This is a genomic window from Streptomyces sp. NPDC091416 (genome assembly GCF_044756845.1).
Lineage (GTDB): Bacteria > Actinomycetota > Actinomycetes > Streptomycetales > Streptomycetaceae > Streptomyces.
Genome location: NZ_JBIVTU010000018.1, coordinates 55589 through 113259 on the forward strand (window position 1 = coordinate 55589; position 57671 = coordinate 113259).

Below are 57671 nucleotides of genomic sequence, written 5' to 3' on the forward strand. Positions count from 1 at the left end.
CGCGCGCCGGTGCTGTACCTGTTCGGGACACCCGGGCAGACCCGGTTCCACAACGTGTGGAATGACGTCACCTACGGGGCGCGGGGCGCGGTGCTTCTGCTGGACCTGCGCCGTCCGCAGGAGTCCTTCGAGGCCATGGACCTCCTGGAGAAGTCCGCGATCCCTTACATCGTCGCGGTCAACGACTTCCCGGGCGCGCCGTACGTCTCGGACACCACCGTTCGCGAAGGGCTCGACCTGACCGAGACGACCCCGCTGATCCACTGCGACGCCAGGGACCGCAACTCAGCGATCGACACCCTGATCCGTCTCGTCCAGCACGTCATGACCATCTACCGCCAGGACGCCGCCCGATGAGCTCACCGCCCCCTCTGCCGTTCTACCCCCTGTACACCGACCATTTCGCCCAGGCCGGCAACCGGGCCGCCTACTACACCAGCATGCGTCAGCACCACGGAGACCTGGCCCCGGTGGAGATCGTGCCCGGTATCCAGGGATGGCTGGTCGTCTCCTACGCGGCCGCGCAGGATGTTCTCCTGGACCAGGACCGCTTCAAGAAGGACCCCACGGGGTGGGCGTCTGGGCTTCCCGTCGGGCACCAGGTCCTCGGCATGCTCGGGCCGAGGCCGAACCCGCTGTTCACTGACGGGGACCGGCATGCCCGCTACCGGCAGGTTGTCTCTGACACCTTCGCCGGGGTCGAGCCGCACCACCTGCGCGACACAACCCGGGTCGTGGCCGATCACCTCATCGACCAGTTCGCCGGCAACGGGACGTGCGACCTGATCAGCCAGTTCGCCCGGCCGCTGCCCTCATACCTGTTCAACCGGCTCTTCGGCCAGCCCGACGAGAAAGCACCCCGGCTGGTGTCCGCCCTGGCCGGGCTGATGGAGGGCGTGGACCAGGCGGCCGCGGCGACCGCAGAGTTCGAGCACTACATGGCCGACCTGCTCGCCGACAAGGCCGCACACCCCGGCCCTGATATGGCGACCGCGATGATGCAGCACCCCGCCCAGCTGAACCAGCTGGAGCTCCTGCACCACATCGTCCTCACCGTGGCTGCCGGGCAGGAACCCACCACCAACGCCATCGGCAACGGGCTGCTGGAGTACCTCACTGATGACGTCCTCTACACCAAAGTCGTCAACGGCACCCTCGACGTGGGCCCGGTCATCGAGCGGGTCCTGGCCACCCGGCCGCCGATGGCGAACTACGGCCAGCATTTCGCCCGCGGGCCCATGATGTTCCACGGCCGCCAGCTGAAGCCGGACGTGCCTGTCCTCGTCTCCTTCGAGGCCGTCGCCCAGGACCCTTCCGTGCTGGGGACCGGAGCTCACATGGCGTGGTCGCAGGGCCCGCACTCCTGCCCCGCCACCAGCATGGCCACCACCATCACCACCATCGCCCTCACCCAGCTCATCCACCGGCTGCCCGACCTCCACCTCGGCATACCCGCGAACGAGGTCCGCAACCGGCCCGGCCCCTACCACCACGCGCTCGAAGCCCTTCCCGCAGCTTTCACCCCGGTCACGGCCGCGACCCGCAGCGAACCGCCATGGCCGTCGAACCCCTACACCACCGCACCGCCGACCGACCAGGGGCGCGAAGCCGCACCCGAGCCCTCGGGCTGGCAGTCCTGGCTGCCGGCCGCCTGCCCCGCCGGTCGCACCGCCGTCTGACTCCGTTCCACCACCCGTCCGCAGATGCCCGCGCCGCTGAACTCGAGGGAGCACCCATGACGCACGTCTTCACGCTCGATCCCGCAGCCACCGACCGCACCGGCGAGGATGCCGCGCTGCGCACCCTCGGCCCCCTCACCCAGGTCGACATCCTGGGCGTGCAGGCATGGGCCGTCAGCGAACCGGAGACCCTCAGGAAGCTCCTCACCGACAAGCGGGTCTCCAAGGACCCCCTGCAGCACTACCCCGACTTCGCCTCGGTGGTGACCCGGTGGCCCCTAGTCACCTGGATCGCGGTGCAGAACATGTTCACAGCCTATGGTGACGACCACCGCAAACTCCGCAAGCTCATCGCCCCGGCCTTCAGTACCCGCCGCACCGAGCACATGCGCCCCGTCATCCAGGAGATAGCCGACCAGCTGCTCGACGCCCTGACGGAGAAGGCGCAGCGCGGCGAACAGGTCGACATCCGGGCCGATTTCGCCCACCAGCTGCCTATCCAGGTGCTCTTCCGGCTCATGGGCGTCCACCAGCGGTGGGAAGAGCGACTCGCAGGCCCGGTGCACAAGGTCTTCGCGACCACGCTCGGCCAGGAGGAACAGCAGGACAACTACGAGCTGCTGACGGAACTCCTCACCGAGTTCGTCGCCGAGAAGCGCGAGCAGCCCGGCGACGACCTGACCTGCGACCTGATCGCCGCCCGCGACGAGGGCACCAAACTCACGCAGCGCCAGCTCGTGGACACCCTGATTCTCGTCATCAGCGCAGGTTTCGAGACGACAGTCGGCCTGCTCACCAACGCCATCCGCAACCTCCTCACCCACCCCGACCAACTGAGCCTCGTCCTCGCCGGCCCGCCGGAGCAGTGGGACGCCGTCGTCGATGAGACGCTGCGCCGGGACGCCCCCGTCGCCTTCCTGCCCCTGCGCTACGCCGTGGAGGACATCCACATCGCCGGGGTCCTCATCAGGAAGGGCGAGGCGATCCTCGCGGCCTACAGCGCCGCCGGAAGGCACCCCGCGGCCCACGACCGGGCCGACGAATTCGACGTGGAACGGCCCGACAAGACGCACCTCGCCTTCGGCCACGGCGTCCACTACTGCATCGGCGCACCGTTGGCCCGCGCAGAGGGCACCATCGGACTCACTTCCCTCTTCCGCCGCTTCCCCCGTCTTCGGCTCGCTCACCCGGGTGCCGGCCAGCCGCCGACGGAATCGATCATCAGCAACAGCCCTCGCGAACTCCTCGTCCTCCCGGACCCCGCCAAGGAGCAGTCCACCACCGGTTCCGCGGGATCGCACGCATGAGCCCAGCCATCAGCAACCACCCCCCGATCGTCGATGACCACCGCATCGATGTGCGATCGGGCTGCCTCGACCGGGCCATGAGCTACCTCACCGGGGGCCCCATGCCGCACTTCCCCCGCGACCGCGCCCTCGCTCACCGTCTCCAGGAAGCCACCCCCTGGGTCGTGACCTCCCTCGAGATCAACCGGGCTTTTCTCCGCCAGACCGCCCACAACTTCGCTGTCCAGCAGGGAATCCGGCAGTTCATCAGCCTCGGCGCTCGCGCCGAGCTCCCCTGGCCTGGACAGCCGGAAGACATCCAGCCGGCCTGCACCGCGGTGCCCGAAGCGTCGTTCACCCACCTCGACGTCCTGCCGCCCACCGCAGTCACACGGCAGTCGCCCGGCTGCCACCATGCCCGCCGCACCATGCGCGTCGGCGACGTGCTCGCCGTCCTGCGAAGGCCCGTCCTCCAAGCAGTCGACCGGACCCGCCCCGTCGCCGTCCTCATCGACAACGCCGGAGCATGGACCAGCAGCGACGCCGACCTTCGCTTCGCCCTCAACCAGCTACGGGCATGGCTCCCCCCGGGCAGCACGCTCTGCATGACCCACGCCACCACGGAACTCGCTCCGGCGGCCGAACAGCAGGCTGCACTGCTGCGCCAAAACGAATCCACCCAGACCTACAGCCCGCGACCCCGCGAGACCATCGCCGGGCTCCTGAGCCCCTGGGCCCTGTCCGAGCCCGGCCTCGTCCCCACCAGCACGTTCTACCCCGGACACCGGCACGCTCAGCTCCCCGCCCATCACTCCGGCGCCTACGCCGCCATCACCCTCCACCCGGACAACGCCGCATGAGCACCCTCCACCACGCCGACGCGCACCTTCTCGGTGGCCGATCCGGCCGGCCGTGACCCGCCCCGCGCCTCCCTGCAAGGACTCTTCGATGCATCCCGATGTTGCACCGTCACCAGCCGAAACGCCGGTACCTCCTGCCCAGATCGTGATCAGCCTCTACCTTCGGCTCCTGCGAGAGTCGCGAGGCATGCTGCAGGAGAGAACCGCTGATTTCGTCGGGGTGGCCGTCTCCGCCGTGAGCAGGTGGGAAAGAGCCGTGACCCCCATTCCACCGAACAAACTGAGCCAAATGCTGCGCCTGTACGGGGTGAAGGATCCACACAAGGCGTTCCTGGTTCAGAGTATTCCTCCTCGGCGCAGCGACCGCATGGAGCAGGGGGTCGCCCTGCGTGCCCCTGACGATCACTGGGCGGATGTGGCTGATGCCGAGGCGACGGCGCGCCACATCGCGGTGATGCGGGCCGCGAGCGAGGTCATCGAGTACTGCATGAGGCCGCCGGCCGGGCTGCGTACACAGGCGTACGAACAACTGGTTCTGACTCCCAAAAACTGCGCCATCCCCGATGTGCCCCTGCTTGGGCTTCCCTCGTGGGTGCACGGCGTCGACTGGGCGCCAGGGCAGCGGCGGACAGTGATTCTGGACGAGGTCGTCCTCACACAGGGCGGCCATCATGCGGCGACTGTCGCCGCTCAGCTGCGCCACCTGGCCAGTCTCGTGGACCAGGAAGATCCCGGCGGCGGCCTGACGCTCCGCATCCTGCCGTTGAGCCGGGTCCCGATCGTTCTTTCCTCCGGGCCGGTCGCCGAGGTCACCGTCCGCGGCCACCGCATGGTGGCCAGCGCCCGGCTCTTCCCCAGCTACGAGACCGGCTCCGGCGCCGCACGGGCCGTCAGCGCGGGCCTGCTGGAGGCGCTCGATGCCGCGTGGAGCCGCGAAGAAACGCAGACCCGGCTCGTGAGCGCAGCCGAGGCCATGGAACGGAGGGCGGCTTCGTGACCGCCACCCCTCTGCAAGAACCTCCGTCAGCGGGGACTCGGGCTAGGCCCGGCGGCCGGCCGGCCGCACGAGGACGGACCGTATGCCCGTCGTCCCGAGCAGTCCTCGGACCCTTTCGTCGGCATCGCGGCCAGGCCCGTCGATGCCGAAGCACCCCCACGCCTAAGCTCGTTGGAGAAGCCGCCTTCATGTCCGGCATGTCGCTCGTTCCCTCCCGCTCATCTGGCCCTGATCCAGGCGACCGGCCGCCTCATATCTCGGGCGTCCTTGACTGCTTCACCGGCGGATCGGACAACTACCTGGCCGAACGGGAACTGGCGGCGCAGCTGCTCAACGCGGCCCCGTGGCTTCCGTCGGCGGTGCGCGCCCACCGCCGGCACACCACCCGCGTCGTGCAGTATCTGGCGACCGAGGGCTTCATCCAGTACCTCGACCTCGGCTGCGGGCTGCCCTACGCGGATCCGGGAGAAGAGGCCCTCCACCCGTACGATGCGGCCCGTTCGGTCCTCGTTGATGTGCACGGCACCCGGGCCGATGTCCGCACGGTGTACGTCGACAACCACGGACCGGTCTACGGCCACGCCAACATGATGCTGGCGGAGGAACGCGGGACCCTCGCGGTCCGGGCCGATGTCCGCAGGACCGCCGAGCTGCTGGCGCTCCCCTCGGTAACCTCGAAACTCGACCTGAACCGCCCGGTCGCGGTCCTGGCGCACGACCTGCTGCCGTGGATGGGCGACCACGACGCGGTTGACCTCCTCAACGACCTCCGCCGCCTCCTGCCGCCAGGCAGCGCGCTGTCCCTCACTCACACCGGGACCGACATCCATCCCGGCCCCGGGAACGCGGACAGCATCCGGGCACTGCCTGGGATCTACGCCGAGGCGGGCATCGACTTCCATCCCCGCTCCTCCGGACACCTGCGCGCCCTGCTCAACCGGTGGTCCGTGCAGGACCCCGGCGTCGTACGCACCGAGCTGTGGGGATCCGGCTACGGACCCTTCGCCCAGCGCACCCCGAGGGGTCCCGGAGACTTCACCGGCGCCTACGCCGTCATCGCCCTGACGACCGCCCTCTGACCGCCAACCGGAGAACGCCGTGCTTCCCCTTCCGAATGCCCCCGCGAGCCCCGATCGCCGGTGCGCCCCTGAGCCACCGTGCCCCACCGCGGAGCGCTTCGCGCGTGACCTTCAGGACGTCACTCCCGCAGACGAGCAGACCCTCACGGCGGCCCGTGTCCCCTCGGGGAGGCGGTGATGGGCGGGCAAGGACTGGGCGAGCGGCACCTGCAGGCGGCCGAGCGGATCGTCGGCGGAATGACGCTCCTAGAGGCCGCAAAGGCCCTGGGCGCTTCTCCTCAGGCCATGTCCGCGATCGTGGACGGCCTCCAGAGGTCCCTCGGCGTGCTCACGCTGCGCGCCATGTGCTTCCGCGCCCTGGAACAGAACCTGGTTCCCCTCCCGGGCCCGTACGCGCAGCTGCAACTGGACCCGGTCACCCGGCATGTGTGGGAAGCGATGCGCTGGGACATCCTCGACATCGACCTGGTGCCCGTCCTGAGTAAAGCGCTCAGTCTGTCCCGCGGCACCATCCAGTCCGTCATCGACCAACTGTGCGAGACCCATGGGACAAGCCGCCACGGCCTGATCCGCGCTGGATTCGCCCACGGCGTGCTGGCCGCCGACCAGACGGTGACACCCCCGTCCTCCGCAGAAGTGCGGCCCTCCCGCCCTGGGGCAGGCAGTTGGGACCCGGGCCCATCTCAGCGCCGTGTTCTAGCCCTGCTGGCTTCGGGCCGGGACGAGGCCACTTGCGCCCGCGAGGAGCGGGCGACGATCAGCGCCATCGCCTGGAGGGTCGGCCGCTGCAAGGGCATGGCGGGTGTCCGTTCCGGGCGGGCCCTGATCCACGAGGCTCTGCGTGCCGGTGTGCTACTGCCGCCCCAGACCAACAACGGCGTGGAACCGGCGGGCGGAGAGCGGGCCGTGTGGCAGAGCCTGCCCCTGGACGTGCCCGACAACCAGCTCGCCGCGACCATCGGCAACAGCACCGGTCTCAGCATCAACGTCGTCCACGGATATCTGCGCAGGCTCCGCATCCGCCACCGAACCGACGAGGCCGCCGTCTACGCGGGCTGGAAATACGGTGTGATCACCGCGGACACGCCGACGCTCCCGCCGGGCGGGGAACCGCTCCCACCAGCGCTACCGGCCCCCGCACCACGAGCAGACACTCCTGCCGCTGGTCCGCTGATGAAACTGAGCCCGCGCCAGCACCAAGTCCTCACCCTGCTCACGGTGGACGGCATGAACCTCGACGAGGCCGCCGCACACCTGGGAAGTCAGAACGCCACCGTTCGCGCGCATAAGCGCTCCTGCCTCCAACGGGCGGAAGCAGCGACGCTGCGCGCCCTCACCCACCGCGCTCTGAGCCTCGGTCTGCTCGACCCGCTCGATGCCGGTGACCGAGACCCAGGGAAACTGCCCGGCGACGCGGAAGTGGTGTGGCAGCACCTGCCGGTCGATGTACCCGATCACCAGCTGGTCGAGCAGATCGCCCGGATGGCCAGTCTGAGTGAAGGGCGTGTCCAGGAGTGCCTGAAACTGCTGCGCGCCACCGGGCTGACCGATCCGCAGCTCGTCGCCGTGGGCTGGCACCGAAAGCTCCTCAATACCCGCGCTGCCAGCACCACGCCCGCGCCGGCTCCTGTGATCGCGCCGCAGCGCCGTCACACCCTCGTGCACCGGCGGACCGGCACCCAGCCCGATCCGCTGCGCCTGCTGCCGAACTCACCGCCAGCGCCAGCGTTCAGCGGTGATGGCCCGCAGTGGGGTACAGCTGCAGTCGCCGGTGAGGAGCTGGACTTCGTACGGATCAGCCCGTCAACCTGCTGCTTTTTCCTCTCCCGCATCCCCGCGACGCGGTGGGGACCGGTTCTCGGCCTGCCAGAAGTGCACGAGGTGCTACTCCTCACCGCCTCCGGACCCCGGCCCGCGCGACGCGGTCAGGCAGCACGCCTCGTCCGCCCCAGCACCACGGTCAGACTTCCCGGCCTCAGTGTGCGGACCGGGCCCGGGCACTACTGGGCGGTCGATCCTCGGGCACCGCTCTGGGAGCAGAAGGACCTCGCCTGGCTGCTGGAGAACAGCCAACGGCCCATGCCTACCCCCTTCGAGGCAACCCGATGACCGTCCTTGGGCACCACGTCGCCAAGTCCGCTGATCCCGACCGCAGTGCAGTCCCGAACGGTCGCACAAGCCGCAGATCCCTGCGGGGCTCGCGGCCGACGGGGCGCTGCTGCTGCCAATCCCCCTGTCCCAGGAGGACTCGGTCCAGCTACTGCCGCTGGCCCTCGTCCTGACCGCCGCCCGTCACTACGCCGGGCGCGGCCCTCTCAGCGCTACCTCGTCCGACTGTTCCCGCGATCCTCAGGAGCCTGCCCGCATGGCCATTACCATCGCACTGAACGACGCCTACGACGGCCTGGAGGCGGCCGCCCAGGACCTCTATCGAGCATTTGGGGTCCTGCCGAACATTGTCCTGGACGCCGATATGGCCGCTGCAGTGGGCGCGCTGTCACCCTCCGAGGCCGGATGGCTGCTGGAGATCTTGGCCGACGAGCGGCTCCTGGACCCCACCCCGCCCCGCCCCGCCCCCGAACCCCGCTACCTGATGAACGAGGCCGTACGGCCCCACGCACGCTCGCACGCGGCTGCCGCGGGTGCGCACAGCGGGGAAGCTCTGAACCGTCTGTTCGTTTGGATGCTCGGCTTCGCCACCGCAGCCCAGCGCCTGCTCACCCCCGCACAGGCCACCCTCCGTAAGAGTGCCCCGGTAACCACCGGTCTCTTTCAGGACAAGGACGGGGCGCAGGCATGGCTGGACAGGCAGGCAGGCAACCTCCTGCCTGTCCTCACGGCCGCTACCGAGGCCGGCCTGCCGGCGTGGGAACTTACTGATGCCTTCTGGCCCCACTTCCTCTTCCGTCATCCCTACGAGCTGTGGGGTGCGGCCCACGAGATCGGTCTGGACTCCGCACGTCGAACCGGAAACGCGGACGCGGTGCGGCAAATGCTCAACTCCGGAGCGATCGGGTTCGGCGCGGCCGGAAAGCATGGCACGGCCGCCTACTGGTACATGCAGTCCCTGCACGCTGCCCGGGCCGCCGACGACGTCCGCGATGAAGGACAGGCTCTGCTCGGTCTCGGTGTCTGCCACCTCAACAGCGATCGCCTCCCCGAGGCCGAGGAAATGCTCATGGAGGCCACTGCGCGGTGGAGCGAGTGCGGGTACCGGCGCGGCGTCGGCCTCGCGCAGATCGCCCTCGCGGAGGTGCTCTTCCCCACGGATCCACGGGCGGCACTGGAGCGGCTCGCCACCGCGCGCACGCTGCTGACCGCGCTGGGGGAGCACTATGAGGCGGCGCGAGCCCTCGCCCTGCATGGCCGTTTCCTTGACAAGACCGGCCGAAGTGCCGACGCCATTGACGAGCTGATGACCGCGCTCCCTTCGGTCCGCGAGAGGGATTGGTGGCAGGCGTGTGTCAAGGAGTGGCTAGGCGATGCTCACAACCGCCTCGGTAACCGAGGAGACGGCCACACGTACTGGCTGGGCGCGGCTGTTCTGTACGACTCGATCAACCCACATAGGGCCGCCGAACTACGCGCCCGGGTGGTGCAGTGACCCCACCAACTCCTCCCCACCCGCCGGCCAACGGCGGACTACAGACCAACGGCCGCGAGGAGGGGCCCGGGTGCGTCCTGGCGGCACCAAGTTGCTTCGGGTTCATCGCGCTTCTCTGCCTTCTGATCGGCGCATGTGCCGTGCACGACCTCGCCATATGAGGCGCGATTAGGGGTGTCCCGACGGTCCTGCCGACCGCACACCGGTGCATCAACCGGTGCATCGGCGATTCAGCCAACCGCCCCTCGCCCACTCTCTCTTGCCCGGGATGGGTCGCACCGCACATCTTCGAGGAACCGCTGAATCCCAGGGTGCACAACCTGACCGAGAGACACGCGTTCGAATTCACGGTTGGGTCGTTGGACACGGCGACGCCACTACTCCGCCCCCGAGAGGAAACACCTTGATGTCAGTCGAGTTAGGGAGCGACGAAACCGAGGCACCCCCTTGATGTGGTGGGTGGGATTCGAGGGGGTCTCCTGGACCGGCGAGAGTAAGCCGACCTGGTACGAGACCTTCGAAGGCAAGGCGAAGCGCGGCTTCTGCGTGAACTGCGACTCGATGATCGCGGCGATCGACAGCGACATCTCGGAAATCGGCATCAACGTCGCTGCCCTCGACGACACAAGCAGCGCTGACTTCGTGCCCGTTTCACGCGTCCTTCCACGACAACGGCGAGCCCTGGCTGCCCCCGGTGCCGGTGGCCGGGCAGGGCGCGGCCGGTTAACCCTTGTCCACCGGGCCGACGGCTTTACCCACCCCTTCGGTGATCCCGACCAGGACCCCGGCCCTACCTGCCGGTAGACACACACCGGCCGCTGGCAAACACAAGCTCCACACCAGCAAGTTCCTGCATTCGCCTCGTAGAAAGGAACTACCCCATGGCCTCACCCGTGAGCCCAGACATCATGAAGACCGCTGCTTCCCATGCGCAGCCCTCGGTCGTCAGGCCAACCCGGGAGCAGCGAGTTCCGCTGGCGACTCGCGCAGCAGCGGGCCCGAGCGCGGCACTGGCCCGAGTCGTTGCGCCTGGATTGCTCACTGTCTCGGCATTTCAGTCGTCCGTATGACTGACACTCCCTGCCTGACCGGCGCCGCGCGCAGAGTGCCGATCTCACGCGGACGAGAGCGCGTGAGCCGTTCGATAGCTACTGAACTTGATCGGGTGATGTCGGGCAGTTTGCCGGACAGCAGGCAGGTGGTTTCGGTAGTCCTGGTGCGGTGAGATATCCGCAGGGTGGTGGCTTGACCGACGCCGAGAGAGCCGCGCGGGAGCGGGTCCGGCTCCAGGCTGTGGTGGGCTTCGAGAGCGGGGGGAAGAACCGGGAGATCGCTGCCGCGTTGCGGGTCTCGGAGCGGTCGGTAGAACGCTGGCGACGCCAGTGGCGCGAGGACGGCCACGCAGGGGTGGCCTCCAAAGGTTCACCTGGTCGACCCCGACTGTCGGGCGCGCAGATAGCCAGGCTGGAGCGGGAGTTGGAGCGCGGTCCGCTGGCCCACGGGTGGGCCGACCAGCGATGGACGCTGGCTCGGGTAAAGACGCTGATCGGCCGACTGTTCCACGTCTCGTACACGGTGGAGGGCACGTGGAGGTTGCTGCGACGGTCCGGCTGGTCGTGGCAGCAGCCCGTCCGGCGCGCGATCGAGCGTGACGACGATGCGGTCGAGTTGTGGAAACGGGAGGTGTGGCCGCGGGTAAAAGCGCCGCGGCGGTGAACAACGCCTGGGTGGTCTTCGAGGACGAGGCCGGCCAGTCGATGACGCCGCCGCGTGCCAGGACCTGGGGCCGCCAGGGCGTCACCCCGGTCGTCCGCGTGCGCGGACGCGGCTCGGGCCGCGTCTCCATGGCGGGCATGACCTGCTACAAGCCCGGCGAGCGGTCCCGTCTGATCTACGCGATCCGCGAGTACCGGGGCCGCAAGGACGAACCGAAGGGCTTCGGCTGGAAGGACTACCGCGACCTGATCATCCGCGCACATACACAGCTGGGCGGACCAGTCGTGCTCGTGTGGGACAACTTGCGCATGCACCTGGTCGCGCCACTGCGGGAGTTCTTCGAGGCCAACAGCACCTGGCTCACTGTGTTCCAACTCCCGACGTACGCGCCCGACCTCAACCCGCAGGAGGGCATCTGGTCGCTGGTCAAGCGCGACATCGGCAACCTTGCCGCCGCCAACCTCGGCCAGGTCAGCCGCGCGGTGAAGCGCAAGCTGAAGATGTTGCAGTACCGACCGGAGGTCATCGACGGCTGCCTCGCGGGCACCGGCTTGGCCTTGGCAGTGTGAGCGCCTCGGCTAGCCCACGGGCGACGGACTACGAGCGGTCGAAGGCTAAAGCTACTGGTCAGCTACGGTGGCGGAATGCCCCAGAGCCTGCCCGACGACGTAGCCGACGTGCTTGAGTTCGTCCTGAACACGGACGAGCCGGTCTACGTCGCGCTCCGGAGGCAGATCCCACACCTCAGCGTGCAATCCCGCTGTGCATGCGGATGCGGCACCGCCCATTTCGTACTCACCACCAGCGAGGTGGAACCTGCGCCGACCGGCCTGGGCACAGTCGTGGCCGCTGACATACAGCTCTTCACCGAAACTGGCGAGTGCCCTGGTGAGATCCTTGTCTTCGCGCAAAGCGGCTACCTGTCGTCGCTAGAAGTCTGCTCATGGACCGACGAGGTCGAGGTGAATCTGGCTGCAGCGCGTCGATGGCTGCAGCCACCCTCGTGAAGCCGAGCCGGCAGCGTCCAGCGCTCTCGAATCCGGAAGTCACCACGATCCAGCCGACATCACGAGTTCAAGTTCAGTAGTGTGATGCGCCAGAAATCCTGAGGGTTAGTTCTGCTCTGTTTTCTGGCCGGTGGTTCCGACCTTGGTGAGGTAGTCGGCGAGAGAGTTGAGGATCTCGTCGACTGTCTTGGTCCAGGTGAAGGGCCGCGGGTTCTCGTTCCAGGTGTCGATCCACGCAGTGATGTCGTCCTCCAGGGCTTTCACGGACCTGTGGACGCCGCGGCGGATGAGTTTGTCGGTGAGCAGGCCGAACCACCGCTCCACCTGGTTCATCCACGAGGAGCCGGTGGGGGTGAAATGGAGTTGGAAGCGGGGGTGTTTGCCGAGCCACGTCCTGATCTCGGCGATGTTGTGGGTGGCGTAGTTGTCGCAGACGAGGTGCACGTCGAGTCCGGCGGGCACCGCCTTGTCGATTCGGATCAGGAACCTTTTGAACTCAATCGCCCGGTGGCGGCGGTGCAGTGCCGATATGACCGTGCCGTCGGCGATGTTGAAGGCGGCGAACAGGCTGGTGATCCCGTGCCTCAGATAGTCGTGGGTGCGGCGTTCGGGCATTCCCGGCATCATCGGCAGCACCGGCTGGGACCGGTCCAGCGCCTGGATCTGGCTCTTCTCGTCCACGCAGAGCACTACCGCCTTCTCGGGCGGGTGGTGGTACAGGCCGACAACGTCGACGACCTTGGCGACGAACTGCGGATCGGTGGACAGCTTGAAGGAGTCCTGCAGGTGGGGCTTGAGGTCGAACCGCTTCCAGATCCGCCCGATCGTCGACTTCGACAGGCCGGTGTGCTGGGCCATCAAGGCCCGCGACCAGTGCATGTCCTGGCCCGGGACCGACTCCAGGGTGGCCACGACGACCTCCTCGACCTGGTCGAGGAGGATCGAGGGCGGCCGACCCGAGCGCGGCTCGTCATGCAGACCATCGAGGCGCTTCGCGACGAACCGGGCCCGCCAGCGGTCCGCCGGCCGTGCAAATGCGTGCCCTGGCCCGGCTCGGCGACCTGCCCGCGTTCTGGTCAGCGGTGGCCGCACCCGTGCGCGCCCTGTTCAACACCCACATCGAGGCAATGGGCGACGACCCGGCTCCCGCCCTGCTGAACGGCCAGGAGCGGGCCAGAGTACTCGCGCTCGTCCGGTACCCCGAGATCCGCGAAGGGCTTCCGGCGCTCGCTCCGACGTTCGAGGAGCTGAACAGCAGCCGTATGGCCCGTGTGATCGCTGCGAGCCCGGGGCCTTACTTCGTTCCGTTTCTCCCCCGCCTGCTGAACCGGGTCGGATCGTTCGATGCCGGCACCTTCGCCGCGGTCAACGCGGTGCTGCCGTGTGCGGAGTTCTTCGCCCTGGACTCCTTGGAGGCGGTACTCAGCGCATGGGACCGGAACAGCCAGTGCTGGGGGGCGGGCCATGCCCTCCCTCCTGGTCGATCTGTACCGCCTGACCACGAACCTGGGGCCGGAACGGGACGCCGTCTGGCGGGCGTTCCTGACCGAGTTGCTGCCGCATGAGGACATCTACCAGACCATCTCGAGCGGCACCGGGCTCACCGCGAGCACCGTAGCCCCAGAGGGGGAGCAGACGCCCGCCGAGTGATCGATCTGCCGTTCGGGACGCCCGCGTGGTTGCGCGATCCCGGGTGGCCGTCGCAAGCGGTAGACGTGCGCGGTGGGATGTTCGCGTTCGACGCTCACGCGATCACCGCCGTAGGCGTGTTGTCGTTCAGCGGTCGGGCGGCGAGTACTGGCAGCCGGTCGGCCCACGGGGCAGGCCCGGCCGGGTCAGTTCCGGCGAGGGCCCGTTCGCGCAGTTGCTCCATCCGCGTCGCGAGCAGGTACTCGGCAGCGCGTTTCCGGGCGGTGCCGGCGGCTTTCGTCGCGGCGGCGACGGCGTCCGCACCGTTCGGGTTGTGCCGGAAATAGCGCCGGTTCTGCTCGGTCCTGTACGCCCGCCGGGCTTCGGCCTCGGCCTCTTCGCTCTGGCCCAGCTGCTTCAGGGCGCTGCGGCGGAACTCCGGCAGCGCCTCCTCCACCATCCGCAGCGCACCGTAGGCCAGGACGGCGTCCACACCAGCGGGGTCTTCGTTCTGGCCGGCCGGATCCAGGGCGCCCAGGTAGCCGGAGTGAACGTCGGCGATCTCCTGCTCCAGTGAGGCGCGAACCCCGCTGGTGACGAGGGCGACATCGCCGGCGTCGTCGAGGTCGGCCGCCCAGGTGGCGGCGGTCAGGCCAGCCTCGACCATCGCCTCCGCGGTCCGGCGCCGGTAACCGCACGCCTCGCACAGCTCACCGGCCTGCTGCTGCCCGCAGTCCTCGCAGGCCAGCGCCGGACGGACCCTCTCAGCGGCAGCCGCGGCCGCGCGCTGGTGCTCCGCCCGTTCCTGGGCAGCCGCACGGGCCTCTTCGCGCCGGGCCTTCTCCGCACAGGCCTGCTCGCGGCGCCGCACCTGCTGCTCCGCCTCGATCGCCGCCTGCTCACGCAGCCGCTCCTCGATGACGCGTCGGCGCAGGTCGCCACCCAGCTGGGGCAGCTCCCGGTCGATCTCCGCAGCGGTCCGAGCACGGCGAGCGCGCCGGATGTGCACCACGTTGCCGCAGTTCTCGCACTCAGCCCCGGTGTCCAGGCGGGCGCCGTCGCCGCAGCGCCGGTCCGAGCACGATGGCCGCCGGACCAGGCCCCGGCCCATCAGCCACCCGAACGGCCTTCTGATCAGGGCCTCGCCGCCGGTCTCCTCCAGGCGGCCGGTGAGCCGTTCGGCCAGCATCCGCGGCGCGCGCTGCGCTGCCACGCCCAGACCCGCCAGCTGCGAGAGCTCCGCCTTCGCTGCCGCCGCCACCTGGCCCTGCTGCCAGCCGGACAGCCGCTCCCACAACCACGACACCGGCCCCAGGGCCACCCGCAGACCAGGCTCAGCCGGAAGGCCCACCCTCTGCTGCTGCCCCTTTCCACCGCTCACGACCTTCGGCCGGCCACCGGCCCTAGCCCCGGCAGTGCGCTCGTCCCCCCCGCTCGTCGAACGGGGATTCCTGCGGCTTTTCCCCGCGGAGCGGGCCGCCCTCGGCCACCGGCGATCCAGTCCGGACAGTGATGGCCTCGCCGTCGACGGCCTGGCCCTCGCCCGCGCACGCGCGCTCCGGCCGACGGCCTTCCGCCCCGCGGCCTTCGCCGGAAAAGCCACCAGAGAGCTGCGGAGGAACGACGGGAGTAACCACAGAAGCGTGGCCTGTATGGAGCTCTGCACCAGCGGAACGCTCCGGGAATTCCGCCTCGGGAGCCGTCTCAGCCTCCGACTCCCCAGACGCCCCAAGAGCCTCAGCCCCCACCGCAGGAGCAAAATCTCCGCCTGCACCAGCGGAACGGGCCGAAAACACGCTCTCGGAGCCCTGAGGAGCCTCCACGACGGTCAGATCCCGGCCATACGCGCGGGCCACCGGTAGCACCATGATCCGGCCCTTACCATCCATCCCCGTGCCGGTCCCCTTCCGCCCGCGAGCGGCGACACCGGCCTCCGTCAGCCGCGCCAGCACCTTCCTTCCGCCCGCCGGCGAGCAGCCCAGCAGCCGCGCCATCGTCGCCGCCCCGCGACCCTCGCGCTTGTTCACCGAGCCGCCACGCAACTGCAGCCAGCCCGACGGCCCGGTATGCAGCACCATCAGCAGCAACCCGAGCCGGTCCGTCGCAGCCCCGCGCCCCTTGCGGCCCGCCAACGGCCCCGGCGGCGTCGGCGCCTTGTCCGCCGGCGCCCAGCCATGCCCGAACAGCGCCTCACACAGGCGCAGCAGCGTCGCCAACTCCGCCGCCGCCAGAGCCAGCGGATGCCCCGCTCCCCCACCGTGGTGGGCATTCCACAGCGGCATGACCAGGCATTCCAACCCGGTTGGATGCCCCTTCCCGTCCCTCGCGACCTCGGTGTGCAGCGCGTCCGACTTCCGCAGCGGAGCCAGCACGTTGCGGTCGACCGTCGACGCGCCCACTCCCATCCAGCGACCCAACTCAGCAACCCAGATCGACGTCTGAAGGTCGTCTCTTCGACCCTGCGGCGCCCGCGACTTCGCGTACAGCACCACCGCCGCGAGCTTCGGTGCGTCCTTCAACCCGGCGATCGACGGGTCCGTCAGCAGCGCCTGGACCGCAGCGAGCAGCCGCATCTTCCGGCCCAGACGCAGCGGATTGCCGGAATTCGCCGCATCCACCTGTCCGGAACCCGACAGCGGCCCCCACACCGTCGGCTTCCAGCCGGAACGAGGCCCCGGAACAGCCCCAGCCGCGCGCTGCCCACCTTGCTCGAGCCATCACCCGCACGGACGCTTCTCACGCGCACGCTCCCGCCGCCGCGCCGCGTCCTGCGCCGGGCGGGGTCCACCCTCGCCATACAGGGCGAGCCCGGTCGCGGACATCCCATCCTGCCCACGCCTCGTCCAGCAGCTCGCCGGTGTCCGGGTCCAGGACACCCTCCGGAACGAGCTCCAGGACGGGGCGCCGGCGGTGCCGATGCTCGGCCCGTTCGGCCAGCCAGCGGCGGTAGTTGTGGCGGTCGCGCCGGTGCCGGGCCCGTCGACGCTCGCCCAGGCCAGCGGTGCCGTGGTGCTCAGCAGCCTGGGAGAGGACCTGCCCGTCGAGGTGGAGCTGCCCGGGCACGCTGAGGGCGGGGGCGAGCAGAAAATTCCCGTCGAGTTCGACCACCAGCTGGTCCTCGACGAGGCCGCGCATTCGGCGCATCACCGTGGTGCGGTGCAGGCCGGTTGCCCGGCTCAACTGGGCGACGTCGAGACCGTCCACCGGGTCAAGGCAGGTGAGGAGCCGGGCTCCGCTGGTGCCGTGGGCGTGCCGGTGGAACGCGTCGTGGCCCATCAGCGCGGCCAGGGCCTCGGTGTCGGTCCGTGTGGCACCGGTGTGCGTGGGTGGGACAGTTTCTGCCCCCCTCGAACCCGTAGCTTGCAACTGTCCTGGTTGCGCTCCGGATGTCACCTCCTCTTCGGGTGGTACGCGCAACACCCAGCGGGAGCCGTGGTCCTTGCCCGACCCGGAGGCGACCAGGACCAGCCAGCCGTCCTTCTTCAGCCTCCTGTCGCTGGCCTCCGCGGTCGCCTTCGCACAGTTCATCAGCTCGGCCAGCTGCCGTACCGACACCACGTGCTCGACACCACCGGCCCGCTCGCACAGCCGCAGACGGGCCGCGAGGTTCTTCTGGTCGGTGTCCGCGCCCCGCCGAGCCGGCCACGTCCGCCCCTCCACCAGCCGGCGGATGCTGCCCAGGGCTTCGATCGCGTCGTCGCGGCCGCGGATCACCGGGCTCGCCGCAACCAGCTGGGAGGCCTTCTCCAGCATCGCCGTCAGCTTCGCCTCCGCGTACAACGTCCCCTTCCGCTCCCGAAGACGCCGCGCCCACACTCCCCCAACACTCGGCGTGTAGATCAGCGCGTGGTGAAAATCAGCCGGTGACCAGGCGCGGCCGGGCTGCGAACACCCCACCGCCAAGGCCATCGTCAACCGGTAGCCGGCATCGGAGTCCGTCTGCCCGCCGTACCGGCCCTCGGTGTCCCCCTCCAGCAGCAGACGCCGCATCCGGTCCGACAACCGCAACCGCTCCCACACCGGCACCACCGGCCTGCTCCGCCCGTTGATCCCGGCCCGCTCCGCGCTCATGCCGCGCTCACCAGGCCTTCGGCCAGGGCCTCCGCGCCCGCGGCCGCCGGACGGTCCCCGGGCAGCGGCCGCCGGGCGAGCTCGGCGCACCGCCGCTCCCAGCCCGCGCTCGTGGGCGGCCTCGCTGATCGCTCGTCCTGAAGGCGGGCCAGGCGCTCACGCAGCATCGTCCGGGCAGCGGCCTCGCCCGCCCTCTCGGCGGCTTCCTCGGCCGCCCGCAGCGCCAGCGAGCGGGTCGGATACCGGTGCCGGCGGCGCATGGCCGCCTCGTACGCACGGTCCGCTTCCATCTCTGCCTCCTCGCCGGCCGCCAGCCGTACCAAGGCCGAGGCCTTGCGCCCGGCGAGGATCTGCTCCGCGATCTGGGCTTGGGTGTACGCGAGCACCCCCTGTGCCTGGGTGTCCACCGACCGCGCCACCGCCTCCTCCAGGAGGCACCACGTGTCCGCCGCAACCTGCTCCGCGAGCTCACCGGCCCCCGCCGGATCATCCAGATCGGCGCGCACGGCCACGATCACGTCAACCGCCTGCTGCAGCAGGTCCCGCGTTCGCCGCCCAGAGGTACACACCAGGCACAGCCCCGCCGCCTCCGGGATCCCGCACTCCTCGCACGGAGCCGTCACACGATTCCGCTCGGCGGCTTCCAGTTCCTCACGCCGCGCGGCCAGCGCCTCCTCACGAGCCGCCCGCTCGGCGGCCGCCCGTTCACGGCGTTCACTTTCTGCCGCGGCCCGCACCTGGACCCGCTCGTGCATCCGCCGCTCGACCTCACGGCGACGATCCTGGAACGGCAACTCAGGTACCTCGGCGGCGACCGAGGAAGCAACCCAGGCGCGTAGTGCTCGGCGGTCCCCCATCACGCTGTCACAGCTGGAACAGCCGCCCCCGGTGTCGATCCGGACACCGTCATCGCACAGGTGCGACCAGCAGCCGGGCTTCTGCGGCAGCCCCCGCTTCAGCAGCCAGCCCTCCAACTCGACCACCGGCCGGCCCGCCTGCATACCCAGCCGCCGCTCCAGCCGCTGGACCAGGACCTCCTCGGCCAGCTCACCGCCCACCAGCCCCCGCAGCCGGGCCAGCTCGGTACGCACCGCACCCACCAGCCACCGCCGGGTCGAGACCCTGCCCACACCTGCCCAGAACACCGCCACCGGCCTCAGAACCCGGCTGAGGTCATCAGGAAGCCTCGACGGCCCGACGAACACCGCACCGGCAGCTGCCCGAGCACTTCCGAAGCCGTCGACCGACCCAGAACCGTGCTGTTCCCCGCGGAGCGGGCTACCCCCGCCATCCCCAACCGGGGCTTCACCAGCTGCTGCGGGAGCCTCCTGATCCTCGCCCGTACGCGCGCACCCCGGCTCCGAAGCCTGGCCATCGACGGCAGAGCCGGAACAACCAACCAACTCACCAGCAGACAACGGAGATACCTCAACAACCTGCGGGTGGGTGGCGTGAAGGTCTGCAGCAACAGGGCGCTCCGCTTCAGCGTCATCTGCGACCTCACCAGTGCCGCAGATCTCCGCTCCAGCAGGCCCTTCGTCGACTCCAGGACTTTCAAGATCGCCGGATGCAGCAACAGGGCGCTGCCCGGAAGCCTCAACGAGTACCTCCTCGAAGGCCCCCTGAACCCACCCGTCACCGCACATCCCCGCGTCCACGACGCCTGCTGCGGAGTCGTCAGCAGCACACCGGCACTTCGCCGCCGTACCAGCGGCCGACTGCGGTACCGGTGTGCCGACCTCCGGAACCAGAGCGGCCGAAGGAAGAACACGCCCATGCGCCCTCGCCACGGCCGGCACCCACATACGAGCCCGCCCGAAGCACCCCGACGCCGTATCCCCCCGCGGCACCGTCAGCAGCCCGCGAGCCGCCAAACGGTCCACGACCTTCGCCCCACCCGACACCGAACACCCCAGCGCCCGGGCCACCGTGGCATCCGCACGACCCCGCCCAGCCGCTACGCTCCCGCCCACCATCCGCACCCGGCCATCAGCCCGCGTCTGCAGAACCAGCAGCAACAACGCCAACCGATCGGTCGCCGCGCCCCTCCCCCGCCGGTCCGCCAGGAGCCCCGCCGGAGTGACCGGACCGTCCTTCGGCGCCCAGCCCGGGCCGATCACCGCCTCGCACAACCGCAGCAACGTCGCAAGATCCCGCCGGGTCAGCTTCAACGGATGATCACCCTCGTGACCCCTGGCCTCCGACAGCGGCAACAGCCGCATGGTCAGGCCGGCCACCCGCCCGGAACCGTCGTCGTCGACGCGGGCCTCGGATGTCGCGATGCCCGCCGCCTTCACCTCAGGCAGGACCGCGTGCGCGACATGAGACGCCGAACAGCCTAGCCACCGGGACAGGTCACCGGTGCGAGTACGGACCTTGGTTGAACCCGCTGGAGACTTCGCCAACAACACCACCGCCGCCAACCGCACCGCGTCCTTCTGACCTGCAACCCGAGCATCCGCCAGCAGAGCACGCACCGCGGAGTACAACCGAGAGCGCATCCCCCGATTGAGCTGCAACGGACTGCCAGGGCCCGGATTGGGTACCGGCTCCACGGCAAATGAGACGCCATGCGGCTTCGGACGGTCGGGGCTTCGTTGGGGCCGTCGGCGCACCACGACCCGTGAGATTTGAGTCGATTCGTACGCAGATTCTGGACTGGCGCTAGGCATGGCTGTGCCAATCCACTGACCGGTAGCTATGATCCGCTCCTGTCGAGGAGAAAATGGGAAACCTGGATCGCCGCCCGGCTCGCTAGGGGTAGCAGGAAGTCGGGCGCTATGTGTTCAACTGAAGATGTGGGTTGTTCTCACCTCCTCCTTGACAACAGGGTTGGCCCGGGACCGCAGATCCCGGGCCGTCCTGCTTAGTGCCCCCCGAGGGGCTCGCTCAGGCGAGGCCCTCCGCACATTTCAGGGGAGAGCAGAGCTTCGCGGTCTCTCAGAGACTGGCCTGACTGTGCGCTCGGCTTGTGTCCGGCGCAGGGTGTTGACCAAAGCGCTTGAGCTGTGGCCCGTACTCGTTGCGCAGGCTTATGTCGTCCACTGGACGTCTAACAAGTCCTCCATCCGGGAGGTCGTAGAGCTCGAACCAGCGAGTCCGTGTCCCCTTTGTCTGTTGCTCGATGATTCGGACTGCTGACCCAGGGTTCTGAGTCGCGACCTGTTGCAGCACCACCTGGTGGGTGGCGACATCGAATGGCGTGCTTGACGTGGCGAACACCGTGACCTGCTGGGGGATGGTGTTGAAGGCCAGGAGGGCAATCTCCGCTCCGTGGACCGTGATCTCGGTGTCGAGGATTTTGCGTGGCCAGTGGAAAATGGTTTCGAGGTTTGGCGGTAGTTCAGCGATCCACTCGCCGATTGGAACTGCGACAAAGTTGGTGCGCTGATGCGCGAGGACGAACGCCGTGTGGCCGCCGAAATCGTTAGTTACCTCGACCCCCTCAGGGGTGATCCACAGGATTGAGTCCATCGCGGTCGCGGTGTCTCGTGCGGCATCTCGTGCGGCATTGACCGCGAGTGACTGCCAGGGCTCCATCGCCCGAGCTTGACTTCTTGACCGCTTCCTGCCTGGCCAGACGAGCTGATCCACAAACGCGAACACGCGTACGACGATGACGTCCTCGCCGTCGAGAGCGCTGGAGTTGACGAGGCCGAGCTGGGCGGTCTTGGTCAACCATGAGCGGTTGACGTTGGCCGCGCTCGCAAGGACGGCCGGCTGCACGTAGGCGGACAAGGCTGCTCCAGTGTGTGTCCTAAGGCTGTGGATCACCGTAGCGCATCACGGCCCGCCTTCGTGTCACGACGCGACACGAAACTCCGTCAGTCTCGCCGTGCATTCCTGGATTTCGGCCGGGTTGTCCGTTTCTGTCGAGGTGATTACGCGTCGTGTCGCGACATAGATCAGGCACTGGATAGGGGCGAACCATACGAACATAGGAGCGCGTCAAGACGCCTTCTTAGATGCCTACAGAAATACCTACAAGCATCCCTATCTGGATCGCTACTGACATACCTTCAGGGCTACGAGATCAGCTGTAGACGCGGCACCTATCTATCAGGGGCATGACAATCTGCGCCCTGCCCACATCCGAAGAAGGGAGGCGCGGGCGGCAACATTTGTTGCTGCCCGCGCCTCCGCTGTTGGTTGAGTACAGTCCCCTACTTGCCGAGTGGCCCTTCTGCTGCAAGATCGCGAAGGAAGCGGTCAAGGGCGCCCGAGTAGACGTGGACAGCAATGCGCGCACGGCCTGCTTCGCGGAGATCGTTGGCGAGGGAGGCTGCGATCGCATAGACGTCGGGGCTAACCCGATGGCTGGCCTGCTTGCCCGTTCCCACATCGGTTTCACGAGAGAGCAGGAACTCCTCGGCGAGCGCCAGTTGTTCCTCTATGGTTGCCGGCAGATACTTGCTCATGGCGGCGTCGACGTACTGCGCAGCCGTTAGCGATTTCCCCGACGAGGAGCAATCTTGCGCCACTCGCTTGCTCAGCAGGGTTACGAGGTCGGGCGCAAAGCGGAACGGATGCGTCTGCCAGGAGTCGCGGCGGAGTTTGAGATCCACCCTGCTGCTGCGCCATGAGTTGAGAAGGGCTGAGTGTGCAACCCCCACCTTGGCCTGGCGAGGTGTGCCGACGGTGCGCTTGCGGCGAGAATTAGTTGATGGGGCCCCTGTAGCTGTTGCCGTTCCACCGTCGGAGGTTTCAGCCCCAGCCTCTCCCCCGCCTGACTCGCTGAAGTCTTCATCCTCATCGCCATCAAGGTCCTGGTCGGCGACCTTCTCGGTGGTGGGAAGACCCTGAGAGGCCGTCTGGAGTTGCCGAGCTTGTTCAGGCCGATCAACAGGTGGAGAGGGAGGACCAGCAGGGGCGGATACGAGGTGCCCATGGGCACCCGCGTCTGCGAGGGAAGCGCTGTCAGAAGGACCGGAGTTCACTGACGGGTCATCGAGATCCTGAGCGTCCGTTTCAGCGGTTGATGGCTGAGTAGCGTGAGGAACGGAGGGGCTGGATGCCGCTTCCTCGCTTGCGGGGGAAACGGTCTGGCGTGGCGGTGCGTCCGCCACCTCAACTCCGGGGGTGTCTTGCAGGTCAGGAGACGCGCTGGGTGCAGGTACTGCGATAGCCTCTGGAGCCGGGATGGCCGCTCCTGTAGCGGTTTCGGCGGGCTGGGCTCCTGCCCCCTGTCCCAGGACGGAGCGTGCCGCGACACTGGTGGCTCCAGTAAGCGCCGGATTATCGAGCAGGTTAGGACGGGGGCGAAGCGCCGCTACCTGCCTCTTCCTCCTGGGCTGCTTCTTTTCCGTTTCGGAAGCCGCTTCTTCCTCAGGCATCGGCGCTCTCCTCGACGAGGATCGGGTCGGCGATGGTCCACTTCTGGCGCGGCAGTTCAATGCGGTCCAAGATCTCCTCGACGACGTTCGTGTACTGCTTGCCACAGGAGTGATTCGGGAACCGGGTTACGGCAGGTTTGCCGTAGATGTAGGACTCCGAAATGCGGACATCTCGCCGGACATCTGTCACAAATGGGAAGAGACCGCGGCCGGGTTCGGCGTCGATGCCGTCGCCGATCATCGCGTTCCGGATGTCGACGTCTTGGTTCGTCCACGCCGATTCTGGATTAGAGCGGTTGAGTAGAGCACCGAGGAGCTGGGGCTTGCAGACTCCCGCAGTGTTCGTCGCGATCGCCTGGGTGGCTGCGCTCAGAACCAGGGCGCCCTTGATGGACTGGTACTCCGGGATGCAGATGGTCACTACAAAGTCGGCGGCCGCCAGGGCGACCGCGTTGAGGTGCGAAACAGCCGGCGGCGTGTCGATGAGGACGAAGTGAAAGCCTCGCGCCTCCTGGAGCAGGAGGTGCCGCAGGGTCACGATCTCCTTGTACGGCTTCGTCACGAAGGCGTTCTGTGCCGCTGACATGGATGCCTCCTCCGAGGCAAGCACGCAGAGCTGACCGTGGCCGTCGAAGTCCTTCAGCACCTCGTCGGTGCGGTCGAACATCGCCTGCTTGAGGTTCGGGCGCGGGAACCTCTGCAGAGCCATCTGCAGGATGTACCCGAGAGACCTCTGCAACTCTGCTTCGTTCGCCGCCTCGTCGTCGTGGCCACCTAGCGTGATGCCAAGGGCGGTTCCTGCCTGAGCCTGAGGCTCAAGATCGACGATCAGGACGTTGTAGCCGGCCGTGGCAAGGCGGGCTCCCAAGTTCACCGTGGTGGTGGTCTTGCCTACTCCGCCTTTCTGAGTGGCGATGGCAAGCACCACCGGCGCCGGGAGCGATGCCTCGTCAGCGACATCGAGGTCGCTCTCAGGGGTTCGGGTCATCGCGGGAGCCTCCGGAGGTGGGTTAGGGGGTATCTGCGAGCGAAGCCTCGCTGGCTGTCGCGTCGCGTCACCCGATAGGTGTTGATCTGCGTGGCGGTGCTGGCCATTAGCTGCATCAAGATGGCGCTCTGCTGTGTATTACGGACATTGAGGGTGTGCCTCGCGTGCAGGACCCTTGGAGTTGGTGTCACGACGCGGCACGGGTGACCTTAACAGGAAGATGCGGCGAGTGTTGGTGTTGCAGCAAGGCGTGCGGCGTGTCGTGATTGACGGAGGGAGGCGAAGCGCGGTGGGGATCAGCGCTTCGGTACGCAAAGGGTCAGTCTCAAGTTGAGCACGCACATAGGCAGCAGTGAAGTGGCGAGCGTTCAAAGTTGGTAGAGAGGTGCGGCGCATCGGCCGGCAGTAGCTTGTCGTTGGACTAGCCGACAAACGCAGGTACGTGCGCGTCAAGGTGGGGTGATCCCGCGACCCCGACCGTGGAGAGTTGAGACGCCTGTAGGCGAGTGAGGTAAGAACGAGAAGCGCGCCTTGCTAAGGATGGGCAAGTGGACGGGACATGCAGAAGAAGCATCTAAGTCCAGCAATACATACAGACGATCCAACATGCCTACAGAGGTACCTACAAGGATACCTACAGAGATCCCTACAGAGATGCATGTATGCCTACAAGGATACCTACAGCGATGCCTGTAAAAATCCCTTCAGGGTTGGCAGGAAGTGATGGAGCGGACTAGCGTAAGAATGTGCATTCATCTTGATGTCGCAACCAGTGTTAACTCGTGCCTAAGTGCGGCAAAGTGGGAAGAGTGCATATGGTCTAGGTGTAGCGACGCAAGGGCATTCGCGAGTAAATGGCGACGCGCCGATAATCCAGCTGTAATTCCTTAGTTAACAAGCGAAAAGAAAAGGACGGACTAGCGATAGCGTCAATTCGTTGACCTGCGCGCGCAGGGGCGTTATGAAAGGCAAGTGTAAATCAGTAAAAGAGGGCAATTGTTGTGCATGGTTGCATTGCGAAGCGGCATGCAACTAAGAAGCGCATAACGAGGCGAACGGAGATGGAGCTGAGGCAGTAACTAACACTTGATGGCCTAGTTCAAAGATCAGGATCAGCGGTACTCACAGAACGGTGAGAATGGGCCATTGTGGGAGGGGAGTAAACAACCCAATATGGCGGAAGTGAACCACGGGCTCCGCAGCGTGGCAGTGAGCTGCCTCCTTCCGAGAGCTCGACCGACCGGCCGCATCCTTAACGGCACCGCGAAGCTGAGGCCCTTTCTCGCATTCCACGGGGAGGACTGCCTCCTCTCGTTGCGACGTGAACTCCGAGGAGTTTCTACGAGGGGACACATTCGCTGGCACTGCACGGTCGACCCTGCGCTCTCGGCGCCAGGCGGGCAAGCGTCTACGGTTCGATGGCGATGTTGCTGCGGCTGATTGCGCTACGGTCGGCTCTCGCCATGAGAGGTCCCGTTCCCAGAGCTCTTGCGGGGCCTCTACCGGACACAGGCCTAGCTTGAGTTTTAACCTCCGCGCCCGTGCGGAGGAGTAGGGCGACACCGCTGGGTCGTCGAACGCGCCCTGTCCTGGCTCATGGGCTGCCGCCGACTCCACCGCCGTTACGAGCGCAAGCCCGAACACTTCCTCGCCTTCGTCGGGATCGCCAGCACCCTCATCTGCTACCGCCGAAGCGTCAACGTGGACCAGTTCTAACGCCAGGTCCCTTGGACGTGCCCCGGGCGGCACGTGAGCCGCGCACTGTCAGTGGCACGGGAGATCATGCCGGCTATGACCCCAGAACTGATCACCTGGCTGCACGAGCAGATCGACGCCGACGAGACGGCGGCCGCAGGCCAACCCCCCGAGTCCTGGCTGCCAGAAGGACTGACCGCCGACAACCCGCTGTCCGCGCTTTACGCGCCAGCCCGCACCATTGCCATGCGCCGTGACATGCTCGCTGCCTGGCGCGACCCGGATCATGCCGGCCACGGGGACAACGACGCCCTCCGCAGCGACTGGACAGTGCGAGTCCTCGCAGCGACCGCATACTCCGATCGCCCGGGATACCGCGAGGAGTGGGCCCCTGACGACGAGTAGACCCCTGCCTGAGCTTGGCATTTCACCTCCGCTGTTCACCTGACCTGCTGATCTTGGTTCCTTCGTGAGACAGCAGGGCGGCCGTTCTTCACGCTTCGAGGTGTCAAGCAACGTCGCGTGAAGGAACGGCCGCTGGTGAAGAGTCTCGCCCCTGCAGGTCCCGCTGATGCTGCGCTGAGCGTGCTGTCCCACTTTCGTGTCCAGTTCTACGACTGCCTCTACACCCGGGCGGATGCGCTCTTCGAGCTCACCGACGCGGTTTTGTGCGCGGAAGGCCCGGTGAGGTCCCTGGCCGAGCTGACCCTCACGGTCGAGCACCGGCGCGGACACGGGGCGATGTACGACGCGGTCAACCACGGCTGGCTGGAACCGCGCCGCCTGCGCAGGCTGCTCGCCTCGACGCCACTGCCGCGTGCGGCCGGCGGGCGGATCGTCCTCGCGGTGGATGTGAGCAACTGGCTGCGGCCCGATGCCCCCACCAGCCCTGACCTGCTGTTCTGCCATGTCTACGGGCGGGGCCGCAGCGCCGACCAGTTCGTTCCCGGCTGGCCCTACTCCTTCGTCGCCGCCCTGGAAACGGGGCGCACGTCGTGGACTGCGATGCTGGACGCAATCCGGCTGGGACCGGCCGACGACGCCACCGCGGTGACCGCCGCCCAGCTCCGCGACGTCGTCGGCCGCCTCCTGCGAGCCGGCCAGTGGAAAGTCGGTGACCCGGACATCCTCATTGTCATGGACGCCGGCTACGACGTCACCCGCCTCGCCTACGTCTTGGCCGATCTACCCGTCGAGCTCGTCGGACGTCTGCGCTCGGACCGGGTGATGCTCCGCGACGCCGGCCCCAGGCGCTCCACCCCGCGCGGCGGGCAGCCCCGCAAGCACGGCGGCGTCCTCACCTTCTCCAAGCCCGACTCCTGGCACACCCCCGACCAGGCCACCTCCTGCGACACCACCCGCTACGGCACGGCAGAAGCCCTCGCCTGGGACCGGATGCACCCCCGCATCCAGGCACGCGGCCCCTGGCTCGACCACTGCGGCGAACCACCCCTGATCCACGGCACGTTGATCCGACTGAAAGTCGAGCACCTGCCTGGCAACCGCGACGCGAAACCGGTCTGGCTGTGGTCCTCACGCACCGCGATGACCAGCCAGGACGTCGACCTGCGCTGGCAGGCATTCCTGCGGCGCTTCGACCTGGAGCACACCTTCCGGCTGTTCAAGCAGACCCTGGGCTGGACCGTCCCCAAGGTCCGCGACCCCGCGACCGCAGACTTGTGGACCTGGCTGATCATCGCCACCCACACCCAGCTCCGCCTCGCCCGCCCCCTCGCCGAAGACCTCCGCCGCCCCTGGGAACGCCCCGCCGAACCCCGCCGGCTCACCCCCGCACGCGTCCGCAGAGGGTTCCGGCACCTCCGCGCGAAGACCACCCGCCCCGCAGCCGTGCCAAAACCCTCTCGGCCAGGCCCCGGACGCCCACCCGGCTCACAAAACCGCAGGCCAGCACCCCACTATGAGCCCGGGAAGACCGTGAAACGCGTCGAAACCCTCACCGAACACGTCCGCCTGAAACAGCAGCGTGGTCAAACGCCAAGCTGAGAGCAACAGATGTGGTGCAAGGAGCATCCCACGTCATGTCAAGCCTGCGGTAGCGTCGCGCACACGGAACGGAACCTCCCGAGTCGTCCTCCATGAGAACAGTCGCTTCCCGATTTCGGTGATCTCGCCACCACGGAGGTACGGAGTATCTATCGTCGAACCGCGCTGCTGATCAAGGTGCCAAGAGGGCGGAGGGTGGTGGCGTCGGGCGTGGAGCAAGCGGGGGGCGTAGGCGAACCGCGGCACGTGGTGCTGTCGCTGGGGATCGCGTTGACGCGTACCGAGGACGGTGATTCACCACGGTTCGGTCTAGACGTCCTGGAGGACGCCCCCGTTCATGCCGCCAGGGTCGCAAAGATCCTAGAGGTGTTCCGGTACACGCGGCGCCCGACCGTAGCACCGCAGGGACAGGCCGACTACGGGAAGCTGGTCGAGGCTGCGGTCGAGGCCGAGGACGCCGACGTGCTGATCGTGCACATCGTCGGGCACGGTGAGCTGGCCGACGGCAGCAGCGAGAAGCTGTACATCCTGGACAGTGACGGGGAGCGCCTGGGCCGGCCGGTGGGCGGGTGGATCGACCTGATCGAGGACCACCCCCGGCGGCACCGGCCGATGACACTGTTCGTCCTGGACGTCTGCTACGCCGGGGAGGCCGCGGTGACCGCCTGGCACTCGCGGATGGACGTGGACAAGCGCCGGGCCTGGGTGCTGGCCGCGACCGGACCGGACAAGCAGGCGTTCGGCTACCGCCTGAGCCAGGCCCTGGTCCGGGTGCTGGAGAAGTACCGCGACCTGGAGGTCCGCTTCGATCCCTCCTTGCGGTACATCCCGCCCGGCACGGTCTGGCGGGACATCGCCAGCACCGTCAGCGACCTGGCCGAACAGGCCGACGGGCTGCCGCAGGAGATCCGGACCAGCCTCGTCCCCGGCCACGCCGACCTGTCCCATCTGCCGTTCTTTCCCAACCCCTCCTACAACCCCCAGAGCACCACACCGGCGCTGGCACCGGGACTGCCTCCGGAAATCGCCCGCCTGGCCGACTGGGCCGCAGACCCCCAGCATTTCATGCGCCGCGCCGGCGGCGGCGAACCGGTGGACCGCGACTGGGACGAGGGCTACTTCAGCGGCCGCATCGCACAACTCGACACCCTCACCGCGTGGCTCGACGACGACACGGCCGCCCCAGGGCTGCGCGTGGTCACCGGCAAAGCGGGCGCCGGCAAGTCTGCGCTCCTGGGCATTCTGCTGTGCGCCGCCCATCCGGCACTGCGCCGCCACACCCGCCCACTGTGGGCCGGACTCGGCGACCACGTGCCCGGCGAGAACAGCCGGATCGCGGCCGTCCACGCACGACGCCTCGGCCTCGACGACATCACCGCCTCCCTGGCCCGCCAACTACGCCACATCACCACCCCCGACGCGCTGACCCCACCGGACGAGGAAACCCCGGACACGGCCGGAAACCCGGCGCAGCGCCTGCTGAGTCTGCTGCCCCCCGGCAGCCGCCCGGTCACCATCGTCGTCGACGCTCTCGACGAGGCCCTGAGGCCCCAGGACATCACCACCGCCCTGCTGCTCCCGCTTGCCCGGCACGCGCAGACGGCGTCCGGCCGGCTGCGGCTGCTGGTCGCCACCCGCGAGGACAGCCGGTTCGACGAACTCCTCGGCCTGGCGCGGGAGGCCGGAGCGTGCACGGACCTGAGCACCATCGCACCGCACCAGGTCCGCGAGGATGTGGCCGTCTACGCCAAACGGCTCCTGACCGCCGACGGCCCCTACACCCGGGGTGCCCTGCGGAGCGTGCGGGACACCCTGGCGGACACGATCGCCGAAACCCTCACCACATACGCTCCGACCGGCCGCGAGGGCCACGACGCCGAATCCCTTGAGTGGGGCGAGTTCCTCACCGCGGGACTCTACGTCCACCATCTCCTGGCCAGCCCGCCCGCCGCCACGCCCGAGGAAGCCGCACGGCTGGGCCGGGCCGTGCCACGCCGCCTGCCCGATCTCCTCGAACTCGACCTGCGGCGCCACGCCGACCGGATTCACCTGCGTGCGGTACTCACGGCCCTCGCCTTCGCCCAGGGCCGGGGCATGCCCGAAAGCGTCCTGGTCCACGCCGCCGCGGCCATTACCGCCGACGGCGACCCTCCCCTGTCCCTGCGGGACCTGTATGCCCTTCTGGACGGGGAGGCACGCTTCTACCTGCGGCGCGACATCGACACCGACGGCACCACCCTGTACCGGCTCTTCCACGAAGGGCTCGCCGACTGGCTCCGCCAGCCCACCAGCCCGCAGTCCGCCGAGACCCCCACGATGGCGACGAACCCCCAGCTTGGTCGGGCAGGGCGCCTGTTCGAGCGGCTCCTGGATGGCGTTCCCCGGGATGCGGCCGGCGGCATGCTGTGGCAGCACGCTGCCGGCTATCTGCTGCGGCACACCGCCCAGCACGCGGTCGATGCCGGGCGCATCGACGAACTCCTCGACGACGCCGGCTACCTTCAGCACGCCAACCCCCACACCCTCGCCGACGCCCTGTTCTACGCCCGCTCCGACCAGGCCAGGCTCAATGCCGCCGTCTACCGCGCCTCCTGGGGCGTTCACCACACGCTGCCACCCGCGGCACGCCGCCAGTTCCTCGCGCTGGACGCCGCACGCTTCCGCGACACGCCGCTCCAAGATGAGCTGCCCGGCGACGCCGACTGGACTGTGCGATGGGCAACGGGCAGCCAGGTCTCACCATCTCTGGTCCGCACCCTGACCGGCCACATCGGTGGGGTTGGGGCGGTGGCGGTGGCGCTGCTGGAGGATCGCCCGCACGCGGTCACCGGCGGCCGCGACGACCGGTCGGTGCGGGTGTGGGACCTGACCACAGGCACCCAGGTCCGCGAACTGACCGGCGACATCGGCGGGGTGGGGGCGGTGGCGGTGGCGCAGCTGGAGGGCCGCCCGCACGCCATCGCCGGCGGCAGCGGGTCGGTGTCGGTGTGGGACCTGACCACCGGCACCCTGGTCCGCACCCTGACCGGCCGCATGGGCGGGGTGGTGGCGGTGGCGGTGGCTCTGCTGGAGGGCCGCCCGCACGCCGTCACCGGCGGCGGCTACGGCGACGGGTCGGTGTGGGTGTGGGACCTCACCACCGGCACCCTGTTCCGCATCCTGATGACCGGGCACATCGGCGGGGTGGGGGCGGTGGCGGTGGCGCAGCTGGAGGGCCGCCCGCACGCCGTCACCGTCAGTTACAGCGGCGGGTCGGTGCGGGTGTGGGACCTGACCACCGGCACCCTGGTCCGCGAACTGGCCGGCCACACCAGCGGGGTCAGCGCGGTGGCGGTGACGCTGCTGGAGGATCGCCCGCACGCCGTCGCCGGCGGCGGCGGGTCGGTGTGGGTGTGGGACCTGACCACCGGCACCCTGGTCCGCGAACTGGCCGGCCACACCGACGGGGTGAGCGCGGTGGCGGTGGCGCTGCTGGAGGGCCGCCCGCACGCCGTCACCGTCGGCAACGACGACCGGTCGGTGTGGGTGTGGGACCTGACCGCCGACACCCAGGTCCACACCCTCACCGGCCACACCGACAGGGTGAACGCGGTGGCGGTGACGCTGCTGGGGGACCGCCCGCACGCCGTCACCGGCAGCGAAGACCGGTCGGTGCGGGTCTGGGACCTGACCGCCGGCACCCAGGTCCACACCCTCACCGGCCACACCTACGGGGTGAACGCGGTGGCGGTGACCCTGCTGGGGGACCGCCCGCACGCCGTCACCGTCGGCAACAACGACCGGTCGGTGCGGGTGTGGGACCTGACCACCGGCACCCAGGTCCACACCCTCACCGGGCACACCAGCCCGGTGATCGCGGTGGCGGTGACGCTGCTGGGGGACCGCCCGCACGCCGTCACCGGCAGCTACGACGGGTCGGTGCGGGTGTGGGACCTGACCACCGGCATCCTGGTCCGCGAACTGGCCCACAACACCGGCGGAGTGAACGCGGTGGCGGTGACGCTGTTGGGGGACCGCCCGCACGCCGTCACCTGCTTCGGGTGGGTGCACGTGTGGGACCTGACCACTGGCACCCTGGTCGACGAACTGGCCCACAACACCGGCGGAGTGAACGCGGTGGCGGTGACGCTGCTGGAAGACCGCCCGCACGCCGTAACCGTAAACAGCGACAACGACAGCTTGGTGCGGGTGTGGGACCTGACCACCGGCACCCTGGTCCGAGAACTGGCCCGCCACACCGACAGGGTGAACGCGGTGGCGGTGACGCTGCTGGGGGACCGCCCGCACGCCGTCACCGGCAGCGAAGACCGGTCGGTGCGGGTCTGGGACCTGACCACCGGCACCTGCCTCACCGCATTTCACTTCCCGGACGCGGTGCAAGCCGTGACCCTCACCGCGGACAGCACCGTGGTGGTCGGCTTCGGCCACGAAGTGGCCGCCCTCAGCCTTGAACCCCTTCTCAGGAGGCTCCGTTGAGCAGTAACGCAACTCCGCGGCTTCGGGTCGTCGCCGTACACGGCATCAGCAGCAGCTTCGGGACCGGAATCTCCGACGCACGCAAGGAGGAACTCCGCGCGCTCAAAGCCGCCGCCTGGGCACGGGATCTGGGAAGCGGCCTCGGTATCTCCCCAGTCCAGCTCGACGTCGACTTCGCCTACTACGCGGACAGGCTCCGCCCCGGGCCGGCAGCCCAGGGGGACCAGGACAGCGACTTCCTCAACGACCCGCTGGCGCAGGAGATGCTCGATGCCTGGGCGCGAGAGCTGGGGCTGCCGGACGAGGTGGCACAGGGGCACGCCGCGGTGCCGCTGCGCGCTCTGGCGTCGTGGATGGCGCGCAGGTTCAACCTGGCGGAGGGGCCGCTGGGGGTCTTCATCCGGCTGCTGTGCGCTGAGGTTGCCGCGTACCTGCGCTCTGCGGACGCCCCGGAACGCATAGCGGCGCGCGAGGAGGTTGCCGCGAGGATCGCTCAGTACCGGCCGCGCGTCGTCGCCGCACACTCGCTGGGCTCGGTCGTCGCCTACGAGGCCCTGCACGCCCACCCGGAGCTGCAGCCTGAGCTGTTCCTCACACTGGGCTCGCCGCTGGCGCTGCCCCGTGTGGTCTTCGAGCGCCTCATCCCCGCACCCCGGCCCGCCGACACCCCACAGCTGCGGGGCGCGGGCCTGCCCGGGGGGACGCGCTGGGTGAACATCGCCGACCCCGGTGACCCCGTCGCCGTCCCGCCTCAGCTCGGCAGGTTCTTCGACGGGATCGCCCTGGACCACACCACCACCGTCAGTGCTCTCTTCCGTTTCCATCACGCTGAGAATTACCTGCGGTGCGCGACCACTGCAGCCACTATCGCCCCCTACCTCGGCATCTGACCAGCACCTGGAGTGTCGGCCGCTCTCACGCTGTCATTGGAAGAGCGTCTGGATTCCTTACTCCCACCGGGGTTGTGCGAAGCAACTCTGAGACGCTGTTGTCTTTCCGATTCTGACGACTGTGTTTTCGCTGGTCAGGGGTGGGGGTGGCATCGGTGTGGGAGTGATGGGGTGTCGTTTCGTCGCTCTCGTGGAGGTCGCGGATGCCGTCGGTGGTCGGACTGCTGGAACAGCACGAGCTTGCCGCTCGTCGTCGTGTGGACGGGCTGCGTGAGGAAGCGGACCGCATCCAGGCCGAGCTCGCGGTGGCCGAGCAGGAGTGGTCGGAGTGGATGATCGCCCGCGAGCGTGTCGGTGCGGTACTGTCCGCGCCGGGCGGTGACTCAGCCGGCGTTGTCGCCACCGACGTGCCAGAGGGTGTTGTGACGGGAGCCGAGGTGGAGGCATCTCCGCCTCTGGCGGTGATGGTCGGCCGCATTCCCGAACCGGTGAGCGACACAATCACACGACAGAGCAGCCGAGTTGAACTCCACCGGCGCGAGCACGTACAACTGCGGCAACAGGGTCTCCTGGATCTTGGTTGGCTTCGCAACCCCGAGCTACCAAGAGGCCCTGCCTTCATGCCCGCAGCCGGCCACGGTCACCCGAACGAGACTCCCGTTCGACGCCCACCCCTCAGGATCGGAACGACAACAGCTATTAAAGTGTCCGGCTATGACTTTCTCGTGAAGTTGCCGGTGTCGGCCTCGGTGAGGATCCCGTGTTTGACCAGGCGTTTCAGCTTGGCGCGGATGCCCTCGACGTTCTTCGGCAGCAGTTCGTGGCCGAGGGCTCCGCAGACGTCCTTGGCCCGTAGCGGCCCGGTCGTCTGGTTGAAGGCGTCGAGGATGCGGGGGTAGTCCGGGTGCTCGGGCAGGTCCGGTGCGACGTTCGGGAGCCGGTCGGCGAGACCGGTGACGGTCGTGCGGGTGATCGCGAGGTGTTCGAGGTGGGTCTCGGCCTCCCGCAGCCGGGTCTGCAGGTCGTCGATCTGTGCGCGGAGGTCGTCGGCCAGGACCCGGGCGGCGTCTTCCTGGAATTCCAGGGCGTCGAGCAGGGGACGGATGTTCACGCTGCCGCCGCCGACGCCTCGCGCCAGGTGGGGGTGTTCGCGCCGGTGAGGCGTCTGGTCATGACGTGGGTCATCGCCCAGTAGACGCGGGAGGAGGAGGGGCGGTACTCGTAGTCGCGGACCAGGCGCCGGTGCAGTATCAGGATTCCGTAGGTCTGCTCGACCCTCCATCGCTTCGGCTGCGGCACGAACCCCTTGACCTGTGGGTTGCGTGCAATGATCTCGACATCGATGCCCAGGCCGGCGCCGTGCGCGACGACCTGGTTCTTGAAGCCCTGGTCGACCAGGGCTTTGCGGACGGTGCCGCCGGCGTGCTCGGCGACCTGGTCCAGCAGGACGATGCCCGCGGCGTTGTCGTGGGTGTTCGCGGCGAGGACGACGACTGCGATGATCAGGCCCAGGTCGTTCACGGCCAGGCCGCGTTTCCGGCCGGGCACCCGCTTTGCCGGATCGTGGCCGGTCGTGGAGCCGGGGACCCCGGCGGCCGCATGGACACTTTGGGTGTCCAGGACCACCAGGGTCGGGTCCTCTAATCGGCGGGCGCGTTCACGGACCTGGCAGCGCAGCAGTTCATGGATGACCCGGTCTGTGCCGTCGTCCCGCCAGGCGGCGAAGTAGTAGTAGGTCGCACTCTTGGGCGGCAGGTCGTGCGGGAGGTAGGCCCACTGGCTGCCGGTCCGCCCCTGGTAGAGGATCGCGTTCACGATCTCCCGCATGTCGTAGGCGCCCTGATGGCCGCTGACCGAGCAGTGCCGGTCCTTCCACGCGGTGATCACCGGCTCGATCAACGACCACTGCTCGTCCGATAAGTCGCTCGGGTACAGCTTGCGTTCACTCACCCCGTCACATCACCCGACCGCCCCCGTGGACCGGCAGATTCCGCCCCGCCACCACACCATCAGGCGACAACAGACCTACTCAAAGACTCACGAACCGCCCACTTACAAGTACGCCGGCACCAGTGTCAGCAGAAGACTCTGTCGCACATCCACTGATGCTGCCGGGCCAGGACTTCCGCGGGAGAATTGATGCCAGCCGCTAGGTCCAGTTCGAACCCGGCGTTCTTGTTGGCGAGATCCAACGGCGTGCACCTCTCCTCTGCCTGAGCGACGAAGACGTCTGGGTGGCGTTCAGTCAGTGCAGCGGCGCCTGAGGCGAGACCTGACAGGATGGGTGTGCGGAACCAGTCGCTGACGCTGGGGATGCTGGGAAGGTCAGTGATGACACCGCACGATGCGGCGAAGGACCTGAGGCGTTCGGCTGTGAATTCGTCAGCCAGGCCTGTCATGCGTAGCACGTTGATCGAGTCCTGCGGTCGGCTCATTGCCTTGGCTATCTCAGTGTCGTGGAAGCCGAGCCGGGCCAGGCCCTCGAGTTGTTCCCTCGGCGTGGAGCGTTCCAGATCTCGATGAAGCTCTTCGTAACGATGATGAATCGCCTCGGCCTTCGCGTGAGTCCGCGGGAAGGGGGAAGGGGCGTTCTCGTTCAAAGCCACTCCTGTGTCTATGGGCTACGCGGACCTGCCGCTGCCTCTCTGTTGGGGCTCGGGACCAGGGCGTCTGCGCAATCGGTTCGGTGTGGGGGTGCTACGGCAGCCTGAGGTTCACCATGAGGTTCTGGTGTCCGTTGGATATGAAGGACTCGAGAGGCGGCGGGGGAGTCGCTGGGTCCGCGAAGGTGAGGCTCGGAAACCGAGTGAAGAGAGCCCTGAGCGCGATTTTGGCCTCTAGGCGTGCCAGGGCCGCTCCGATGCAGAAGTGCACGCCGCGACCGAACGTGGTGTGTTGTGTACGGGTGGCGCGGGTGACATCGAAGGTGTCGGGGTCGGTGTGAACATGGGGATCGCGTCCCAGTGCCGCGATGTTGATGAGGATCGCATCCCCTTCGGGGATGTTGAAGCCCGTCTCGGGGTCGTGGATGTCCGTCATGGCGAACCGGATGGGAATGTTGGCGACGGGGGATTCGTGTCGCAGTGTCTCCTCCGTAACGTCTTCCCAGGTAGCTTCGCCGGACCGGACCTTGTCGAGCTCCTCCGGATGACGCAGCAGGTTTGTGACCGCCTGATCCAGGAGGTCGACTGTCGTCTCGTGGCCGGCGCCGATCACGAGCATCAAGCTGTCGAGCAGTTCCTGGTGGGACAGTTGATCGGGGGATTCGTCGTGGAGCTGGACCAGGCTAGACGTGAGGTCTTCCCGGGGACTTATGCGTTTGCGGTCAACCAACTCGTTGAGGAGGTCGTAGTAGGCGCGAGCGTTCGCAGCGGCTTCGACCTCGGTGTAGTGGGTGGACATGTTGGCCTCCACATGGTGGCGGAGGGCAACCGTCATGTCCTCTGGGAGGCCAAGCAGAAGGTTGATGACGGACAGAGGCAGCCGCCAGGCAAAGTGTTTGCGCAAATCGACAGGGCTGGCTGGCAGTGCTTCCAGTTCGTCTAGGAGCCTGGCGGTGATTTCTTCGATGTCAGGGGCGAGGTTCCGGATGCGATCTGCATCGAAGAACGGCGTGAGGACACCGCGGAGCCTGCGATGTTCCTCCCCGTAGGAGGCCAGGGCATTGCGAACAACCACCCATATCCGCAGTGGCCAGTCGGTTGGTATTCGCCCCTCGCGGAACGCTGGCCAGTGGAGCGCGGCGTCCTTTGAGACGTTCGGGTTCAGCATCAAGCGGCGGGCAAGGCCCTGGTCAGTGACGATCCAGGCCGGAACGCCTCCCGGCAGGGCCGCGAGTGCGGCGGGCCCGGTGCGTCTGAGTCGTCGATTTTCGGCGTGGATGTTCGCAGCAGATGTATCGAGAGCGAATGGGCATTCCGGGCTGGTGATCCGTTCCGTGGTTTCCATGGTGCCGCGCTTTCATGAGGCTGGGAGGGGACGGGTGGTGCGGTGCTGCGTTACCGGAGTCAAGGAGCGGCAGGCTCGGAACGGTAGGCCTCGGCGATCCGATGGCTTCGAAATTTGCAAATCGCAACCATAGGTTTCAGTCGGAGCGGCGGGGGAGTCGCGTGGACCGAGGTCGCTAGTGCGGTATGGCCTGATCGAGGGAAATCTAACTTGCCACCCTGTTCTTGAGAAGCCCCGACCACTGGCTGACGCTATTCAGACCGCCCGGTCGGTGTTGTTTGCCGAGGCCAGAGTCCTGTCCAGGCAACTCGCAATGCCCGTTACGACCCTGATTGTGAAGTGGTCTCCGAGAGTTTGAGGTCATTTATCCTATTTTCCCCATACTCCAAGCCGGCGATGATCGCGGGAAGCGCGATGCCGGGCAGGATCATCCGCCACATGAGGGAGATACCGCGGGGGAGGTCTTCTCGACCGTGCAGGATCTCGGACGTCAACTGGATCCCTATGAACTGGCCAACGATGGTCTCGGCTGCCTCCCGTGGTTTGACAGTTGGGACCATGTGGCCCGCTTCGTGAGCCTGCATGAGCAGGAGCTCCGCGTGGTCTAGCCATGCCCTGATGGCCTCTCCTCGGGCAAGACCGTCTGGGAGGCCCCGATCGATGATGGACAACCGGGTGCCAGCCCTGGCCACTGCGTCGTTCTGAAGCAAGTGGGCGAAGGCGAAACTTGTATCGATCGCCTCCTGCAGCCTGGTCGTCTGCGCCGGCAGGTTGACCGTGCTCATGGTGACTTGGCGTTCCAGAATTATGCGGGCAATGTCTGCTTTGCTCTCGAAGTGGTGATAGAGCGCGCCTTTGGTGATTCCTCCGGATGCCGCCATGATGTCCGCGAGCGAGGTTCCAGTGAACCCCTTTGTGTCGAAGAGCTCGCTGGCGGCCTGGAGGATGACCTCTTCTGTGCGCACGGATCGACCTTGTCGTGCACGGGGTCGCGGCCTGTTGCTCTCAATCATCGAAGTACCTCTCGTGAAGGGGGGTGGTGCGGTTGGCTTCCTGGTGATCTGGTCATGTCCAGCCCCACGAACTTGTTGCAATACCGACCGACCGCCCCGTAATCTACGCGACATCAGGGGAGTGCTGGCAAGGAGCCTGGTCGGGGCTGACTCCCAGACTTGCGGCGAGGATGGGAGACGCGGGAGCCGCCCTCGGGGGATCGGGGATTGCTAGACACCTAGTTGAAGCCCTGATTGCGCCGCATATTCGCAAACGCACAGCATGCTTCGTACCATCTAGATCTGCCGTTCAAGGCTGATCAGTACGACCTGACTGGGCGTCGGGTCCAAGGGCGGCCTCGACGAACACTCAGGTCGTCGTCTGATCCGTGCAGTCTGCTCAGACGCTGGAACCTGTTGGCTGTTCACCCAGGCGCTACTCAGAGAGGTTGAGTGAGATGCGCCTGTAGATCGTTCGAGGGAGGTTGGGAAGCTGTGGCGTTCACCGCGACGGGGCCCGTGTATCGCGCTAGCACTGTCCGGCAGGCCGGCCTGGGGTCTCCTCGCGCCATGAAATGGCCCTGTCGGCGCTTCGCTTCCTCGAGAAGAGCTCCAATCAGCCACCCGGCTACTGGGGCAAGCGCATGCTGACACTCGCGTCGCTCCTTGAGAGCGACCCCGCAATCGATCTGGCTACGACGTGGCCCACTGACCCGGTGGCCTACCAATCGCTAGAGACGACGGGCTTGACGATGCTGTCGTTTCCTCAGCTTCTCGATGGTCAGCCGTACGAACAGTTGCCGCAGGGCCACGTGGTCATGGTTTGCGGAGCCGCGCCCAATCGCCTTCGGGGACGAGCGGAGACCGCAGTGGAGGAGCTCCTCCGCCGGATGGGTGCCAGCGGATGCCCTGCGCTCGTTATGAACTTGCCGGGGGGAGTGCAGCACCCTTTCCCTCAGTCCATCCGGGACCTCGGTGACGAACTCGACATTCCATTTCTGCTCACCACGGCTTCGCAGGAACGGTGGGTACACGCAGGCAGTCGATTTCAGCGGTTCCGGATCGCAGAAGCGGAACGCAGGGCTATTCAACTTGACTCGCTTGTAAGGCAGTTGCCTTCGCAGTTGTCCGACTCCACGTCAATGCAGAGGATCGCGGACTGGCTTGCGACGGCGCTGGACGTTCATGTCCTGGTGAGCGAACCTGAGAGGGTGTTGGCTGCTTCACCGACGACGGCAGCAGAGCAGCTTGCGCAGGCGGTCATCCGTCGATCGTCCGAGGCCCAGGTAGCCGGGGGAGTGTCCCTCACCCCATATACCCAGCTCATCCCCCTCGCCCCGGCAACCGGCGCCGACACTGTGCTCGCCATAGTGAGCCGAAGGCCGATCGACGAGGGTGACATGCCTCTGCTACTGCATGCCGCCAAGCTCTTGGGCTTGATTGACCAGGCTCACCGTGATGTCCGGGCGGCCACCGGATCGTCGCGCGCGGTAAAGGCGGCCGCAGTGGCGCTGCTGCTTGACGGCGAGGTGGATAAGGCTCGACGGGTTCTGTCCAACCTGAGCCCCGGGTTTCTAGCGAAGGACACTGCTCGGATCTTCGTTATCGAGACAAGCCGAAGCCGACGTGACGCTGCCGTTGCCCGGGCAGAGAACGTGACCGCCAGGCGTGCTCTCGTGGTTCCTGACCCGCGCGCGAACAACCGGGTACTGATCGTGCACCCAGATGGTGCCGGCGCTGCGGCTGACGACAGCGTGGCAGACGAGCTCACGCGGCTAGTCGCTGTGTTTGGTCCTGAGGCATCGCTTGGCGGCAGCGGGCTGTACTCCCTTGCCTTGCTCTCCGAAGCATTGCAAGAGGCCTCTGCTGCACAGAAGTTCGCGCTCCTCCAGAACAAGACGGTCGCGCTCTCTGCGCAGAACGTGGACTTGGTGAGCCTGCTTCCTCAGGCCGACGCTCAAATCTGGGCGCAGTGCCTGTTGCGCCCGCTTATGGAGCCAGCTGGCCTATGGGGACAGTTGCGTGAGACGTTGCCTGCCGCGCTTGAGTATCCCTACACGGTTGCCGCTCGTCGGCTCAATCTGCATCGCAACACCGTCACGCGTCGTGTCTCCCGGGCAGCGGAGCTCCTTCACCTGGACCTCGGTGTCATCGCGAACCGGGTAGCTGTCGGGCTTGCCCTGGAGCTGGTGACCCACCGCAAGTCATCCGTGTCTTCCGCTCACGACGGTGCTCGGCCTCCGAGTCTTCGTTCTTTGCTGGCTGCACCTCAAGTTCTGGAATGGGGCAACACGCTGCTGGGTGCAGCAGTTCGCGACCGGCGGGATCTGGTGACCACAGCAACCACCTGGCTCGACTCTGATACGCACGTGGAGCCCGCGGCTCGGAACCTCGGTCTTTCAGAAGTCACAGTGCGTTCACATCTCCGCGCCCTTGAGAAGTATTTGTCTCGCGACCTCGCCTCATTGTGCGGTATTCGTGACCTGCAGTTCTCTCTGTATGTCGTCAATGGACGCCCTCGGGTTGGCGAATTTGTGCACGCGCTCAGCGCGGCTGCATAAGCTTCAGCCTTGAAATAGTCAGCTCTGCAGTCCTACCGCACATCCCTCTCAGATCGTTGCTCTGGTGAGAATAGGGGGATTGAAGGCGAAGATACGGAGCGATGCGTACACGTCGAGGACTGGAGTGCTGAACGGCGTCTCAGTGAACCTCCGCAGCCTTGTCTGTGAAGGCGTTGGAATCAACGGGAGCCGACCTCGGCCCCACCAAGTTCAGGCCCACAGGTGCTAGCGATCAAGCGCCCGGTCAGACAGCTGGGCCTGCTCGGGACCTGCCGCCCGCTCCTTATTCGGGCAGACAGGGCTTCCGCCTTGGTGTTCCGCGGGGCAACGTCAGACGCCGAAGTTGACTTGCACGCTCTCGGAAGATTGCCTCCGGGGACCGCGGAGGTCGAACCGCCTACGCGCGCTGCACGCTTTGCCCATTCCTTGTGCATTCACTTTTCCGAGCCTCATGGGCATTAGTCCGCAAAATCCGATTCGGGGCCGTGGATGCAGCATTCGCAAGCTGGCCGGCCTTCGAGGAGCCCTGTGTTTTCGACTGACTCGCGGAAGCATCGTCCTGTGCAACGCCGCAAGGGAGCCGACGTGAGAAGTTGCATTCCCTACCCCCGGAGCTCCTAAATGGTGCACAGTCGATAGGTGTGCCCGGGGAAAATGTGCGCACGCGCGATGGTGTCAGAATCCGGTTCGGCATATTGTTAGTGCGCAAGGTCGTTGGGCCAAACTCCGGAGCTGGGAAATTTGGCTCCTCCGGACGGCGGTTCTTGCGATCTGGTGTTCTTCTGCAGCTGACCGAGTCGTACAACCTGCTGCATACAGGAACAGATAGGCAGAGAAGCCGCCGGAACCAGAAGGCGGGCGCCTGGAGGTGCTGAATGAAGCCACCCTGCAGACGCCCGCACTTCATGCAGTGTCGGGCCCTTGCATCGGGCCCGTGCAAATCGACTCTCGCCAGAGTCTCCACCAGCAGATTCGCAACTACTGGGGGCCAAACACCAGCGTGTTAGCGCACGTTGGTGTAGCTCAGGATAGACCAGTGCAGGCTGCAGCGACAGCACAGCGGACAGTCCATCCGGCAACCCGGCTCCCCTTATGGACAGGGTGAACCATATGGAACCACAGGTGACGACTTGCCCGGATCCGTGCAGTGACGTGACGGCAGACCTCCGTCTCTGGCACTCCCATACGGGACCTGATCGCACGAAGCCCTTCGGCTCGGCCCGCCGCGGATAGCACCCGCGATACCCGCCGAGCTATTGCGCCGCCGGTCACGGATATCCAGATCCGCGACCGGCCACTGCTCTGGGGATATCCAACCCCTCGAGCGATCGACGTGCGGCAGGAGCGGGCGCCCTCCCAGCAGCTGCTCCTGCCGCCGTGACACACGGCGCATATCCGCCCGCCCAGTCTGTTCATGACCTTGGGCGTGAGGCTTGACCACCCTTGGCGCAGTGGCGCCAGCCATCCACCGGGAACGGCCATCATTAGATTCCCTGGAGCATCAGTGTCCGTCTCCACCGATTCACTCGTTCCTGTCCAAGAACCCGAAGCTCCGGGTCAGAAGCACTGGCCGCCCGCCATCTGGGCGCTGCTCGTCATCACACTTGTGGCACGCAGCTTCGGCTTCGTTTACCCGTTCCTCAGCTACCACCTCAAGGACCTGGGCTACAGCACTCAGGCAGTCGGCCAGGTCCTCGCCGTCTTCGGGGTCGGATGGCTCTTCGGACAACTGATCACTGGATGGGCCGCCGACACGATCGGACGCCGGCGCACCCTCGTGATCGCCATGACGACCGCCGCGGTGTGCCTGCCTCTCATGGCCCAGGCACAGGACTTCGCGGCAGTGTGCGCCGGCGCGCTGATCGCGGGAACCGTGTACGACGCACCGCGGCCGGTCGTGTCTGCCGTGATCGCCGATCTCATCACGGAGGATGCCCAGCGGGCCGCCGTCAACGGGTGGCGATACGGCGCGGTGAACATCGGCGCTGCCCTCACGGGCGCGGTCGGCGGGCTGCTCGCCAGCCACCTCGGCTTCCAAGCCCTGTTCTGGATCAATGCACTCGCCTGTGCGGTCTGCGCCGCAATCGTTCAGCGACATCTGAGCTCCGATACTCCGAATGCCACCTCCAGCGACCCGGGAGCACCCCCGTTCACCGGATATGTGCTTCGCGACGCCCGTCTATGGCTTCTGTGGGCTGCCAGCATTGCCACTCTCACCTGCGCAGCAGGTATGTTCTCCGCCCTCCCGATGCTGATGGAACACGACGGGCTCGCGGCCAGCGCCTACGGATGGACGCAGGTAGCCAACGCCCTCGCCGTGATCGCGCTGACACCGCTGCTCACTCCCTGGCTCAGCCACCGGTGCGGTGGTCAGCGGCCCATGCTCGGAACGTTCGCTGCCAGCGCGCTGCTCCTGGGCGTGGGCATGGGAAGCGCGGGCCTGGCCGACACGACCCTCGGTTACAGCATTGCCGTCGCTGCCGCCGTGCCTGGTGAAATCGTCTTCTTCATAGCTGCTTCCGACATCCTCAACCGGATTTCGCCACACCAAGCTCGTGGCTTGTACGCCGGTATCTGGGGATCGTCCCTCGCCATCGCGGTGATCATTGCCCCGGTACTCGCGGCCGTGTCCCTGACACAGGGCGGAGACAGCCTTACCGCCCTCACCACACTGAGCGCGGGTGCGCTGGGAGCAGTCCTGTGTCTGCCACTCATCCGGCTCATCCAGCAAGATCCGCCTGCTGCTGCGCCGGCAACACCGGCACACACCACATCCTGAGACCTGACCGGAGGCACGATCATGCCGTCGACCGTTCTTGGTGACGCATTGAGCAGTTCCTGGCACCCCTCGGCCGCTGTACTCCCTGCCGAGCATCATGCCGCTACGCCATTTCACAGCCGTGAGTGGGCCGCCGCCTGGCAGTCCGTGCGCACGGAGCACGTGCGAGGACACCACCATCTGTTCATTCAGGACGGTCCGCACCGTCAGCACCGGCTGTCCTTCTACCAGGTCAACAACAGCCCGTTGTGGCGCGCGATGGAAGGTGATGCCGGGGTCACCCAGCCCACATTCGAGGCAGACGTGCTGTATGGACCGTCCGTTTACGGAGAGTACGGCGGCCTGCCTGGCGCGGTTCGCCCCGTCTTGGCTGAGGCGGTCGACCGCGGACGCGCGCTCGCCGGCGAACTCGGAACAGAAGCCCTCGTCATCGCGAACCTTCCGCCGAGCGAGCGCAACATGTGGCGCGAAGCACGACTCCCGGACGCAGAGGTCGTCCTGTACTGGGCGCATCGAGCCGACGTGGGCGACACCGTGGACGAGTTCATCGAGAACTTCCCGTCCAGAAAGGCCGGGCGTGAATTCCGCCGTCAGCACCGTCGAGGCACCGACTCGGGGCTCACCCTCAAGGTCGCCCGCGGTGCCGACCTCCTCCCGTACCTGGGCGAGTTCACGGCCCAAGCACGAGCCACGAGCGAACGTCACGGCCCTCCCCTCTACGGTACCGACATGCTGGTTCCGCTGACCCGCGTTCCAGGGGCGGTAGGGCTGCTGGCCGTGCACCGCGACGGTACCCTCGTCGGCGGGTTCTTCTGCTTCCGATACGGCAAGACGCTCTACTTGTGGACCGCCGCGGTTGACCAGTCCCGCAAGAGGGACCTCCACACCTACGGCTGGCTGATGCACGAAAGTATCCGCTTCGCCGTCGAAACCGGCGCGAGCGTACTCGATGCCGGCCGATGCAACTACGCCTATAAGGCACGCCTTGGCATGCGGCCGGTCGCGCTCACATCTGCGGTCTACCTCTCTCGCCCCAACCCTCACCTCATCAGCCGTCTCGGCGCACTGCACACCGGACTGACCCACCACGTGCAGCAGGCCTGGAACAGAACCTGAGCCCCTGCCCGAGTGGCCGTCGATGGACAGGGTCTCACCACGCCCACGAACGCGACCAAACGTATCTGTCCAACACGTACGGACACCGTGCCGTGTCTGAGACCGCCTCTTCAACCCCAAGGAATCAAGAGTGGAAGCTGCCGATACCCAACAGTTGAGGTTCCGCGATCCCAGCATGGTGCAGGGCGGCGATCTCACTCACCTGACCAGCGACAAGGGCATGCTGAACCTCAGCTTGTGCACCAACCGCATCGGGCCGCCGCCTGGCGCCGTTGACGCGGTTCGCCGCTTCCTGGACCACCACGCCGCCCGGCTCATGCCGCCTCCGTATGAAGCAGAGCAGCCGCCTTTCCAGGCACACCGTCTCTACCTCAACGCCTTTGCCGACCGGCTCGGCATCGACCACCAGGACATGCTCGCAGGGCGAGGCGTGACCGAGTTCCTCATGATCCTCGGCCGGCGACTGCAACTGTCCCAGGTAGCTGTCATCACTCCGGAATACACCGAAACGCTACGACGGTTTGGCTACGCCCACTTTGAGCAGCCTGAGGATCCATTCGGTGACACCCCCGCACGCCGCCTGGCACGGGTGCAGCGGGCCATGCACACGTACGACTTCGTCATCCTGTCGAACCCGTCGAACCCCTTGGGGCACTACATCGAACGGCAGGACCTGCTGGAAGCATGCGCACGATTCCCGCACTGCACCCTGATCGTCGACGAGGAGTACATCGAGTTCCAAGGCCGCCACGAGACGCTGGCGGGAGCCGATGCCACCAACCTGATCGTGCTGCAATCCACGGGCAAGACCTACGGCATCACCGGCAGCCGTGCCGGGATGCTCTGGACCCGGAACACGCGCATACGCCACGTTGTCGCCGATGAGCTGCCGGCTTGGCCCTTGTCGCTCCTCGACATAGCCCTGGCCACAGCAGCCCTCGCTGAGGAGCCTTGGCTTGAGCGGACACTCACCCAGCTCAAGATGGCCGGCGAGGAACTTGAGCAGTTGCTGACGCAGCACTTCGGGTCGGCAACGGTCCCCTCAGACATCCACTACCGATTTGTCCACCTCTCAAACCCGTACCCCGCACATCACCACCTGCAGGACCACGGCATCGCAGCCCGCCTGTTCACCGCTGCCCGTGGCTGTTCGTCTGGGCTTCGGATCTCCACTCCCGGTACACCGAACGAGTTCGACCAACTGCGGTTGGCGCTAGAGACCCTGCCCTCCGCTGCCCGGCCCGGACACCGCTACCCACCGTATGCAGGCAAGTCGGTCCTACATCCGCACCCTCAGCTCAGTGAGACCGCAAACTCCCAGCCGCCCGGAACTGTCCAGGCAGACAGACCGCTCCGCGGCCTGGCCGCAGAAGAGCATCCCCCCCAGGCCCAGGATGCCGCCAACCTGCCCACGCTCACCTGACAGGAGGCCTGAGCAACGCCCTGCCAGACCCACAGGCTCCGCACACTCCAACCACTTTGCTCACCACAGTCAGGACCAGGCATGCCCCTCACCCGCCCCAACCCTGCGCCCCTGCTCCTCGTCTTGGGCGCCGGGAACCGCACCTATCGCGAATACGGACTCTTGCACATCGCCGCCCGTCACTCGGTCGCCCTGCTCGACGACAGGCCCCCGGCGTGGGCTGCCCCTATCGTGGACATATCCGTCCCTGTCAAGCTCACGGACAACGAGGCGGTCGCTGAGACCGTCAACCGACTTGCTGCTGATTACGGCGTTGCAGGGGTACTCACCTACGTGGAAAACCACGTGGGGCTCGCCGCGCGACTGGCCGACACGCTCGCGCTGCCCGGCAATGCTCCCGGTGCCGTCGAGGCCTGCCGCGACAAGTACCTGACACGGTCCCTGCTGGCAGCATCCGAGGTGCCCTCCGCTCGGTCGCGTCTCGTCCATGATGCCGACGCCGCCGTTGAATGCCAGATGCGGCTCGGTGGGCCGGTCGTACTCAAGCCCCGCTCCCTGGCAGGCAGCGCCGGCGTTCGCCGTGCCGACAATCCCGATGAGGTGCGCGCTGCCTACCAACTGGCCAAGAAAGCCGTTCTCTTCGGTCTGGAAACAGGCGGGGCCAACGGAGTGCTCATCGAGGAGTACCTTGACGGGCCCGAAATCAGTGTCGAATGCGTCGCCCTGGGCAACGGCACGATCCACATCGCCGCTGTCACACGGAAGTACCTCAGCCCCGAACCGGCCTTCCAGGAGATAGGCCACCTCGTCGACGCCGCGGACCCGCTACTCGCAGATCCCCGCATCCAGGACGTTGCGACCGCTGCTCTGACAGCAGTCGGCATCTCGCGCGGAGTCATGCACGTCGAAATGCGCCTCACCCGCCAGGGCCCACGCATCATCGAACTCAATGCCCGGCTCGGAGGCGACCTCATACCTCACCTTGTCCATCTCGCCACCGGCCTCAACCTGCCACAAATCACTGCAGACCTCGCAGTGGGTGCGGCCCCCCATCTGATCCCCACCAGACACCAAAGTGCTGCGGTCCGCTTCTTCTTCCCGCACACGACCGGACGTGTCACCGCCGTGAACACCGAGCCAGTCGCCCCCTGGCTCGACCGTTTTGAGTGGACCGTCCCGCCGGGCAGCCACGTCACGGCCCCGCCCCAGGCCACCCTGCTGGACCGCACCGCTCTGGCCGTCGTCACCGGCCCCGACGCGGACACCTGCCACCACAGACTCCGACTGATTGAAGAGCGCAGCAACGTCCACATCCAGGCGGCCACGGTCACCACCGCCTGCGTTGCCTGACCGTATTGCCGCCCACACCCCAGGAGCCCCGCCCCATGGCCCTCGCCGCACCCGTCCCTGAGGTGGCCCCGTCCGCGTCCCGAAGCGGCGCGGCCGCCATCATCGCCCCCTCTGACGCCGGCGACCTGTACGTGCCGGCCTTGGAGCGACACGGTTGGAACTGCGTAGCGGTCGCCGTGCCCGGCACCCGCCGGATGGACGGCGCTGGCGGCTACCTCCGCAACCTCAACCACCGCGGAAACCTGCGCCGCACGGCCGCCCACCTTTCGCACCTCGATGTCCGGGCCGTCCTCGCCGGATCACCCGCGGGTACCGTCCTCGCCGATCGGCTGGCCTCACGCCTTCACCTGCCCGGAAACGACCCCAACACCACCGACACGCGCCGCGACACCGGCTCGACCCACGCAGCACTGCTCGACGCGGGTATCGCGGCTCCACGCAGCATCACCGCCACACGGTTGGCCGACGCCCTGACATGGGCTGCCTTCACCCAGGTGGCGGAGCTCCTCCTCGAGCACCCCGACCCTGCCCACCCGGGAAGCCCGTTCTACTGCTGTTCCGCAACCGACATCCGGTCCGCATGGCAACACCTGCAGCACTCCAGCGGTCAGCCGCTCACCCTCCGCGAACACCTTGCTGGCACCCGCTACCGCATTCACGCCGTAACCGGCCCCGGCCCGGATAGATCGACGGACCACACCGTCACCACCATCTGGGCGGAGACCCTCGCCGCCAGCCACGCGGTCTGGCGCGCCGATCTTCTGAGCCGCCAAGGTCTGCTGTCGCGCGCACTCACCCTGTACATCAACCGCGCACTCAGGGCCCTCGGCGTGCGCTACGGCCCCTCCTGCGCCACGGTCACCTTCATCCCTGACCGTGGACCAGCGCTGTTGTCCCTCCGCACAGACCCGTACGCTGACTTCGCCTCCGAGGTGCTTCAACAGGTCACCGGCCACAACCCGTTCCACGATACCGCCCTACTGCTGACCACGGGACGGCGGTACGAAGCCCGCCATCAGCCGGGTCGACCTCACACCACCAAAGTTGCACTGTTGCCCCGGTCCGACGGCGCCTTGGACCCGCATCTACTACGCACTGTTACGACCCTGCCAACGGTCGTTGCCACCACCGTGCTGCACGCCGGCGCTCCAGTGCGGGCGGGACAGGTCGCAGGGTGCCTCCTACTCGTCGCCGACGACAGTCGCGCCATCGATCACGACCATCAGGTGATCCGAGCAGCCGAAAAGCTCGGCCTGTACGGGGCTCCTGCATGACCCGAGGACCTATGCAGATGTCACTTCGCGAGTGCAGCCGCTGCAATCGGTCAGCCGCGGTCACGTCGCTTCCACGGCCATCAACTCAACCGCGGACTGCACAAGCCTCTGTCAGAAACCCGACTGGCCACGGAGGCCCGCCCATGTCACTGATCACATCAACGAAAGCAAGGACCTCTCAAGCGCGCTCTGGGTGTCGCGGGATCGGAATGGTCTGCCCGTTCGCACCTGTCAGCCGTCGCCGAAGCGTCAACCGGGCCGGAACGAAGCGGTTCGACGGCGATCCCCGTCCCCGGGACCGCTTATCCCGGGCTCGACCCGTCCTGCGAGGCGCGAAGACCAAGGCGAAGTATTGGTCGGCGGAGTCAGCACCGACATCAGCAAGGCCCAGAACCTGACTAGCGTCTCCGCTCTGTCGCGCCCTGGCCCCAGCAGCACTGCCAGTCCACCGGTCGGACCAATGGCAGGGTCCTGCCACTCGAGCCTGCCCCACACCTTCCTGAGAGAGGCACCACCCAATGAACAGGACCCCGCACACCCTCATCGCCATCCTCATCGCCGGATCCACCCTCGCCGCGGTGTCCGGTTGCTCCAACAGCGACGACAGTGTTTCCCGCGCTGCCGAGGTCAGCCCTGCAGCCGCCACCCCGAACTCCCAGGGGTCGCCGGAGACGGCCTCGGAGAGCGCCCCTCAGCAAAGTGATAACGGAGCAAGCGTTGCCGAGCTCAAGGGAGACAGCGGAATTGACGGAAAGGTGCACAGCGTCCAGCGCAGGGACGGCGTGGTGATGGTGAAGTTCGAAGTCACCAACCGCAGCGACGAAAACTACCTCACCGTCGACTGGCGAGACGGCACCGACGTGTACACGCTCGCTGGTTCCTCGATCGTCGACCGGCCGCACAAGAAGCGTTACATGGCGCTGCTCGACACGAACGGTCGCTGCCTGTGCAGCGAACACACCAACTCCATCGACAAGGGCCAGACCAAGCAGCTGTACGCGCAGTTCGAAGCGCCCCCGAACGACGTGAAGCAGGTCGACCTGGCGCTGGGCAACCTCAGCGTAGTCACCGTGCCGATGCAGGAGGGCTGAACGGTGCCCCGTCACATCGCTGGCGCCCTCGCCCTGTCTGCCGTGCTCGCCATGACCTCGGCCGCGGCCCACGCGGACGAACACCCGAGCACCGCCGGAATCCCCGGCCGGCACGCCGACATCGTCTCGCGTGTCGAGAACCTGGACGGCACCGAAAGAACCGTCGACCAGGACCAACGAACGGTCTACGCCCTGCAGTCGAAGGTCCTGTTCACCAAGGACAGCGCCCGCCTGTCCGCCCAGGCCCACGACCGGCTGCACGACGTCGCCACGAAGATCTCCCGCGCCCGAACCGACCGGCCCATCGGGATCAACGGCTACACCGACAACCTCGGCAGTGCAGCCCACGGGCTGGCCCTGTCCCGCGCCCGGGCCGAAGCCGTCCTGAACGTCCTCAAGGGCGACCCGCGCCTGGCGCAGCTCCGCTTCACGGCCACCGGCCACGGCGAGGCCGACCCCATCGGCGACAACGAGAACGAGAGCGGACGCGCCAAGAACCGGCGCGTGGAGATCGTCATCTCCCGCAGCTGACCGACCGCCCCGGCCACGCGAGAACCCCACCTGTGGGATCTCAGATCCCGCTTCATAATCTCACCGCCCGCTTCATATCGCCTGCACTTATGAAGTGGGCTGTGAGACACCGCAGGTCAGAGGATTGCCCGTCCAGCCGGCGTCAGGTTCACCGCGAGGAAGTGCGGCGGAACCTGAGACGAATCTTGGTGAAGCGACGTGAGACTGGCGGCGAACCCGCAGGTCACGGCGCTGCCATATGAAGCGGATCGCGAGACCCTACACCACCACTCCCGCCGGCTCGCCGCCCGCGACCACCTGGCGAGACATCCACATCGCCCACCACCCATCCACCCACCCCGCCACAAGGAGACCGTCCGATGCCCGCAGTCAAGATCCGTAGTGCCGTCGCCGCAGCGGCAGTCACCGCCGCCCTGCTGGGAGGCGCGCTGACCACCGCTCCGGCGGCGCAGCCTCCTGCAACTCGTGGACGCAGAAGGGCAAGACGACCACCGCCGTGAAACTCCGGTCCAACCACTCCACCAGCTCGGCGGCGCTCGGCGTCCTGAGCAAGGGGACCCGCGTCACCTCCAACGGCCTCTGATGCGACGGAAAGTCCCAGTTCCAGGGGTACCGGGTCACGGTCACCAGCGGCGCCAACGCGGGCCGAACCGGCTGGATGTGGGGCGAGTACTTCTGGGGCTTCGCCAGCTGACACCCCTGCCCAGCCTCACCCGCCTTACGGCAGCCCCGCGTGACCGGGCCCGCCCAGCCCGGCCACGCGCCGTCGCCTCGGCCGCTCCCCACCTGCCCCACCGCCGCCACAGATTCGGATCCCACCATGTCCCTCACGCCAGGCCTCGCCGCGCTTGAGCTCGACCGGGCCTTCCTCACCGCCCGCGCCGCGCAGCGCGCCGCACTCGCGGCGTACTACCCCGTCGGCTTCCCCACCGTCGAGGAGAGCATCGCCAATGTGCAGGCCCTGGCCCAGCACGCCGACGTCGTCGAAGTGGGTCTTCCGTTCAGCGACCCGATCCTCGACGGCCCGACCATCCAGCGGGCCACCCGCCAGGCCCTGGACGCCGGATTCCGCATGAAGCACCTGTTCACCGCCGTACGCGCCATCCGCACAGCATCCCGGGCGTCCGTACTCGTGATGACGTACTGGCAGCCCGTCGCCCACTACGACCCCCAGCGGTTCGCCGCCAACCTGGCCGCAGCCGGCGCGGCCGGAGCGATCATCCCGGACCTGCCGCTCGAGGAGGCCGGCCCCTGGCTCGCCGCGGCCCGCCGCCACGGTCTGCACACGGTGCCTGTCGTCGCGCCCAACGCGAGCGACGAGCGTCTCGCCCGTATCTGCGCCACCGCGGGCGGCATGATCTACGCGCCGGCGGTCGCCGGAGTCACCGGAAACACCGGCCCCCTGGCCCCGGGCCTCCCCGACTTCGTCGACCGGCTGCGTACCCTCACCCGCCTGCCGATCAGCGTCGGCATCGGCGTGTCCGACGCCGAGCAAGCACACCAGGCTGCCCAGTACGCCGACGGCGTCATCGTCGGCTCCGCCCTGCTCCGCCGCATCCAGGACAGCCCCGGCCCCGACGGGCTCCGCAACGCCCTTAGCCTCGCCCGAGCCCTGGCCCACGGTGTGCACCGTCTGCGCGCCGCCGCCTGATCCCCGAACGACAGCGACACACGAAGGAGTACACCGGCGTGCCGACCGCGACCGCACCGAGCCCGTCTCCTGCCCCGGAGGCGGCGCCGCCCACCCCTGGCGCTGCGACGGGCAGGCTCCGCCGCCTGGGACAGTGGCTGGCGCTGCCGATCGCCGCCATGCTGACGGCCGGTCTGCTGCTGAGGCTGGGCCAAGACGATCTGCTGGGCCGTTTCGACTCCTGGCACCAGGCGGCGGCCATGCTGTCGGCGGCCGGCGGCGCGGTCTTGGACTACCTCCCCTTGCTGTTCGCCGTCGGCATCGCGCTGGGAACCGCCCGCGGCCGCACCATCGTCGATGCCGCCGGCCCTGTCCTGGCCGCGCTCATCAGCTACCTGGTGATGGCTCGCACGATCCTGGTTTACCACCCCATGGACGCCAACGACGCGACGGCGATGGCCCCCGCCCGCTGGCCCTACGGCGCGCTCACCGGCATCCTCGCCGGCTGCCTCGCCGTCGTCGTCTGGAGAGGAGCCGTCGAACGCCGGCGCTTGCCCGCATTCGCTGGGTACGCCGTCGTTCTGGCAACTGCTCTGGCCTGCGGATGGCTGCTCAGCCTCGCCTACCCGTGGGTGGACCGCGGCCTGACAGGGTTCGCCGAGGCGATCGCCTCCAACGCCGTCGTCGGCGGTGGGCTGTTCGGGGTCATCAACCGAGTCCTGCTCCCCATCGGTCTCCACCACATCCCCAACGCCCTGGTGTGGTTCGTCGCGGGCCGGTGCGAATCGGGGGCCACCGGCGACATTCCGTGCTTCTTCGCACACGACCCACAGGCCGGCGTGTTCATGTCCGGGTTCTTCCCGGTCGCGATCTTCGGGCTGCCCGTCGCAGCGCTCGCCATGTGGCACTCGACACCGCGCGACCGCAGAGACGTCGGATCGCTGCTGCTGTCCGGCGCGCTGCTGTCCGCGGCCTTCGGGATCACCGAGCCCCTGGAACTCAGCTTCGCGTTCACCGCCATGCCCTTGTACCTGGTCCACGCGCTCCTCACTGGGCTGAGCCTGGCGCTCGCCAACGTCCTCGGCGTGCACGCGGGCTTCTTCTTCTCCGCCGGTCTGCTCGACCTCAGCTTCAACTGGTCGATCTCCACGCGTCCTGCCGTGCTGCTCGCGCTCGGAGCCGTCTACGCCGTCATCTACTACGCCCTCTTCCGCTCCGTCATCGCCCGCTTCGACCTCCACACCCCCGGCCGCGCTCCGTCGCCCGGCGCCGCGACCCCCACTCCGCCGTCGCCGGCTGACGACCTGCCGGGACCGGCCACCAATGCACCCGCAGGAAGGACAACGCCGATGTCCCGCGAGGTCATGGCCGCCTGCTACGGGATAGGGAGCATCTTCCCCGTGGTGATCATCGACGGCCGTCACCGGTGGGCAGCCGCCACCTATCCCGGTCTGCCCGCACCACAGCCGGACGACGGCCACGGCATGCTCGTGCTGCGCTGGACGGCGCCGTCCAGCTAGTCCGCGCAAGGCCCTGCGCAGCTTGAAGCCGCCGCCGCCCGCGCACCGCGTACACCTCTCGGCCGGGAAGAAGCCGGCTCCTTCCAGGCCTCGCTTCCCACCGGCCTGCGCCTGATCGCCCTGCCGTCCTCCAAGGTGCTCGGCCCGTGGGCACAGCGCCCCGGCGCCTGCCTCCCGGCCTGACCGACCGGTCCCCTGCCCCGAACCTCAACCTGAAGGCGACCTACGTGCCCCGAAACTCTCCGAAGATCACCGTCATCACCCCGACCCGGCTGATGCCCAACCGCCTGCCCTACCTGGAGCTGCTGCATGTGAGCCTCACCGCCCAGTCCGTGGAATGGGAGCTCGTCCTCGCGCTCGACGGGGCCGCCCCCGCGCGACTGCCCCGCTCGGTCACCCGCGACCGGCGGGTCAAGGTCCTGGAACTGCCCAAGGTCGGCGCCGCCAGCGCCAGGAACCCCGCCCTCACGCTGGCCGAGGGCGACTGGATCCAGTACGCCGACGACGATCTCTTTCCCGCCGACGCCTTCTCCGTCCGCCACACCTACGCCCTCGAGCGAGGCCTGGGGTGGGTCGCAGGCTGGTCGGCCGATCTCTTCGAGGACGGCTCGACCCGGGTCTGGCGCTGCCCCACGCCACCCGGCGTGCACGATCGCGGCGCGGTATGGACGTACTGGCCCACGCCCCAGGCCACGATCCCTCTCGGCCAGACCCAGATGATCGCCCGCCGGGATCTCGTTGAAGCCGCCTGCGGTCATGGCGGACTGCCCCAGGGAGAGGACTTCCTCTACGTCGGCACGCTGACCGCGCTCAGCGCCGGCGCACTGCTGCCCGTGGTGACGTACTTCTACCGCCAGCACGGCGAACAGCTGACCCGCACCCACGACCACGATCGCCTGGAATCGGCGTCCCGACGCTTCGCCTGGCAGGCGGGCCACCAACTGCGCCGCCTCCTGCCGCCGGTGGACGCGACCATGCCCACCGCCGCCTGATCACCGGCCGCCCACCCCACTCCCCAGACGCAGAAGGAACCGAGCATGCTCCACTCCTCCACGGCTCCCCGCCGATCTTCGCGTGCGACGCCGTTGCTCGCCGCGGTCGCCGCGGTCGCCGCAGCGGCTCTCAGCGGCTGCTCCGACAGCGGCACCGATACGCACGCCGAGGCCGTCAGTCCCCCACCCACCACCCCACCCCAAGGCGTGGTGACCCGTGCCGAGGCCGGCCAGATCCTCGACCGATACGAGCAGGCCAACAACAAGGCGAACAAGACCCGCGACGCGACCCTCCTTGCCACCGTGGAAGCCGGCCAGCTCTACGCCCGCAGCAAGGCCGACTACGAGCAGTTCGACACCCTGAGCGCGAAGGAGAAGAAGGAGTTCGCCTCCCCGTTCCACTTCACCCAGCGCGCCTTCTACATCCCGCCCAGCGGCAACTGGTTCGCAGCAACGGCCACCACCACCGGCATTAACCACACGCTCATGATCTTCGAGAAGTCCGCGGACACCGGGACAGCTGGAAGAAGGTCGTCTCCCTGTTCCCCCAGAAGGCGCTGCCGACGCTCAAGACCGACAGTGGCCTGGCCATACCCACCGACCCGGACACCGCGGTCGGCGCCCTGGCACCCGACAAGGTCACCGACGCCGTCGAAGATCTGTTCGCAAGCGGCGGCACCAAGGAGGGCGGCGCCCTCTCCCGCACCGACGGCAACGCCAAGAGCATCCTCAAGACCTACAAGGACCGCGGCGACGCGCTCGGGCCCCAAGCCACCGTGAACTTCTTCCCGATCGCACCGACGCACTCCACGCTCTACACCCTGACGACGTCCTCCGGAGTCCTGGTGATCGCCCCCCTCGCCCACAAGCAAGAGAACCTCGTCAAGAACTCGGGCCTGCAGATCACCCCCGGTAAGACCGAAGCGGTCTACAACAAGACGTCGCGCTCCGTCGTGGTGGACAGCTTCCAGGGCGAGACCGTCGTCCACCTGCCCCACCAGGGCAAGCCCGAGATCCTCGACTACCGCTACTCGATGGTCGACTCCCGCTGACGGGATCACCCCTACCGAGAAGGCCACCATGCACCCGGGCCCGTCACCCACCACCGACATCCACGAGACGCTCATCGTCCTGCCCGGCGGCAGACTCCACGCACAAGGACTCCTGCACACCGGCCAGCCCGACCAGATCGAAGTCCTCGTCGAGCGCGTACGCGGACCGCTGCGCGCCGTCGCCGCACGGCACGGCAGTCCGGTCCGCCTGTCCATCGGGCACCCCAACGGGCATGTCGAGCACCAGAAGATCACCGCGGACGAAACGACTCACCCCGACCAGAACCAGCCCATCGCTGCTCCCGACGTCGACCCGATCTGGAACCAGGGCATCCCCGAGGAATCCGGCCTGCTGGCCACCACCAGGGCAGCCCAGCGCGCCGCACAGTGGCGTGCCGCGCAGCAGTCCGCCCGCCGCGTCACCCAGCACCTCATCACCCAGCACGGGCACGACCACCCGTACGCGGCGATGGGCACCGAACTCCAGGCGCACTTCGCGGCGATGGCCCAGGACCTCACCGCCGCGGCCGCCCTTTTCACCGAGGCCGCCGTCGCCATCCACCGGCTCGGCGGTCCTCAGGAACATAGCCGCCGCAACCTGCACAACGCCGTTAACGCCTGGCTCCACTCCGACTGCGACACCAGCCCCGGCGGATCCGGATTCGCTGCCGCCCACGCGCTGATCCGCATCACCCCCTACGACCACGCCACCCTCGCAGCCCTGCTGCGCCGACTGACCAGGGACCGCGCATGTCGACCCTCACCCCGCCGCGCCCCGCCGTCCAACCTCGCTACCGCAACCACACCGGCCGCGGCCGCGCCCACCCGGCGCGCCCGGTCCGTCAGGCTCCGAGCACGCCGCCCGGCGCCCTGAAGCCGCGCTTCTCGCACGCCGCCGAGACCCCGCCCCGCGTTGCGCTGCTGGCGCCACGTCCCAGTTCCGCTCCGTTCACCGAACCTGTCACCGCCGCGACCGCCATCCCCTTCACACCAGGAGCGCAGGGAAGCGACTGGCTCACCAGCCCTTTCCGCCCACCGGCCACCCGGCCCTGGTCGCCTCTTTCCACTTCTCCCACCCCGATCCCGCTTCAGGAAACCGTCTGATGAGCGCCCCGGCAGCGCAGCCCAACCCCCACAACTCCGCGTACACGCCCCCGCCGTGGACGATGCCTCCCGCGGCCGCGCAGGACGGCACATCCTTCACCCAGCCCACCGCGCACAGCGGTGTACTGTTCTGCCGCATCTGCGGCGCACAGCCGGCCGCCCCGGTCACCGTGCGCGCGCACCAGGGCCTGCTGATGATGATGATGCGTTTCCACAAGATCGACGGACCCTTCTGCCGCGCGTGCGGCACGGCGCTGGTCCGCGAGCTGACCACCAGGACGCTGTGGCAGGGCTGGTGGTCCCCGTTCTCGCTGGTGTTCTTCGGTCCGTTCACCCTGGTGTGGAATCTCGTGGCCAGCCGCAAGCTCGCCGCCCTGCCGACGCCCGGCCCGCCCCTCCTCGGGGCCTCTCGCCTCCAGGAGGGCAAGCCCGTCCTGCGGCGGCCGATGGCGTATGTCGCGATCCTGCCCCTGATCTGGGCGGTGTGGTTCGTCACCGGAATGATCACCCACGCATGAAGGGCCGGACTCCCCGCGCCGCCATCCGCGTCCGGCCTCGGCTGAAGCTGCCGACGCGCCTCGCGCGAAGGCCGGGAGCGCCGCGGCCCGCGCGTGCGAGGCCGGCCGCAGGGGACGACCAGGACAGCAGGACGGGCGGACGCGGGCGATCCGCGCGACCAGGAGTGCGGATGCGCGCGCCGACGACGGTGTACGAGCGGAGGATCAGGGCTGTGACCGAGGCAGTGCCACCCCAGGGCAAGCCGCCCGAGCCGGTTGCCGATCCCGACCTTCCGGAGCGGTCCCGAAGGCTGCTGCGCGAGGCGGAGAGGTATCCCTCCCGCTACAGCGGCGGCCGGAGAAGTCCTTGGTGGGCGGCGGCGCCCGTGATCGCCCGCGCGGGCGTAGTGGCGGCGGGTGCCGCACTGCTGTGGCTGGCTGTCCCGGCGGACCAGCCACGCAAGCCACAGGCCGACGGCGTGCCGGCCGGACTCTCC

The 57671-nt window shown here is 67.7% G+C and carries 45 protein-coding genes and 2 pseudogenes (2 of these 47 running past the window's edge); 33 read left to right on the forward strand and 14 right to left on the reverse strand.

Annotation, left to right across the window (positions count from 1 at the left end; genetic code table 11):
* The 12 genes from ACIQMX_RS36745 to ACIQMX_RS36800 form a co-directional block, all read left to right on the forward strand.
* On the forward strand, positions 1 to 357 hold the 3' portion of the coding sequence (locus ACIQMX_RS36745; protein ID WP_402484633.1) for a GTP-binding protein. The gene continues 267 nt to the left of window position 1, outside the view; only the last 357 of its 624 coding nucleotides appear in the window; its start codon lies off the left edge, out of view; its stop codon occupies positions 355 to 357.
* Positions 354 to 1679: a cytochrome P450 gene (locus ACIQMX_RS36750; protein WP_402484635.1), complete on the forward strand. Its 1326-nt coding sequence runs from the start codon at positions 354 to 356 to the stop codon at positions 1677 to 1679. The genes ACIQMX_RS36745 and ACIQMX_RS36750 overlap by 4 nt, the downstream gene beginning before the upstream one ends.
* A 56-nt stretch (positions 1680 to 1735) precedes the next feature.
* Positions 1736 to 2986, forward strand: a complete 1251-nt coding sequence (locus ACIQMX_RS36755; protein WP_402484637.1) for a cytochrome P450 — start codon at positions 1736 to 1738, stop codon at positions 2984 to 2986.
* Positions 2983 to 3825 (forward strand): SAM-dependent methyltransferase, encoded by an 843-nt coding sequence (locus tag ACIQMX_RS36760; protein WP_402484639.1) that lies wholly within the window; start codon positions 2983 to 2985, stop codon positions 3823 to 3825. Before ACIQMX_RS36755 ends, ACIQMX_RS36760 begins: the two co-directional genes overlap by 4 nt.
* Positions 3826 to 3913: 88 nt before the next feature.
* Positions 3914 to 4822: a Scr1 family TA system antitoxin-like transcriptional regulator gene (locus tag ACIQMX_RS36765; protein ID WP_402484641.1), complete on the forward strand. Its 909-nt coding sequence runs from the start codon at positions 3914 to 3916 to the stop codon at positions 4820 to 4822.
* Positions 4823 to 5010: 188 nt separating this feature from the next.
* The gene (locus ACIQMX_RS36770) at positions 5011 to 5901 is read left to right on the forward strand and encodes an SAM-dependent methyltransferase (protein WP_402484643.1); all 891 of its coding nucleotides are present in this window, start codon (positions 5011 to 5013) and stop codon (positions 5899 to 5901) included.
* A gap of 177 nt (positions 5902 to 6078) precedes the next feature.
* Positions 6079 to 8010, forward strand: coding sequence for a hypothetical protein (locus ACIQMX_RS36775; protein WP_402484645.1), 1932 nt, complete (start codon positions 6079 to 6081; stop codon positions 8008 to 8010).
* 256 nt (positions 8011 to 8266) lie between these two features.
* The gene (locus tag ACIQMX_RS36780; RefSeq protein WP_402484647.1) at positions 8267 to 9505 is read left to right on the forward strand and encodes a hypothetical protein; all 1239 of its coding nucleotides are present in this window, start codon (positions 8267 to 8269) and stop codon (positions 9503 to 9505) included.
* Between the two features lie 459 nt (positions 9506 to 9964).
* A complete protein-coding gene (locus ACIQMX_RS36785; RefSeq protein ID WP_402484649.1) occupies positions 9965 to 10309 on the forward strand; it encodes a hypothetical protein in 345 nt (114 codons plus the stop codon).
* A 417-nt stretch (positions 10310 to 10726) separates the two neighbouring features.
* Positions 10727 to 11221: a winged helix-turn-helix domain-containing protein gene (locus tag ACIQMX_RS36790; protein WP_402484650.1), complete on the forward strand. Its 495-nt coding sequence runs from the start codon at positions 10727 to 10729 to the stop codon at positions 11219 to 11221.
* A complete protein-coding gene (locus ACIQMX_RS36795; RefSeq protein WP_402484652.1) occupies positions 11191 to 11790 on the forward strand; it encodes a transposase in 600 nt (199 codons plus the stop codon). Before ACIQMX_RS36790 ends, ACIQMX_RS36795 begins: the two co-directional genes overlap by 31 nt.
* 75 nt (positions 11791 to 11865) lie before the next feature.
* Complete coding sequence (locus ACIQMX_RS36800; RefSeq protein WP_402484654.1) at positions 11866 to 12228, forward strand: hypothetical protein; 363 nt, start codon at positions 11866 to 11868, stop codon at positions 12226 to 12228.
* 105 nt (positions 12229 to 12333) lie between these two features.
* Here ACIQMX_RS36800 and ACIQMX_RS36805 read toward each other — a convergent pair.
* Positions 12334 to 13248, reverse strand: a pseudogene (locus ACIQMX_RS36805) (IS630 family transposase); the annotation flags it as partial.
* A gap of 8 nt (positions 13249 to 13256) precedes the next feature.
* Here ACIQMX_RS36805 and ACIQMX_RS36810 point away from each other — a divergent pair.
* Positions 13257 to 13793 (forward strand): hypothetical protein, encoded by a 537-nt coding sequence (locus ACIQMX_RS36810; protein ID WP_402484824.1) that lies wholly within the window; start codon positions 13257 to 13259, stop codon positions 13791 to 13793.
* 179 nt (positions 13794 to 13972) lie between these two features.
* Here the strand turns inward: ACIQMX_RS36810 and ACIQMX_RS36815 are convergent, their stop codons facing one another.
* From ACIQMX_RS36815 to ACIQMX_RS36845, 7 genes are all read right to left on the reverse strand, one after another.
* Positions 13973 to 15163, reverse strand: coding sequence for a hypothetical protein (locus ACIQMX_RS36815; RefSeq protein WP_402484656.1), 1191 nt, complete (start codon positions 15161 to 15163; stop codon positions 13973 to 13975).
* Between the two features lie 97 nt (positions 15164 to 15260).
* Positions 15261 to 16505: a hypothetical protein gene (locus ACIQMX_RS36820; protein WP_402484658.1), complete on the reverse strand. Its 1245-nt coding sequence runs from the start codon at positions 16503 to 16505 to the stop codon at positions 15261 to 15263.
* 88 nt (positions 16506 to 16593) lie between these two features.
* On the reverse strand, positions 16594 to 17928 hold the full coding sequence (locus tag ACIQMX_RS36825) for a hypothetical protein (protein ID WP_402484661.1): 1335 nt from the start codon (positions 17926 to 17928) through the stop codon (positions 16594 to 16596).
* A complete protein-coding gene (locus ACIQMX_RS36830; RefSeq protein WP_402484664.1) occupies positions 17925 to 19019 on the reverse strand; it encodes a hypothetical protein in 1095 nt (364 codons plus the stop codon). The genes ACIQMX_RS36825 and ACIQMX_RS36830 overlap by 4 nt, the downstream gene beginning before the upstream one ends.
* A gap of 1849 nt (positions 19020 to 20868) precedes the next feature.
* A complete protein-coding gene (locus tag ACIQMX_RS36835; protein ID WP_402484667.1) occupies positions 20869 to 21666 on the reverse strand; it encodes a hypothetical protein in 798 nt (265 codons plus the stop codon).
* A 425-nt stretch (positions 21667 to 22091) separates the two neighbouring features.
* Complete coding sequence (locus ACIQMX_RS36840) at positions 22092 to 22493, reverse strand: hypothetical protein (protein WP_397753230.1); 402 nt, start codon at positions 22491 to 22493, stop codon at positions 22092 to 22094.
* A 760-nt stretch (positions 22494 to 23253) separates the two neighbouring features.
* On the reverse strand, positions 23254 to 24249 hold the full coding sequence (locus ACIQMX_RS36845) for a ParA family protein (protein WP_402484669.1): 996 nt from the start codon (positions 24247 to 24249) through the stop codon (positions 23254 to 23256).
* A 1551-nt stretch (positions 24250 to 25800) separates the two neighbouring features.
* Here ACIQMX_RS36845 and ACIQMX_RS36850 point away from each other — a divergent pair.
* The 5 genes and pseudogenes from ACIQMX_RS36850 to ACIQMX_RS36870 form a co-directional block, all read left to right on the forward strand.
* Positions 25801 to 25965: pseudogene (locus ACIQMX_RS36850) on the forward strand (transposase); the annotation flags it as partial.
* Positions 25966 to 26040: 75 nt separating this feature from the next.
* Positions 26041 to 26349, forward strand: coding sequence for a DUF6221 family protein (locus tag ACIQMX_RS36855; protein WP_402484671.1), 309 nt, complete (start codon positions 26041 to 26043; stop codon positions 26347 to 26349).
* A gap of 135 nt (positions 26350 to 26484) precedes the next feature.
* Positions 26485 to 27948, forward strand: coding sequence for an NF041680 family putative transposase (locus tag ACIQMX_RS36860; RefSeq protein WP_402484674.1), 1464 nt, complete (start codon positions 26485 to 26487; stop codon positions 27946 to 27948).
* Between the two features lie 366 nt (positions 27949 to 28314).
* Positions 28315 to 32424: an AAA family ATPase gene (locus ACIQMX_RS36865; RefSeq protein WP_402484676.1), complete on the forward strand. Its 4110-nt coding sequence runs from the start codon at positions 28315 to 28317 to the stop codon at positions 32422 to 32424.
* On the forward strand, positions 32421 to 33314 hold the full coding sequence (locus ACIQMX_RS36870) for a serine peptidase (protein ID WP_402484679.1): 894 nt from the start codon (positions 32421 to 32423) through the stop codon (positions 33312 to 33314). Before ACIQMX_RS36865 ends, ACIQMX_RS36870 begins: the two co-directional genes overlap by 4 nt.
* Before the next feature lie 712 nt (positions 33315 to 34026).
* Here the strand turns inward: ACIQMX_RS36870 and ACIQMX_RS36875 are convergent.
* The 5 genes from ACIQMX_RS36875 to ACIQMX_RS36895 form a co-directional block, all read right to left on the reverse strand.
* Entirely contained in the window at positions 34027 to 34425 is a 399-nt protein-coding gene (locus tag ACIQMX_RS36875) for a hypothetical protein (protein WP_402484681.1), read from the reverse strand.
* Complete coding sequence (locus ACIQMX_RS36880; protein WP_402484684.1) at positions 34422 to 35264, reverse strand: IS5 family transposase; 843 nt, start codon at positions 35262 to 35264, stop codon at positions 34422 to 34424. Before ACIQMX_RS36880 ends, ACIQMX_RS36875 begins: the two co-directional genes overlap by 4 nt.
* Positions 35265 to 35389: 125 nt before the next feature.
* Positions 35390 to 35914: a hypothetical protein gene (locus ACIQMX_RS36885; RefSeq protein WP_402484687.1), complete on the reverse strand. Its 525-nt coding sequence runs from the start codon at positions 35912 to 35914 to the stop codon at positions 35390 to 35392.
* Positions 35915 to 36011: 97 nt separating this feature from the next.
* Complete coding sequence (locus tag ACIQMX_RS36890; protein ID WP_402484691.1) at positions 36012 to 37262, reverse strand: cytochrome P450; 1251 nt, start codon at positions 37260 to 37262, stop codon at positions 36012 to 36014.
* 320 nt (positions 37263 to 37582) lie between these two features.
* Positions 37583 to 38227, reverse strand: a complete 645-nt coding sequence (locus ACIQMX_RS36895; protein ID WP_402484693.1) for a ScbR family autoregulator-binding transcription factor — start codon at positions 38225 to 38227, stop codon at positions 37583 to 37585.
* 602 nt (positions 38228 to 38829) lie between these two features.
* Between ACIQMX_RS36895 and ACIQMX_RS36900 the strand changes: the two genes are divergently transcribed.
* The 11 genes from ACIQMX_RS36900 to ACIQMX_RS36950 all read left to right on the forward strand — a co-directional run bounded on the left by ACIQMX_RS36900 (position 38830) and on the right by ACIQMX_RS36950 (position 54521).
* A complete protein-coding gene (locus ACIQMX_RS36900) occupies positions 38830 to 40815 on the forward strand; it encodes a helix-turn-helix domain-containing protein (protein WP_402484696.1) in 1986 nt (661 codons plus the stop codon).
* Between the two features lie 1504 nt (positions 40816 to 42319).
* Positions 42320 to 43594 carry an MFS transporter gene (locus ACIQMX_RS36905; protein ID WP_402484698.1) on the forward strand — a complete coding sequence of 425 codons (1275 nt, stop codon included), beginning with the start codon at positions 42320 to 42322 and terminating at the stop codon, positions 43592 to 43594.
* Positions 43595 to 43615: 21 nt separating this feature from the next.
* Complete coding sequence (locus tag ACIQMX_RS36910) at positions 43616 to 44710, forward strand: GNAT family N-acetyltransferase (protein WP_402484701.1); 1095 nt, start codon at positions 43616 to 43618, stop codon at positions 44708 to 44710.
* A 130-nt stretch (positions 44711 to 44840) separates the two neighbouring features.
* Positions 44841 to 46133, forward strand: a complete 1293-nt coding sequence (locus ACIQMX_RS36915; protein ID WP_402484704.1) for an aminotransferase class I/II-fold pyridoxal phosphate-dependent enzyme — start codon at positions 44841 to 44843, stop codon at positions 46131 to 46133.
* 81 nt (positions 46134 to 46214) lie between these two features.
* On the forward strand, positions 46215 to 47483 hold the full coding sequence (locus ACIQMX_RS36920; RefSeq protein ID WP_402484707.1) for an acetyl-CoA carboxylase biotin carboxylase subunit family protein: 1269 nt from the start codon (positions 46215 to 46217) through the stop codon (positions 47481 to 47483).
* Positions 47484 to 47518: 35 nt separating this feature from the next.
* Positions 47519 to 48757 carry a glutathione synthetase gene (locus ACIQMX_RS36925; protein ID WP_402484709.1) on the forward strand — a complete coding sequence of 413 codons (1239 nt, stop codon included), beginning with the start codon at positions 47519 to 47521 and terminating at the stop codon, positions 48755 to 48757.
* 518 nt (positions 48758 to 49275) lie between these two features.
* On the forward strand, positions 49276 to 49848 hold the full coding sequence (locus tag ACIQMX_RS36930; protein ID WP_402484712.1) for a hypothetical protein: 573 nt from the start codon (positions 49276 to 49278) through the stop codon (positions 49846 to 49848).
* A gap of 3 nt (positions 49849 to 49851) precedes the next feature.
* Positions 49852 to 50379: an OmpA family protein gene (locus tag ACIQMX_RS36935; RefSeq protein ID WP_402484715.1), complete on the forward strand. Its 528-nt coding sequence runs from the start codon at positions 49852 to 49854 to the stop codon at positions 50377 to 50379.
* A gap of 820 nt (positions 50380 to 51199) precedes the next feature.
* Positions 51200 to 52030, forward strand: coding sequence for a tryptophan synthase subunit alpha (gene trpA, locus ACIQMX_RS36940; RefSeq protein WP_402484717.1), 831 nt, complete (start codon positions 51200 to 51202; stop codon positions 52028 to 52030).
* 38 nt (positions 52031 to 52068) lie between these two features.
* Positions 52069 to 53529 (forward strand): PTS transporter subunit EIIC, encoded by a 1461-nt coding sequence (locus ACIQMX_RS36945; protein WP_402484720.1) that lies wholly within the window; start codon positions 52069 to 52071, stop codon positions 53527 to 53529.
* Between the two features lie 146 nt (positions 53530 to 53675).
* Entirely contained in the window at positions 53676 to 54521 is an 846-nt protein-coding gene (locus ACIQMX_RS36950) for a glycosyltransferase family 2 protein (RefSeq protein ID WP_402484723.1), read from the forward strand.
* A gap of 419 nt (positions 54522 to 54940) precedes the next feature.
* On the opposite strand, the gene ACIQMX_RS36955 is transcribed toward ACIQMX_RS36950, so the two are convergent.
* Positions 54941 to 55291, reverse strand: a complete 351-nt coding sequence (locus ACIQMX_RS36955) for a hypothetical protein (protein WP_402484726.1) — start codon at positions 55289 to 55291, stop codon at positions 54941 to 54943.
* Between the two features lie 6 nt (positions 55292 to 55297).
* Here ACIQMX_RS36955 and ACIQMX_RS36960 point away from each other — a divergent pair, with 6 nt between their 5' ends.
* The 4 genes from ACIQMX_RS36960 to ACIQMX_RS36975 form a co-directional block, all read left to right on the forward strand.
* Entirely contained in the window at positions 55298 to 55573 is a 276-nt protein-coding gene (locus ACIQMX_RS36960; RefSeq protein WP_402484728.1) for a hypothetical protein, read from the forward strand.
* Between the two features lie 28 nt (positions 55574 to 55601).
* Positions 55602 to 56447, forward strand: a complete 846-nt coding sequence (locus ACIQMX_RS36965; RefSeq protein ID WP_402484732.1) for a hypothetical protein — start codon at positions 55602 to 55604, stop codon at positions 56445 to 56447.
* Positions 56448 to 56676: 229 nt separating this feature from the next.
* A complete protein-coding gene (locus tag ACIQMX_RS36970) occupies positions 56677 to 57195 on the forward strand; it encodes a hypothetical protein (protein ID WP_402484735.1) in 519 nt (172 codons plus the stop codon).
* Between the two features lie 212 nt (positions 57196 to 57407).
* Positions 57408 to 57671: the 5' portion of a hypothetical protein gene (locus ACIQMX_RS36975; RefSeq protein ID WP_402484738.1), read on the forward strand. 720 nt of this gene lie beyond the right edge of the window; 264 of the gene's 984 nt are visible here — the first part of the coding sequence; the start codon lies at positions 57408 to 57410; its stop codon lies off the right edge, out of view.

What these genes read in the sequence shown, in the direction of transcription:
- ACIQMX_RS36750 (WP_402484635.1), top strand. Translation starts at nt 354, where the DNA reads ATGAGCTCACCGCCCCCTCTGCCGTTCTACCCCCTGTACACCGACCAT.
- ACIQMX_RS36755 (WP_402484637.1), top strand. Translation starts at nt 1,736, where the DNA reads ATGACGCACGTCTTCACGCTCGATCCCGCAGCCACCGACCGCACCGGC.
- ACIQMX_RS36760 (WP_402484639.1), top strand. Translation starts at nt 2,983, where the DNA reads ATGAGCCCAGCCATCAGCAACCACCCCCCGATCGTCGATGACCACCGC.
- ACIQMX_RS36765 (WP_402484641.1), top strand. Translation starts at nt 3,914, where the DNA reads ATGCATCCCGATGTTGCACCGTCACCAGCCGAAACGCCGGTACCTCCT.
- ACIQMX_RS36770 (WP_402484643.1), top strand. Translation starts at nt 5,011, where the DNA reads ATGTCCGGCATGTCGCTCGTTCCCTCCCGCTCATCTGGCCCTGATCCA.
- ACIQMX_RS36775 (WP_402484645.1), top strand. Translation starts at nt 6,079, where the DNA reads ATGGGCGGGCAAGGACTGGGCGAGCGGCACCTGCAGGCGGCCGAGCGG.
- ACIQMX_RS36780 (WP_402484647.1), top strand. Translation starts at nt 8,267, where the DNA reads ATGGCCATTACCATCGCACTGAACGACGCCTACGACGGCCTGGAGGCG.
- ACIQMX_RS36800 (WP_402484654.1), top strand. Translation starts at nt 11,866, where the DNA reads ATGCCCCAGAGCCTGCCCGACGACGTAGCCGACGTGCTTGAGTTCGTC.
- ACIQMX_RS36825 (WP_402484661.1), bottom strand. Translation starts at nt 17,928, where the DNA reads ATGAGCGCGGAGCGGGCCGGGATCAACGGGCGGAGCAGGCCGGTGGTG.
- ACIQMX_RS36845 (WP_402484669.1), bottom strand. Translation starts at nt 24,249, where the DNA reads ATGACCCGAACCCCTGAGAGCGACCTCGATGTCGCTGACGAGGCATCG.
- ACIQMX_RS36855 (WP_402484671.1), top strand. Translation starts at nt 26,041, where the DNA reads ATGACCCCAGAACTGATCACCTGGCTGCACGAGCAGATCGACGCCGAC.
- ACIQMX_RS36890 (WP_402484691.1), bottom strand. Translation starts at nt 37,262, where the DNA reads ATGGAAACCACGGAACGGATCACCAGCCCGGAATGCCCATTCGCTCTC.
- ACIQMX_RS36900 (WP_402484696.1), top strand. Translation starts at nt 38,830, where the DNA reads ATGGCCCTGTCGGCGCTTCGCTTCCTCGAGAAGAGCTCCAATCAGCCA.
- ACIQMX_RS36910 (WP_402484701.1), top strand. Translation starts at nt 43,616, where the DNA reads ATGCCGTCGACCGTTCTTGGTGACGCATTGAGCAGTTCCTGGCACCCC.
- ACIQMX_RS36920 (WP_402484707.1), top strand. Translation starts at nt 46,215, where the DNA reads ATGCCCCTCACCCGCCCCAACCCTGCGCCCCTGCTCCTCGTCTTGGGC.
- ACIQMX_RS36925 (WP_402484709.1), top strand. Translation starts at nt 47,519, where the DNA reads ATGGCCCTCGCCGCACCCGTCCCTGAGGTGGCCCCGTCCGCGTCCCGA.
- ACIQMX_RS36930 (WP_402484712.1), top strand. Translation starts at nt 49,276, where the DNA reads ATGAACAGGACCCCGCACACCCTCATCGCCATCCTCATCGCCGGATCC.
- trpA (WP_402484717.1), top strand. Translation starts at nt 51,200, where the DNA reads ATGTCCCTCACGCCAGGCCTCGCCGCGCTTGAGCTCGACCGGGCCTTC.
- ACIQMX_RS36965 (WP_402484732.1), top strand. Translation starts at nt 55,602, where the DNA reads ATGCACCCGGGCCCGTCACCCACCACCGACATCCACGAGACGCTCATC.
- ACIQMX_RS36970 (WP_402484735.1), top strand. Translation starts at nt 56,677, where the DNA reads ATGAGCGCCCCGGCAGCGCAGCCCAACCCCCACAACTCCGCGTACACG.